Raw genomic sequence first — 56,506 nt, forward strand, 5'->3', positions numbered from 1 at the left:
TTCGGCAGCCAACCCTGGGCGATCTCCGGGCCGGGGGTGCTGCTCGCCGGGTTCACCGCCACCGCCGCCGATGCCGGAGCCGAACCGGTGGTGGACGGGCGGGAGCTGGTACGGGCCCGGTGGTTCCCGGTGGACGCGCTGCCGGCGGAACTGCCGCCCGCGTACTCGATCTCCCGCTGGCTGATCGACGCCGTCGCCGCCCGCGGCTGAGCCGGCCCCCGCGCCGGCCCGGACCGGTGGGCGCCCGGCCGGGGTGGCGCGGCGGTCAGATGCCGAGCAGGGTACGCAGGTGGCGCGGGGGCGGGCAGTCGTGGGCGAGCATCGCGTCGTGCCAGTCCCGCACCGACACCCCGGCCGGCCGGGCGGCGGCGACGTCGGCCAGTTCGCTGTAGCCGACGAAGTAGGTGGAGAGCTGCGTCGAGGTGAGCAGCGCCCGCCGCCACTTGCCGGCCGCCTCGCCCTCCTCCTGGAAGCCGCGTTCGGTCATCAGCGCCAACGCGTCCGCCTCGGTCATCTGGTCGCAGTGGACCAACTGGTCGAGCAGCGCGTTGATGGTCATCCGCAGCTGCATCTTGAGCTGCTGGAGGCGGACCGGCAGGCCGCCGAAGCCGAGGCCGGCCATCAGCTCCTCGGTGTAGACCGCCCAGCCCTCGATGAACACCCCCGACTCGGTCAGCGCCCGGACCCGGGTGGGGCCGGCGTACCGGCGGGCGTGGGCGAGCTGGAGAAAGTGCCCCGGCATCGCCTCGTGCACGGTCAGGTTGCGGATCATGTGGTCGTTGTACTCGCGGTAGAACGAGTCGACCCGGTGCGCCGGCCAGTCCGCCGGGGTGGGCGCGATGCAGTAGAAGGTGGGCAGGTCGGCCGGTTCCAGCGGGCCGGGCGAGTCGCAGTAGGCCACCGCGACACCCCGGGCGAACTCCGGCATCTCCTGGATCACGCACGGGTCGTCGACCAGGCCGACCAGGTCGTGCGCCCGGACGAAGTCGACGGCCTCGTCGAGGGTGACCGAGGCGAGGTCCACGATGGAGTGGTCGTCGGGGTGCTCGGCGGCCAGCAGGTCCAGCGCCCGGCGTACCGTCTCGTCGTCGGCCGGGCCACCGACCAGCTCGACGGCCGCCGCGCGGATCTCGGCGGTGACCCGGTCCAGGTTGGCCCAGGCCCGGCGCTGCACCTCGGCGGCGCCCAGCTCGGTGTCGAGAGTGTGCCAGAGGCGGGCCTCCCAGCGGCGGCGGCCCAGCCGGGGGTCGCGTCCCGGCCCGGTCTCGGCGGCCAGCCCGGCACGCAGCCAGCCGACGAACTCGTCGAGCGCGGCGATCGCCGCCGTCGCGGCCGGCCCGACCGTGCCGGCCAGCGCGGGGGCCTGGGCGAGCAGCAGCGGCACCTCGTCGCGGATCAGCGCGGCGGTGCCGACGAACTGCCCGACCGCCGTCTCGGCGTGCACCCGGGGCATGTCCCGCAACGTCGTCCGCGCGGTCGCCAACGCGTCGGGTACGGCCGTCAGCCGCCCGGCCAGGTGGGCCAGCCGCTCCTCCACCGGGGCGTACGGGCGGGCGAGCAGGGCGTGCAGCAGCGGACCGGGGTTGTGCACCAACGGGTCCCACTCGAAGGCCCGGATCTCGCTCAACTCGAACAGTTCCCGGTCGACCAGGGCGCTGAGCAGCGCGTGGTCGACCTGTTCCTCGACGTCGAGCGAGTCCCTGTCGACCTCGGCGAGCGCGTCGGCGGCCTCCCCCAGCATCGCCTGGTCGGCCGCGACCGCCCCGGCGGAGAGATCCGGCAACCGGTCGTCGTAGCGGTGGTCCCCGCTCGACGTGGCGACCCCCGGCCGGCTCTCCAGCACGGCCTCGACGATCCGCTCCGCCAACGGCACGAATGAACCCATCCCCCGACCCTACCCACTCCCCACCGCCCCGCCCCGGCCTCGTCGATCAAGAGGTTCGCGGCACCGCACACCCGCCCCGCGCTCGTGATCAAGAGGTTCGCGTCACCGGATCGCGCAGGGCTGACGCAAACCTCTTGATCAACTCGACGAGGTGGGGGGTTCGGTGGTGCGGAGGGTTTGGGTGTGAGCCAGGGTGGTGCGGCGGAGAGCCGCCTCGGGGTCCAGGCCGGCGTGGCGGGCCTCGGCGACCAGGGCCAGCAGGGTGGCACCCAGGCGGGACTCCGGATCGGGCTGGGCGTCGGGGGACGGCAGCGGGGCGGTCAGGGCGGCCCGACCGGCCCGGTCCAGCACCTTGGCCGCCAGAGCCAGCGCCGGCTGGCTCAACGCGATGCCGTCGAGCACCGACGCACGGGCCTTCTCGGCCCGCTTGATCCGTTCCCAGTTCGCCTCGATCTCGGCCAGCGAACCCGCCTCGGCACCGGCGAAGACGTGCGGGTTCCGGCGGACCATCTTGTCGACCAGGGTGCCGGCCACGTCGTCGACGTTCCACCGCTCACCCTCGGGCAGGTCCTCCGCCAGGCGCGCGTGCAGCAGCACCTGGAGCAGCACGTCGCCCAACTCCTCACGGAGCGCGTCGGTGTCACCGTCGCTGATCGCGTCGTACGCTTCGTAGCACTCCTCGATCAGGAAACCGGCGAGGCTACGGTGGGTCTGCGCCCGCTTCCACGGGTCGCCCCCCGGGGAGGCGAGCCGGTCCATCACCTCGACCGCATCGAGCAGCCGGGCCCCCGGCGGGTCCCACGAGCCGTACATCAGCTCCAGCTCGGCCAGCCCCGGTTGCCGGGCCAACCGCAGACCCAACTCCCGGGCCAGGGACTCGTCGCCGGCCGGGCCGGCCAGCCAGACCGCCGTACCGCCCGCCGCCGCAGCGTCGAGCAACGCGTCGGTGGCTCCGCCGGAAACGACGGTGACCTCGACGCCCGCCGCGCGTACCGCCGCGACCTGGGCGCTCTGTGCGCCGGTCAGCACCGGCGCGGAGCGCAGCACGTCCCAGGCGGCGGCGGTCAGCAGACCGGCCGGCAACCGGGGCGAGGTGACCAGCAGGACGATCCGGTGGGACGTGCTCAGGAGGCCACCGGCCCCTGCGCCGGGGTCGGGCTGCCGACCGGCTCGGGGGTCGACACGTCGGTCACCGGGCCGCTGGCGTCGATGTACGGCAGCGCGTAGAAGACCAGCTCCTGACCCTTGTTGACCCAGGCCGGGACACCGAGCGGCCGGTACCGGGGGTTGACCTCGACGTCGAGCTTGTCGGCCTGCTCCCCCAGCGCGGTGCTCAACGCGGCGGCGCTGCGGACGAAACCGCCATCGCCGAAGAGCTGCCGCACCTGCGCCACCGGCAGCCCCTTGTCGATGCCGCCGGTCTTCTCGATCGCGTGGTAGACCGCCATCACCGACTCGTCGCTCAGGTCGGCCGGCGGCAACTGCTGGCTGAGCACGGAGAACAGGTCCGCCCACTCACCCCAGAGCTTCGCGAACTCCGCCTGCGGCGGCATCTGCAACTGCTGGGCCAGCTGGTCCGGGGTGATCTGGTCGGGGACCTGGAGGCCCTTCTCGGCCGCGACCCGCTTGCCCAGGTCGATGCTGACCAGCAGGTTCACCACGTCCTGCCGGGTCACCCCGGCCCGCAGCTGCTCCGGGGCCGGGGTCTGGCCGGACTGGGCTGCGCCCTGCCGCACCGCCTCGGCGTACCTCGTCTGCGCGTCGGTGTAGATCGCGTCCACCCGGGCGACCGAGTAGCGACTGTCGCCGATGTATGCGGCCACATCCGGAGATGCCTTGCCGCAGGCGGTGAGGGAGAGGACACCCAGTGCCGCGACGCTGGCGGCGGCGATGAGACGGCGTGCACGCATGACGGTCACTCTCTCATGCCTGCCCGGCTACGGTGACGCCGCCCACCACGCGCTGCGGCCCCCGCCCGCAGCCTTCGCGCCCCCGGCCCCGGCCACCCCGGGTCACCGGACCCGACCGGCCGCTCATGCCCGCGCCCCGGCCAGCGGGGCCGGCTCGCCGAGGACGTCGGAGAGGAGCTGGGCGCACCACTCCAACAGCGCCTGGTCACGCAGCGGCTCGCCACCGACCCGGCGGGTGCTCGGCCGGGGCACGCTGACCTGGTCGGTGGCCGGCTTGTAGACCGAGTCCGGGTGGTAGCGCTTGAGCCGCAACTGCTTGGAATCGGGCAACGGCAGCGGCCCGAACCGCAGGTGCTTGCCCTGCACGCTCACGTCGGAGAGGCCGTAACGGCGGGCCAGCAACCGGAACCGGGCCACCGCGACCAGGTTCTGCACCGGGGCGGGCGGCTCGCCGTACCGGTCGGTCATCTCGGCGACCACCTCGCGCAAACGTTCGTCGTCACGCGCCTCGGCGAGCTTGCGGTACATCTCCAGCCGCAGCCGCTCCACCCCCATATAGTCCAGCGGCAGGTGCGCGTCGACCGGAAGATCGATGCGGACGTCGGCCGCCAGCTCGTCGGACTCGGTGCTCTCCCCCTTGAACGCCGACACCGCCTCGCCGACCATCCGGACGTACAGGTCGAACCCGACGCCCTCGATGTGCCCGGACTGCTCGCCACCGAGCAGGTTGCCGGCGCCCCGGATCTCCAGGTCCTTCATCGCCACGTACATGCCCGCGCCCAGCTCGGTGTGCTGGGCGATGGTGGCCAGCCGCTCGTGCGCGTGCTCGGTGAGCGGCTTCTCCGGCGGATAGAGGAAGTACGCGTACGCCCGCTCCCGGCCCCGGCCCACCCGGCCCCGGATCTGGTGCAGCTGGGCCAGGCCGAGCAGGTCGGCCCGCTCCACGATCAGGGTGTTGGCGTTGGGGATGTCGATGCCGGACTCCACGATGGTGGTGCAGACCAGGACGTCGAACTCCTTCTCCCAGAAGCCGACCATCACCTTCTCCAGCGCCTCCTCGCCCATCTGCCCGTGGGCCACCGCCACCCGCGCCTCGGGCACCAGCTCGCGCAGCCTGCGCGCCGTCCGGTCGATCGACTCCACCCGGTTGTGCAGGTAGAAGACCTGCCCGTCGCGGAGCAACTCGCGGTGGATGGACGCGGCCACCTGCCGGTCGTCGTACGACCCGACGAAGGTCAGCACCGGGTGCCGCTCCTCCGGCGGGGTGGCGATGGTCGACATCTCCCGGATGCCGGTGATCGCCATCTCCAGCGTCCGCGGGATCGGGGTGGCCGACATGCTCAGCACGTCGACCGAGGCGCGCAGCGTCTTGAGGTGCTCCTTGTGCTCGACGCCGAAGCGCTGCTCCTCGTCGATGACCACCATGCCGAGAGACTTGAACCGGGTGGCCGTCTGGAGCAGCCGGTGGGTGCCGATGACGATGTCGACGGTGCCGTCGGCGACCATCTCCAACGTCCGTTCGCTCTCCTTGGCGGTCTGGAAGCGGGACAGCTGCCGGATGGTCACCGGGAACTGGTTCATCCGTTCGGCGAACGTGTTGTAGTGCTGCTGCACCAGCAGCGTCGTCGGCACCAGCACCGCCACCTGCTTACCGTCCTGCACCGCCTTGAACGCCGCCCGGACGGCGATCTCGGTCTTGCCGTACCCGACGTCACCGCAGATCAGCCGGTCCATCGGGACGGTCTGCTCCATGTCCCGCTTGACCTCCTCGATGGCGGCCAACTGGTCGGGCGTCTCCTGCCACGGGAAGGCGTCCTCCAGCTCCCGCTGCCACGGGGAGTCCGGGGCGAACGCGTGCCCCTTGGACGCCTTGCGGGCGGCGTAGAGCTGGATCAGCTGGGCGGCGATCTCCCGGACCGCCTTGCGGGCGCGGGCCTTGGACTTCTGCCAGTCCGAGCCGCCCATCTTGTGCAGGGTGGGCTGCTCGCCGCCGACGTAGCGGGAGAGCTGGTCGAGCTGGTCGGTGGGGACGAAGAGCCGGTCGCCGGGCTGGCCGCGCTTGCTGGCCGCGTACTCGATGACCAGGTATTCGCGGGACGCGCCGTTGACGGTGCGCTGCACCAGCTCGACGTACCGGCCGATGCCGTGCTGCTCGTGCACGACGAAGTCGCCGGCCTTCAGCTCCAGCGGGTCGATGGTGTTGCGCCGCCGGCTCGGCATCTTGCGCATGTCCCGGGTGGAGGTGCCCCGGCCACCGGTGACGTCGTTGCCGGTGAGCAGCACGAACCTCGACGCCTCGTCGACGAAGCCGGCGGTCAGGCAGCCGCAGGTGACCAGCACCTCGCCGGGGGCGGGCGCGGCCGGCACCTGCTCGGTGAGCCGGGCGCCCAGGCCCGCGTCGCGGAGCACCTCGACGGCCCGCTGGGCGGGACCGTGCCCCTCGAAGACCAACGCGACCGCCCAGCCCTCGCCGGTCCAGCGCTTGATGTCGTCGACCACCCGGCCGGTCTCACCGTGGTAGAGCGGGGCCGGCTGGGCGGCCAGGGTCACCGCGATCGCGTCGTCGGGGGTCACGTCTGCCCCGCCCGGCGCATCCTCCCAGGGCTGCCGGGTGGGGGTGACGGCGTCCGCCTCGACCAGCCCGAACGGGGCGAGGGTCCACCAGGGCTGGCGCAGGGCGCGGGCGGTGGCGCGTACCTCGGCCAGGGACTTGAAGGCGGCGGCGCCGAGGTCGACCGGGGCCTGGCCACCGACGGCGGCCGCGGCCCAGCTCGCCTGGAGGAACTCCTCCGAGGTACGCACCAGGTCGTGGGCCCGGGTGCGGATCCGCTCCGGGTCGCAGAGCAGCACGTGGGTGCCGGCCGGCATGGTGTCGACCAGCAGCTCCAGGCTCTCGCTGCCGAGCAGCGCCGGCACCAGCGACTCCATCCCCTCGACGGGGATGCCCTCGGCCAGCTTGTCGAGGATCTCGGCCAGTTCCGGGTGCTCCCCGGCGAGCGCGGCGGCCCGCCGGCGCACCGCCGGGGTCAGCAGCAGTTCCCGGCACGGCGGGGCCCACAGCTGCGGTACGCCTTCGATGGTGCGCTGGTCGGCGACGGCGAAGGTGCGGATCTCCTCCACCTCGTCACCCCAGAACTCCACCCGGGACGGGTGCTCGTCGGTGGGTGGGAAGACGTCCAGGATGCCGCCGCGCACGGCGAACTCGCCGCGTTTGGTGACCAGGTCGACCCGGGCGTACGCCAGGTCGGTGAGCCGGCGGGCGACCTGCTCCAGGTCGGCCTCCTCCCCGGCGGCGAGCTGCACCGGGTCCAGGTCGCCGAGGCCCTTGAGCTGTGGTTGCAGCAGCGAGCGCACCGGGGCCACCACCACCCGCAGCGGGCCGGTCACCCCCTGCGCGTCGGCGGTGTCGGGGTGGGCGAGGCGGCGCAGCACGGCCAACCGCCGGCCGACGGTGTCGGAACGGGGCGAGAGCCGCTCGTGCGGCAGCGTCTCCCAGGACGGGAAGACCGCCACCTGCCCGGCCGGGAGCAGGCTGCCCAGCGCGGCGGCCAGGTCGTCGGCCTCCCGGCTGGTGGCGGTCACCGCGAGCACCGGCCGGCCGGCCCCGCCGACCGGCTCGTCGGCGGCGACGGCGGCGACGGCGAACGGACGCAGCGCGGCCGGGGCGGTCAGGTCCAGCCCGTCGACCTGGGCGGCACCGGAGCGCGCCAGGTCACGAGCACGGGCCAGCCCCGGGTCGGCCAGGGCGGCGGAGAAGAGTCCGGTGAGCATCAGTGATCACTTCCAGGAAAGCCGCCGGTCGGCCCGGGGCGCGCGAAGATGCCCCCACGCCCGGCCGGGCCGGGGGGTGCACGGCCGCCAGCCTATCTCGCGAGGGAGACAATCGAGCCCGCAGCGGCGGTGCCGGAACGGGGAGGACCAATGCCACAGCAGTGGGGCGCGGACCCACGCCAACAGACCACCCAGGGACGGTGGCGGGGTCTGGGCCTGCCCGACGGGATGACCTTCTACGAGGTGCGCTGCCTGATCGACGAGCCGGGCTGGGTGGGTCCGGTGCCCAACCTCGGCTACCGGGTCTACCTGGGGCGCTCCGGCGGTTACCTGCGCCGGCTCAACGGTGAGGTCGCGTTCGCCGATGCGACGTCGGTGCTGCTGACCCGACCCGGCGACGAGATGAGCGTGGCCCATCCGCTCGGCTGCGGCGACGTCTACTCGTGCCTGGAGATCCGCCCCGAGGTCCTTGAGGAACGCCCGGACGCCCGCGACTGGTTCACCCGGCGCAGCTGGGACGGTCAGCTCGACGCCGCGTTGGACCTGGAGCACCGGATGCTGGTGGCCCGCAGCCGGCGGGGTCTGGACGGCTTCGAGCTGACCGAGCACACCCACCAGTTCCTGGCCACCCTGCTCAGTGGCAGCCCGCTGGGCCGGGGTGCCCCGGGCGCGGACCTGGACCGTGCGGTGGGGCGGCGACCGGCCACCCTGGCCGCCCATCGACGCCTCGCCGACCAGGCCCGCCAGGTGCTCGCCGCGTCGGGTTTCACCCTGGGGCTCACCGAGGTCGCCCGCCTGGTCGGCTGCTCACCGCACCACCTGAGCCGGGTGTTCCAGCGGGTCACCGGGCGCAGCCTCACCGCCTACCGCAACGAGCTGCGGGTCCGGGCGGTGCTGGACCTGTTGGGCCGCTCCGATCCGCCGCGGCTGGTGACGATCGCCGCCGAGTACGGCTTCGCCGACCAGGCGCACCTGAGCCGGGTGGTCCGGGAGCGGGTCGGCCATCCGCCCGCCCGCCTGCGTCGACTGCTCGCACCCGCCGACTGACCGACCCGCTGCCCGGCACCCGAGCCTCGGGGCGCTGGACGCTGGGCGCGAGTCGGGGGCGCGGGGCGCGGCGGGGCCGCCGGTCGAACCGAACCGCGCACGAATCTTCAAGATTTCGACCCCCGTGCCGACCGAGGATGGAACAGCCAGCCCGGTCGGTCGACGTTGCGACGGCCGAGGGAGACGCGGACCTGTTCGGGGAGGCCCGCGTACCCCCCAGTCGGGCTGACCGGGGATGCCGTCCGGCACCCGGTGGAGGTGCCGTACCCCGGTGCGGCACCTCCACGCCCGGCCGCGTCCCGTTCAGTAGCGCACGGCGATGCGTCGTTCGACCGCGTCGACCCGGATCTCCCCGCCGTACGGGATGATCAACTGCGGGTCGGTGTGGCCCAGGTCGACGTCGAAGACCACCACCGCGTCCGGGCGGTACGCGCTCAGCGCCCGGACGATGGCACCCCGTTGGGCGGCGGCCCACGCCAGCCGTTGCGCCACCGGCAGCGGTCGTGCGAAGTCCCACGCCTTGGGCCGGCCGACGACGATCGCCGGGAAGGCGGCGAGCAGTCCCCGCTCCCCCATGTTCCGCAGGATCCGGAACACCTCCTGCGCGTCGGGCAGCTCGTTGGAGGTCTCGACGACCAGCACCGAGCCGGCCAACTCCGCAGCCGACGGGACCCGGTCGGCCGCCATCAGCCAGTGCAGGATCTCCAGGCAACCGCCCCAGGTCCGGCCCTCGACGACCGTCGACGGTCCCCGCCAGCGCCAGCCCTCGCCGGGCAGCATCGGTGGTTCGACCGTGAGCGTGGCCGGGTCCCGCCAGTCGCCCGGTTCGTCGCCCCACTGTGGCGCGGGGGTCAGCTCGTACCAGTCGGAGGTGAACAGGGCGGCGCGCAGCGACTCGAAGGTCAGCGGGTGCGGTGCGCCGGGCCGGCCGAGGTGCACCAGCACCGAGCCGCCGTGGTAGGCCACCATGCCCAGCCGGTAGAGGTGGTTGAGGACGTTGGTGTTGTCCGAGTAGCCGAAGTAGGGCTTCGGGTTGGCCCGCAGCACCGCGTCGTCGAGGTGCGGGGTGACGGTGATCAGGTCGTCACCGCCGACGGTGGCGAGCACGGCGGTGACCGTCGGGTCGGCGAAGGCGGCGGTCAGGTCCCGCGCCCGGTCCCGGGGGTCGGCCCGGGTCTGCCTGGTGGTCGGGTACTCCACCGGCACCAGGCCGAACTCCTCGCGCAGCCGGCGCAGGCCCAGCTCGTACACGTGCGGGAACAGACCCGGCAGGCCGGCGGAGGGGGAGACCACGGCGACCCGGTCGCCGGGTTTCGGTTTGGCGGGGTACGCGGGACGGCTCACGGTCGGAACCTACCGCCCGTCACCAGCGGTTTTCGCCCGACGAAACCCCACAGGCAGGGCATTACGGGCCATAGGCTGGGTCGGTGGACGAGGAGCCCCGGACCCGGGCCTGGCTGCCCCGCACGGCGGCGCTGCTGTTCGGCACGCTGGTGCTGGCCAGCGCGTTCATCGCGGCCTACGTCGGCGCGCTGCACCAGCCGCACCCCCGGGACGTGCCGGTCGGGGTGGTGACCGGCGACCAACGCGCCGAGGCGCTGCTGACCGCCGTGCGGGCCCGCACCGACACCATCGAGCCCATCGGGTACGCCGACCCGGGCGCGGCCGACGACGCCCTCACCGCCCGCCAGGTGTACGCCGTGCTCACCTCGGCCCCCGACGGCACGCTCACCCTCACCACCGCCAGCGCCTCCGCCCCGGCCGCCACCGAACTCGTCACCGGGGTCCTCATCCCGGCCGCCCAGCAGGCCCGACTGCCGCTCACCGTCACCGACCAGGTGCCGGTCTCCCCCGACGACCCGCGCGGTCTGGTGCCGTTCTACCTGACCGTCGGGCTGGTGCTCGGCGGCTACCTCGCCTCGACCGCGCTCGGCGTCTCGCTCGGCACCGCCCCACGCGGGCTGCGCCGGGCCGGACTGCGGATCGGTTCCCTGGCCGTGCAAGCGGTGCTGCTCGGGACCATCGGCGCGGTGCTGGTCGGCCCGGTCCTCGATGTCTGGGACCACGACCTGGTCACGGTCGCGGCGGTCGGCATGCTCACCGTCTTCACCGCCGCGATGGTCGCCGCCGCCGTGCAGGGCTGGCTGGGACTGCTCGGCACCGGGCTGGTGATCCTGCTGCTGGTGGTGCTCGGCAACCCCGGCTCGGGCGGCATCTACGCCCCGGAGTTCCTACCCGCCGCGCTACGCGGGATGCACCGCTGGAACGTCCCCGGCCTCGCCACCGACCTGCTCAAGTCGGCCGTCTACTTCGACTGGCGGTCGGCCCGCTGGCCCCTGGCAGGGCTACTGACCTGGGCCGTTCTGGGGCTGCTCGGCCTGCTCACCGCCGCCCGGTTCCGGGCCCCCCGGACCGCCACCCACCGGGTCGACACCCGACCGGACGGGTGAGGCCGGACCGTCGGCGGGCGGGATCGAATCCACCGGGCGGGGGTGGGACACGGCGATCGTGGGGAAGGTGACACACCGAACCCCTTCCTCGCCGACCGGGCCGCGCAGATACCATCCAGGGAGTCGGACAGCGCTGTCCTTCGTACTCACGTAAGGAGCGCACGGTGACCGACCAGCATGATCACGACGGGCCCGACGCCGCCCTGCGGGCCGACATCCGCCGGCTCGGCACCCTGCTCGGCCAGACCCTGGCCCGGCAGGAGGGTCGGCCGCTGCTCGACCTGGTCGAGGAGATCCGCGCCCAGGTCCGCTCCGACGCGCCGGCCGCCGCGCAGCGCCTCGGCGGGCTGGACGTGACCACCGGCACCAAGCTGGCCCGCGCCTTCTCCACCTACTTCCACCTGGCCAACATCACCGAGCAGGTGCACCGGGCCCGGGACCTGCGCCGCCGTCGGGCGATCCAGGGCGGCTGGCTGGACCAGGCCGCCAAGATGATCGCCGAGCGCGGGGTGCCGGCCGAGGAGATCGCCGCCGCCGCCCGCCGCCTCGCGGTACGCCCCGTCTTCACCGCCCACCCCACCGAGGCGGCCCGCCGGTCGATCCTGTCCAAGCTGCGCGCCATCGCCGACGAACTGGACACCGAGACCGCCAACGCCATTCTCTACGGCGCGAGCGACGAGGGCCCGGCCAACCGCCGCCTCGCCGAACTGCTCGACCTGATGTGGCAGACCGACGAGCTGCGCCTCGACCGGCCCGACCCGACCGACGAGGCCCGCAACGCCATCTACTACCTGCGCGACCTGTACGCCGAGGCCGCCCCGCAGGTGCTCGACGACCTGGCCGACACGCTGCGCACCCTCGGCGTGGAGACCTCGCCGACGTCGCGTCCGCTGACCTTCGGCACCTGGATCGGCGGCGACCGGGACGGCAACCCGTTCGTCACCCCCGTGGTCACCCGGGAGGTGCTGCGCATCCAGCACGAGCACGGCATCACCGCCACCGAGGCGGCGATGGAGCACCTGGTCAACGAGGTCTCCGTCTCCCGCCGGCTGCGCGCCGTGTCGCTGGACCTGTCGGCCAGCCTCGCCGCCGACCTGGACGCGCTGCCCGAGGTGGCCCCCCGGTTCCGCCGGGTCAACGCCGAGGAGCCCTACCGGCTCAAGGCCCGCTGCGTGAAGGCGAAGCTGGCCAACACCCGGGAGCGGCTGCGCGCCGGCACCCCGCACGTGCCGGGTCGCGACTACCAGGGCTCCGGCGAACTGATCGCCGACCTGGAGCTGCTGCGCGCCTCGCTGGCCCGCAACTCCGGGCAGCTCACCGCCGTCGGCCGGCTCGCCTCGACCATCCGTACCGTCTCCGCGTTCGGCCTGCACCTGGCCACCATGGACGTCCGGGAGCACGCCGAGAAGCACCACGAGGTGCTCACCCAGCTCTACGCGGCGGTCGGCGAGGTGTCGGACTACCCGTCGCTGACCCGGCTGGAGCGCACCAAGCTGCTCGCCGACGAGCTGACCGGCCGCCGGCCGCTGTCCGCCCTGGACACCCCGTTGACCGAGGCGGCGCGCAAGACGTTCGACGTGTTCGGGACAATCCGCGAGGCGCAGGACCGGTTCGGCGGCGAGGTCATCGAGTCGTACATCATCTCGATGACCCTCGGTGTGGACGACGTGCTCGCGGCGGTGGTGCTGGCCCGGGAGGCCGGCCTGGTCGACGTGCACACCGGGCGGGCCCGGATCGGCTTCGTGCCGCTGCTGGAGACCCCGGCCGAGCTGAACGCCGGCGGCGAGATGCTCAACGAACTGCTCTCCCTGCCGGCCTACCGGGCGCTGGTCGCGGCCCGGGGCGACGTGCAGGAGGTGATGCTGGGCTACTCCGACTCCAACAAGGAGGCCGGCATCACCACCAGCCAGTGGTCGATCCACCGGGCCCAGCGGGCGCTGCGGGACGTGGCCGCCCAGCACGGCGTGCACCTGCGGTTGTTCCACGGCCGGGGCGGCACGGTCGGGCGCGGCGGCGGCCCCACCCACGAGGCGATCCTGGCCCAGCCGTACGGCACCCTGGACGGCGCGATCAAGGTGACCGAGCAGGGTGAGGTCATCTCCGACAAGTACACCCTGCCGGCGCTGGCCCGGGAGAACCTGGAACTGACCGTGGCCGCGGTGCTCCAGGCCACGCTGCTGCACACCGCACCCCGGCAACCCGCCGAGCAGTTGGAGACCTGGGACGCGGCGATGGACGTGGTCTCCGAGTCGGCCTTCCGGTCCTACCGTGGCCTGGTGGAGGACCCGGACCTGCCGGCGTACTTCTGGGCGTCCACGCCGACCGAGCTGCTCGGTGCGCTCAACATCGGCTCCCGGCCGGCGAAGCGACCCAACACCGGGGCCGGTCTGGGCGGCCTGCGGGCCATCCCGTGGGTGTTCGGCTGGACGCAGACCCGGCAGATCGTGCCCGGCTGGTTCGGGGTCGGCTCCGGCCTCGCCGCCGCCCGCGCCGCCGGCCTGGAGGACGTGCTGGCCGAGATGAACCGCAACTGGCACTTCTTCCGCACGTTCCTGTCCAACGTGGAGATGATGCTGACCAAGACCGACCTCAGCATCGCCCGCCGGTACGTCGAGACGCTGGTCCCGGAGCAGCTGCACCCGATCTTCGACAAGATCGAGCAGGAGTACGAGCTGACCAAGCAGGAGGTGCTGGCGGTCACCTCGTCGCCGGCCCTGCTGGAGAACTCGCCGGTGCTCCAACGCACCCTCGCGGTGCGCGACACCTACCTGGAGCCGCTGCACCACCTCCAGGTGGCGTTGCTGCGGCAGTACCGGGACTCCGGCGCCGCCGGCCGGGCGGTGGCCACCGCGCCGGGCGGCCGACGCGCCCCCAGCGACGGTACGGCCCTGGAGCGTGCCCTGCTCACCACGGTCAACGGCATCGCGGCCGGGATGCGCAACACCGGCTGACGCGCCGGGCCCCTGCCGACGCCACGGCTACCGCAGGGGCCCGCTCCGGCGGCCCGGCCGCTGCGATCCGGGCCGACCGCAGCCATCCGGGCCGACCGCAGCTATCCGGCCTGGCCGAAGCGATCCGGGCCGGCCCGATCGCGGTCGGTGTGCGGCGGGTAGGGACCGGTCGGGGCCCACAGCGTGGGCCCCGATGTCAGAAGTCGCCGCCACCGCCGAAGTCACCACCGCCGAAGTCGCCGCCACCGAAGTCACCCCCGCCGAAGTCACCGGCGGTGCCGAAGTCACCGCCGCCGGCGTCCCCGGCGGTGCCGAAGTCGCCGCCGAAGTCCGCGCCGTCGCCGAAGCCCTCCTGGTAGCCGGCGTCGTAACCCGGGTCGGCGAAGGCCGGCGAGAAGAGCGCGTCGGCGATCAGCATCCCGCCGACCACACCGACGCCCGCCCCCAACGCGGTCTTCCACCAGGGCGTCGAGTACCAGCCGGCCGGCACCGGCCGCCCCTGGTAGCGCCCGCCCGGGTAGTAGTACGGGGTGTCCCGGCCGGGCTGCGGGCCGGCCCTGAACGTCTGCCCCTGCACGTCCACCTGACGCTCCCGGGTGATCTCCCCGGCCCCCTGCGCGGCGGCGAGCGGGGGCAGCTCCGGGCCCGGGTCCAGGCCGAGCGCCACCCGGGCCGCCCGCGCGTAGGCGAGCCCCTCCAACGCGGTCTCCCGGGCCAGCCGGAACTGGTGCACCGTCCGGGCCTGCTCCAACTGGCTGCCCGCCGCGTTGTACCGCTCACCCGCGTCGACCAGGGCCTGACGCACCGCCGGGTCGTCGCCGTGCAGGTTCATCACCTGACCGCCGAGGCGTTCGTACCACCGTTGGGCGTCGGCCCGCACGTCGGCGAGGCTGCGCGCCTCCCGGGCCGCCTTCTCCCGCCGCCACCAGACGAAACCACCGACCAGCAGGGCGATCAGGATCGCCACGAGCAGAAATTCCATCCTACGAACGTACCCGGGGGCGTCGAGTCGTACCCGTTTGGCAAGCTCTGGTGATGGACTTCTCGACGCTGGCCGTGGTGGTGGTCTGTCTCGCCGCCGGTGGAGCCCTCGGCTGGTACGCCGCCCGCTCCCGGTCGGCCACCGAGATCGCCCGGCTGGAGGCCACCCTCGCCGCCACCCGGGAGGGCGAGGGCCGGTTGGAGCAGTCGATGCGGGCGCTCAGCTACGAGGCGACCGCCCAGTCCCAGGAGGCGGTGGCCCGTGCGGTGGCCCCGCTGCACGACACCCTGCGTCGCTACGAGACCCGGGTCGGCGAGCTGGAACGCGACCGGGTCGACGCCTACGCCGAGCTGCGCGAACAGGTCCGCTCCATGGGGGCCGTCTCCAGCGAGCTGCGCACCGAGACCAAACAGCTGGTCGCCGCGCTGCGCGCCCCGCAGGTGCGCGGGCGTTGGGGCGAGCACCAGCTCCGCCGGATCGTCGAGGCGGCCGGGATGCTGGAGCACTGCGACTTCAGCGAGCAGGTCACCGCCACCACCGACCACCAGGGGGTACGCCCCGACCTGGTGGTCCGGTTGCACGGCGGGCGCACGGTGGTGGTGGACGCCAAGGCACCCTTCGACGCCTACCTGACGGCGATGGAGGCGCGCGACGAGCACGGCCGCGACACCCACCTCGACCGGCACGCCAAGCACCTGCGCGGGCACGTCGACGCACTGGCCGCGAAGACCTACTGGGCGGCGTTCGACGACACCCCAGAGTTCGTGGTGCTGTTCGTGCCGGCCGACCCGTTCCTGGACGTGGCGTTGCAGCGCGACCCGACGCTGCTGGAGCACGCGTTCGCCCGCAACGTGGTGCTGGCCACCCCGGCCACCCTGGTCGCGCTGCTGCGGACGGTGGCCTACTCGTGGCGGCAGGAGGCGCTGGCCCGCAACGCGGTGGCGGTGCACTCGCTGGCCCGCGAGCTGTACGGCCGACTGTCCACCCTGGGCGATCACGTCGGCAAGCTCGGCACCTCGCTCGGTGGCGCGGTGACGGCGTACAACCGGGCGGTCGGTTCGTTGGAGGCACGGGTGCTGGTCAGTGCGCGCAAGCTGGCCGAGCTGGGCGTCTCCGACCAGGAGCTGGCCGTCCCCGCCCAGGTCGAGCTGGCCCCCCGCCAGCCCCAGGCCCCCGAGCTGCTCCCCACCGACGACCGCTCCTAGGCCGCCCCCACCCGCTCCACCTGCCGGCCCGGCCCGCCGGCCCCGGGCACGGCCGCAGGCGTGGGGCACCGGGCCGGGCGGGTCAGGAGCGGCGGGCGGGTCAGGAGCGGCGGGCGGATTCCACCACGAACGGGACACCCTGCTGGCAGGTGCTCATCAGGTCGGGCTGGGCCCGGCCGGTGACGCTGACCCGGGCCCCCACGACGAGCACGTCCTTGGGGCCGCCGACGAGTTGGTGCCCGTCGAGCAGCAGGCAGCCCGGCTCGACCCCCGACTCGACCGTGCCGGTCAGCTCGGTCGCGCCCGGACCGGGCGGCACCTTCGGCCCGCCACCGGGCAACTTGGGCCCGCCGGGTGGCACCGACGCGCCGGGTGGCACCGGGCCTGCGGGTGACGTGGACGGGGCCACCGAGGCCGGCGACGCGGACGGCGAGGGGGTGGCCGGGTCCGTCGGGGAGCTGGTCGGCACGGCCGGAGGGCCGGTGACGTCGGCATCGTCCCCGCCACAGCCGGTGAGCGCCACACCGGCGGCCAGCAGCACGACCAACGCCATCCGAGGAGTTCTCATACCCACTGGGACGCACCCCCTCCGCGTTCCGTTCCGTGGGACCGGCATCGATCCCCGGGAAACCCGTCGGCCACGGGCCACGGCCACGGGCACGGGCACGAAAGGCCCGACAGCCCGGACACGGCGGCCCGACAGTCCAGCGGGCGGCGGTCAGCCAGCCCAACGCGGGCGGCCCGACAGCCCAGGACGCGGCGGACCGACAGCCGCAGCGCAGCGGCGGACCGACAGCCCAGGATGCGGCGGACCGTCAGCCGCGGGCGGCGGCCTTCATGTCGCGCTTGAGTTCCTGGGGCAGTGAGAAGGTCAGCCGCTCGTTGGCGGTGACCACCTCGTCGACGTCGGTGAAGCCCCGCTCGGCCAGGTGGGCCAGCACCTCCTGGACCAGCTCGTCGGGCACGCTCGCACCGGAGGTCAGCCCGACGGTGGCGGCACCGGTCAGCCAGGCGTCGTCGATCTCGTGGGCGAAGTCGACCAGGTGCCCCGCGCGGGCCCCGGCGTCCAGGGCCACCTCGACCAGGCGTACCGAGTTGGAGGAGTTGCGCGAGCCGACCACGATCACCACGTCGCAGTCGGGGGCGATCTCCTTGACCACGTGCTGCCGGTTGGAGGTGGCGTAGCAGATGTCGTCGCTGGGCGGCGACTGGAGCAGCGGCAGCCGGGTCTTGAGCCGGGCCACCGTCTCCAGCGTCTCGTCGACCGACAGGGTGGTCTGGGAGAGCCAGACGACCTTGCTCGGGTCCCGCACGGTGATCGTGTCGGCGTCGTCGGGGCCGTCGACCAGCTGGATGTGGGCGGGAGCCTCCCCGGCGGTGCCGATGACCTCTTCGTGCCCCTCGTGGCCGATCAGCAGGATGTCGTAGTCCTCGGCGGCGAACCGCTTGGCCTCCTGGTGCACCTTGGTCACCAGCGGGCAGGTCGCGTCGATCGCCTTGAGCGACCGGGCCTTGGCCTGCTCGTAGACCTCGGGGGCGACGCCGTGCGCGGAGAAGATGACGGTGGCGCCCTCGGGCACCTCCTCGTTCTCCTCCACGAAAATCGCGCCCTGGGCCTCCAGGGTCTGCACCACGTGCTTGTTGTGCACGATCTGCTTGCGGACGTAGATCGGGGCACCGTAGAGCTTCAGCGCCTCCTCGACGGTCTGCACCGCCCGGTCCACCCCCGCGCAGTAGCCGCGGGGCTTGGCCAGGAGCACGCGCTTGCCGGTCTTGGGGGTCGCCTCAGCCTCGGTCACCCGCCCATCGTACGTGCCGGCATCTCCACCGGCAGGAGCTGCGACCCGTACCACAGCGGGGGTACGCCGTCCCGTCCCGTGGCGTGCTCACGCGGCAGCTTGCGGGGCCCGGCCGGGACGCGTGGCGCGGGCGGTCGGGGCTGCCCCGGGTCGTCGGAGGCGGACCGTAGGGTGGGCGGGTGACCGACGCCCCCCGCAGCACCCCCGAGGAACCCTGGCCGGTCCGGGTGGTCAGCCAGAAGGTCGGCGCCTGGATCGCCAAGCTCGGTTGGGTCTGGGTCGACGGGCAGGTGGCGCAGATCAGCCGCCGGCCGGGGGCGGGCACGGTCTTCCTCACCCTGCGCGACCCGTCAGCCGACCTCAGCCTCACCGTCACCACCAACCGGGACGTCCTCGACTCGGGCGCACCGGAGCTGCGCGAGGGCGCCCGGGTGGTGCTGCACGCCAAGCCGGAGTTCTATGCCGCCCGGGGCACGCTGAGCCTACGCGCCGACGAGATCCGCCAGGTGGGGCTCGGTGAGCTGCTGGCCCGGCTGGAGAAGCTCAAGAAGCTGCTCGCCGCCGAGGGGTTGTTCGACCGGGCCCGCAAGCGCCGGCCGCCGTTCCTGCCGCAGCGGATCGGCCTGGTCACCGGCCGGGCGTCGGCCGCCGAGCGGGACGTGTTGACCAACGCCCGGCGACGCTGGCCGGCGGTGGAGTTCCGCACCGTCAACGTGGCGGTGCAGGGGCCGGGCGCGGTGTCGCAGATCGTCGACGCGTTGCGGGTCCTCGACGCCGACGAGACCATCGACGTGATCATCCTGGCCCGGGGCGGCGGCGGCATCGAGGATCTGCTGCCCTTCTCCGACGAGGCGCTGTGCCGGGCGGTCTTCGCCTGCCGCACCCCGGTGGTCAGCGCGATCGGCCACGAGACGGACGCCCCGCTTGTCGACTACGTCGCCGACGTGCGCGCCTCCACCCCGACGGACGCCGCCAAGCGGGTCGTGCCCGACCTGGCCGACGAGGTACGCCTGATCGGCCAGGCCCGGTCCCGGCTGGAGCGGGCGGTCCGCAACCTGGTCGACCGGGAGTCGCACCGGTTGACCCTGCTGCGCTCCCGGCCGGTGCTGGCCCGCCCGCAGGTGATGGTCGAGCAGCGCGCGGCCGAGGTGTCGGCGTTGCGGGACCGCGCGGGGCGCAACCTGAACCACCGGCTCGACGCGGCCACCGGCGACCTGCGGCACACCCTGGCCCGGTTGCGGGCGCTCTCCCCCGCCGCCACCCTCGACCGGGGTTACGCCATCGTGCAACGGGCCGACGGGCATGTGGTCCGGGCGGCCGGCGAGGTGGCCACTGGCGATCCGCTGCGGGTACGCCTCGCCGAGGGCGAACTGACCACGACCGTCGAGGAGACGAGGACGAGATGAGCGACCGGAAAGCCGACGAGCAGCTCAGCTACGAGCAGGCCCGGGCCGAGCTGGCCCAGGTGGTGGAGCGGCTGGAGACGGGTGGCACGTCGTTGGAGGAGTCGCTGGCGTTGTGGGAGCGCGGCGAGCGGCTGGCCGCCGCCTGCCAACGCTCCCTCGACGGCGCGCGGGCCCGGATCGACGCCGCCCGGTCGGCCACCGACGCCTGATCCGGCGTCAGCCGACCAGGCGGATACGGACCCGACGGTTCTGCTTGCCCTTGCTCTCCACCTTGACCACCTGGAGCCGCCCGACCTGCCCGATGGACGCGACGTGGGTGCCGCCGTCGGCCTGCACGTCGAGCCCTTCGATGTCGACGATGCGGACCTCCTGCTCGTCCGGGGGGATGAGGTTGGTCTGGGTGCGCACGATGTCGGGGATGGCCAACGCCTCGTCGCGGGGCAGCACCCGCACGGAGATCCGCCGGTCGGTGGCCAGCTCCTTGTTGACCGCCTCCTCCAGCAGGCCCTTGAAGCCCTCGGGGGGCTGCGGCAGGTTGAAGTCCATCCGGGCCTCGCCCGGCTCCATGTTGCCGCCGGTCACCAGCGCGCCGAAGTCGCGGAACACCACCCCGCAGAGCACGTGCAGCCCCGAGTGGGTACGCATCAGCGTGAACCGGCGTTCGTCCTCGATCGCGCCCTGGACCTCGGCGCCTACCGGCGGCGTCGGGTCGCCCTCGGCGGGGATCAGATAGAGGTCGTCACCCTTGTGGGTGCCGACGATCCGGGTCTGCACCCCCTGCCACAGCAGGACGCCGTGGTCCGGTGGCTGTCCGCCGCCGCCGGGGTAGAAGGCGGACCGGTCCAGCACGATGCCGCGCTCGGGGTCGACGTGCACGACCCGGCAGGTCCACTCGCGCAGGGACGGGTCGGCGAGGTCGAGACGTTCGGTGCGTCCGTGGTGGGAGATGCCCATGGGGGCGCAGCGTACTACCGATCGTCGCGCATCGTGAGCCTAGCCACGCCCGGCCTCGGCCCAGTAGCCGGCCAGCCGTTTGACCACCTCGACCAGCTCCCCCTCGTCGAGGGTGAAGGGAAGCCGGACATGGTCCAGGTAGGAGCGTGCCCCCACGGCGAAGTGCGCACCCAGCATCAACTGCATGCCGTGGTGCTGGGCGACGTGGTTGAGCTGTTGCAGCGGTCGGGGGGTCGCGCACCAGATGCTGAGCCCGCCGTGCGGTGACTCGTACCGCCACTGCGGCAGGTGCTCGGCGAGCGCGGCGAGCAGGGTGTCGCGGCGGAGGAGGAGGTCCCGTTGCCGTTCCAGCCGGATCTGCGGCAGGTCGTCGAGGAGTTCGACGGCGAGCAACTGGGTCGGCAGCGGGCAGCCCAGGTCGTACATGGCCCGCAGGTGCACGATCCGTTGCAGTTCCCGGCGGGGCCCGACCAGCCAGCCGATCCGCAGCCCCGGCCAGCAGACCTTGCTGAGGCTGCCCACCGTGTAGATCTGCGCGCCGGGGGCGTACGCGGCGATCGGGGGCGGCGGGAGGGGGCCGTCGATCCGGGTGTCGGCGAGGGTGAGGTCCTCCACCAGCGGGACCCCGTACCGGCGGGCGATGGCGGCGACCGCTGCGCGGCGCTGCTCGGTCATCGTCCACCCGGTCGGGTTGTGGTATGTCGGGATGACATAGATGAAGGAGGGTTCGTACCGGCGGACGGCTGCCTCGACCGCCTGCGGGTCGGCCCCCTCCCGCTCGATCGGCACCACGACCAGCCGTAGTCCGGCGGTACGCAGCGACGCCAGCACGGTCGGGCAGGTCAGCTCCTCCACCAGCACGGTGTCGCCCCGGCGGGTCAACACCCCGGCCAGCAGGGACAGCGCCTGGGTCGCGCCGTTGGTGACGATCACCTCCTCGGCGGCGGTGACCCGGCCGTCGGCGGTCAGCTTGCCGGCGATCCGGTCCCGCAGCGCGGGGTAGCCGGCCGGTTCGTACACCCGGCCGGGCAGTGCCGCGGCGGCCAGGGCGGGCAGCCGGGACATCGCCGTCATCAGCCACGGGCCGGGCGGTGGCGCCGGGACCGTCAGGTCGACGGTACGCACCCGGTCGCGGACGACGTCGGCGATGAAGCCGCTCGCCGCGGCACCGTAGTCGGCGGGCGGCAGGACGGCGGGTTGGGCGTGCGCGACCCGGGTGCCGCTGCCCTGGAGGCTGACCAGCCAACCCTCGTCCTTCAACAGGCTGTACGCCTGGGCGATGGTCGTCCGGCTGACGGACAGCACCACGGCGAGCCGGCGTTCCGGGGGCAGCTCGCTGCCCGGGGGCAGCGAGCCGAGGCGGATCAGCAGCCGCAGCTGCTCGGCCAGCCCGCGGTAGAGCCGGGTCTGGTCCTGCTTCCACGCACCGAGCTGAGCCGCCAACTCTTCCGCGTTCATGCTCTCCCCCCAATGGACTGAGGATTGGCTATTTCCCTCAGCCACTGACTTGAGCAATATTCCATCGTCACGTTAGCGGGGGGCTGTGACTACCACCTGGTAACGCCCCGTGCCCGCTCGGCGGCCATCACCAGCTTCCCGGGTCGTGACACCGCAGCGAGTGTCACCTCACTCGAGCCGCCAAAGGAGACGGTTCACAGCAGAACGGGGAGCAGGAGCCGCATGGAGTCGTCGTTGCACGAAACCGCAGGCTCGACCGGCACCGGGCAGCGCGTGCCCGGCCCCCGTACCGGCTCCACACCGCCCCCAGGGCCGGACGACAGGCCGTCGCCGGTGACCTCCCGGGCGGCAGACGTCGCCCGGGAGTCGACCGACGCCCTGGAGCCGCTGCTGCGGCAGGAGATCGTGCGCATCACCGAGGCCGAGGCGTCCTCGTCGGTGACCCAGGTGCTGCTGTCCCCGCAACGACTGCGCACCATCTGCGCGCACGCCATGGAGGACCTGCTCGCGCTGGCCCGCCGGGACCCGGCCGCCGGCAGTTCGTGGCGGTACGTCTGGGACAGCTACATCGCCTACCGGGCCACCCTCGCCTACCGGGTGGCGCACGCCATCCACCAGGCCGAGGACACCCCGCTGGGTCAGGACGTCCGGCTCGCCGTGGCCCGTCGGGTCTCCGAGGTCGCCAAGGTCCGCACCGGCGTGGAGATCCACCCCGCCGCCCGCATCGGACGACGGCTGATCATCGACCACGGGCTCGGCACGGTGATCGGCGAGACCACGGTGATCGGCGACGACGCGTACATCCTCCAGGGTGTGGTGCTCGGTGCCCGGGGCATCGCCGACAACCCCAACGGCAGGCGGCACCCCCGGCTCGGCGACCGGGTCGAGGTGGGGGCGTTCGCCCGCATCCTCGGTGCGGTGACGGTCGGCGACGACGTGCTGATCGGGCCCGGGATCATCGTCACCACCGACGTGCCGAGCCACCGCCGGGTCCGGCTGCTCAACCAGTACCAGGGCACCTCCGGCGAGTGCAACGTCCGGGTCTTCGGCGTCGTACCGGTCTGCGAGGGCGTGGTCGAGGTGCACGGCACCGGTCTCGCCGCGATCGAGGTCGACCTGGTGACCAGCACCGGCCAGCATCGCCCGGTGGTGGTCCTCGAACGCGACGACCGGCGGGTCCGGTGCGCGGTGAACCGTCCCGGCACCGACGAGCGGCTCCGGATCATCGACACCTGCGGGAACGAGACGGTCCTCTACAACCTCCAGCAACTCTGGCGAGCGCTCGACGAGTTCGGCTTCGCGTGACCAGGAGATGACATGACGAACGACACCGGCCGGCGTGCCGGCCGCTGGCAGCTCGGGCTGCTCTATCTGCTGGTGTGCCTGATCTGGGGCACCACCTGGTACGGCATGAAGATGAGTGTGGAGACCCTGCCCCCGATCACCGCGGCCGGGCTGCGCTTCCTGGTGGCCTTCCCGTTCCTGCTCGCCGTCTGTCTCGCCACACCCGGGGTGTCGTTGCTGCCGCCGCCGGGGCGACGCTGGGTGGTGCCGTTCATCGCGGTGGTCTACATCGCCGTCCCGTACGCCCTGATCAACTACGGTGAGCAGCACATCAGCTCCGGCCTGGCCGCGTTGATCTTCTCGTCGGTCGTGGTCTTCCTGCTGCTGTTCTCCGTGCTGATCTCACGGATCTCGGTGAGCTGGATGCAGTGGGCCGGCGTGGTGGTCGGCCTCGGCTGCCTGGTCGGCATCGTCCAGCTGACCGCCGGGATCAGCGCCCGGGGCGTCCTCGCGCCGGCCGCCGTGCTGCTGGCCGCGGTGATGCACGCCCTGACGTACGCGGTGATGGCCCGCTACGGGGGCACCGTGCACGTGCTCACCCAGGAGACCCTCCCGATCGGGCTCGGCGCGTTGGGCCTGGTGGTCCTCGGCGTGACCGTCGAGCAGCCCGACCTCGGCGCGGTCTCCGGCCGGTCCCTCACCGGCGTGCTCTATCTCGGGCTGGTCGGTTCGGTGATCGGCTTCGCCGCCTACTTCTACCTGCTCCAGCACGTCGACGCGGTGCTGGTGTCGTACGTCTTCGTGCTCTTCCCGGTGGTGGCGCTGTTCGGCTCGGCGGTGCTGGAGAACTCGGCACTGCCGGCCCTGGCGGTGGTCCTGGCGGTGGTCATGCTCGCCGCGTTCGGTCTGACCAAGAAGGCGACCGGGGGTGGGTCGGCGGCGACGCCCGCACCGGTGCCCGTGGACGACGGGGCGGCGCTCGACGGGTCCACCCTCGACGTGGTCTACGAGCACGCGCGGATCGCCTACCCCGGGGAGGCGTGCGGGTTCGTGCACGCCAGTGGACGGGTGCACGAGGCGCGCAACACGGCCGACGAGATGCACCGGCAGGACCCGGTCCGGTTCCCCCGCACCGCCGCCACCGGTTACGTGCTGGCCCCGGCCGACCTGATCTATCTGGAGGACAACCTCGACGGGGACGACCCGGTGGTGGTGCTCTACCACTCGCATCCCAACGGCCGGGCCTACTTCAGTGACGAGGACCGGCGCAACGCCCTTGTCGACGGGGCGCCGCTCTATCCGACGCTGGAGCAGTTGGTGGTCGGCATCGACGACACCGGCGTCCGGGAGGCGCGGTTGTTCCGGTGCGTCGAAGGCGACTACACCGAGCTGCGCTTCCTGCCCGGCCCGGACCGGCGTACGGCGGAGGTGGGCTGAGATGGGCATTCGTGACTCGATCCTGGACACGGTGGGCGGCACCCCGCTGGTGCGGCTCAGCCGGCTCACCGCCGACCTGCCCGGGGAGATCCTGCTCAAGCTGGAGCTGAACAACCCGGGCGGCAGCCACAAGATGCGCATCGCGTTGAACATGATCCGGGCGGCGGAGCGGGACGGCCTGCTCAAGCCGGGCTCCGGGCAGACCATCCTGGAGCCCACCGGGGGCAACACCGGGATGGGGATCGCGATCGCCGCCGCGGTCCTCGGCTACCGGGTGGTGCTGGTGATTCCGGACAACTACAGCGAGTCGAAGCGTCGCCTGCTGGCCAGTTTCGGGGTGGACGTCCGGCTCTCGGACAGCACCCGGGGCAACAACTCGCACGGCGAGTTGGCCACCGAGATCCAGTTCGAGCACCCCGAGTACGTGATGCTCAACCAGGCGGCCAACCCGGCCAACCCGGAGATCCACCGGTTGACCACCGTCCGCGAGATCATCGCCGACCTGGACGGCACCCGGGTGGACGCCTATGTGGCCGGCATCGGCACCGGCGGTCACCTGACCGGCATCGGTGAGGTGCTCCGGCAGCACCAGGGCGGGCTGCGCATCCTCGGCGTGCAGCCGGAGGGCTGCGACATGTTCGCCGACGTGTTCGTCCCGCACCGCATCCAGGGGCTGTCCATCGGCATGATCCCGCCGGTGCTCAACACCGGGATCATCGACGAGATGGTCACGGTGAGCGAGGCGGACGCCATCGACGGGATGCGTCGGCTGATGGAGTGCGAGGGCATCGGCGCGGGGCCGTCGACCGGGGCGAACATCGCCGCGTGCCGCCGGCTGCTGGCCGCCTCGGACGAGCCGCTGACCCTGCTGACGGTGGCCTACGACCGGGTCAACGACTACCTGGAACTGCTCTGAACCGGGGCTGACCGCACCACCGGGTGCTGAGGCGGACACGACGACGGCGGGGTGGCCCCGGGGCCACCCCGCCGTCGGTACACACGCTCAGCTGAACAGGTTGTACAGCTCCTGCGGTGCCTCGACCACCTGGTCGGCGGCGGGCTTCTGGGCGGCGGTGGCGTTGCCGTAGTCGGAGTAGGTGATCTTGATGTCCTGCGCGGCGACCTGGCCGGCGGCCGGGATCTGCACCACCAGCTCGCTGAGCCGGCCCTGCGGGTCCAGCTTCGCGGTGAACGGCACCGACTGCGCCTGGGCGCCCAACGCGGTGATCACCGTCTGGTCGACGGAACCGGCCTCGGCGGCCTTCGACACGTCCAGGGTGCCGGCGTAGGCGCCCTCGCCGGTCTGCCGGACCTCGGTGATGCCCTGGGTCAGCACGGCGCTGCCGGCCGGGTCGACCTTCTCGAAGTCGAAGCCGAGCGACTTGTTGCCCTTGATCCGGGTCTGGTCGAGGTGCTGGTACTTGCCGAGGCTGAGCTTCTGCGCGCCCGGGATGCTGCTGGCGGACTTGCCGCCCAGGTCCAGCTTCACCCAGCTGTCCGGCTTGGCGTGGATCAGGTCCAGGTTCATCATCAGGTCCGAGGACGCGTCACCGATGCTCAGCTTCATCTGGGCGCTCTGGCTGGGCTGGTGCACCTGCCCCTCGGCGGTGGAGCCCACCCCGGTCATGGTGAACCGGAAATTGCCGTTGCGGATCTCGTTGGTGGAGTTCAGCAGGGCCTGCTTGGCCTCGGAGGTGCCCGGCGAGGCGCTGCCCGAGGCGGCGCCGCCGGAGACCGTCGGGGATGCGGAGACCCCCGCCTCGCCGCTCCCGGCGTTGTTGCAGGCAGCCAGGCCGGGGGTGAGCAGCGCTGCGGCGAAGACCGCCGCGCTGAAACGTCGAATGGTCACGTCAGGCTCTCCAGTCGGGTCGTCCGACCCCCGGCGGACGTCGGGGGCGTGGCGTCGCGGGCGTGACGCTTCCCGCGTGGCGCGCGATCCCCGCCCGGTCGCGCCGGACCCCGGGGGTCGCGTCCCTTCTGTTCCCGCGCGTCGCCTTCCGCAATCCACCCGCCCGCAACTGCCGCGGACTTCCTGACCGACGCCGCACGACCCGACCACGATCAGCACCGCACCGACCGTCGGCAGGACCGCGCCGACCGTGGTCACGCGGCCGGTCAGCGCAGTGCGCCGGCCAGTTCGCGCAGCTCGTTGTCCCGGGCGTCGCCGACCACGATCACCGTACGGCCCGGTTCGAGCAGCACCAGGGCCTGCTCGTTGCCCCGCCCGGTGTACCGCTGCCAGTTCGCCCCGCCCAGGTCGGCCGGCCCCTGCGGCTGCCCCTCGGCGGTCAGCTCGGCGGGCAGCAACCGCTCCGGCGGCACGTTGCTCTGCACCAGTTGGGCGCCCCGCCCCTCCGGGGTGAGATAGCCCACCCGCAGGTTCGCCCCGTCGTCCACGGTGCGGAAGCTCGCGCTGACCGTACGCCAGCCGGAGCCGAGCCCGGACGGCTCGGTGACGGGGAAGACGTTCGCGGCGCGGGCCTGCTCGTAGGCGGGGACGGCGTCGACGGTGGTGGGCTGCTCGCCACCGAGGAAGCCCCGGTAGAAGGCGAGCAGCAGGGCGATCGGCACCAGCAGCACCAGCAGCGACAACGCCATGTCCTTCGGCGAGCGCTCGGAGCGGGACTTCTCCGCCCGGCCGGAGCGGACCGGCACCGGCTCGCCCGCCCGGTCGTCCGCCGCCGCGACCAGCGCCGGTTCGGCGGCGGGGTCGGGCCCGGCGGGGGCGGCACCGGTCACCGGCCCGTCACCCGGGGGCAGCGGCGGCTGGCCGTCCGGCGGGGTCGGATCGGCGGGTACGCGGTCGGCAGGCTGTGCGGGCTCCACCGGCCCATTCTGGCAGCCGCCCGGTGGGGCGATCCCGCCCACCATCGCCCCGCCCCGCCGCCGGACCTGGCATCGTGTGAGGATCAGCGACAAAGCTGGCAGTGGCGAGCGCAGCCCCTGCCGGTCCACCCCGCACCGTCGCGAGGAGGAAAGCCGCCATGACGAACACCAGGACGCGGGTCCCACAGGATCTCGACCGCAACCTCGCCCTCGACCTGGTCCGGGTCACCGAGGCCGCGGCGATGGCCGCCGGCCGGTGGGTCGGCCGGGGCGACAAGGAGGGCGGCGACGGGGCAGCCGTCGACGCGATGCGCAAGCTGATCAACTCGATCCAGATGCGCGGCGTCGTGGTGATCGGCGAGGGCGAGAAGGACAACGCCCCGATGCTGTTCAACGGCGAGCAGGTGGGTGACGGCACCGGCCCCGAGGTGGACGTGGCGGTGGACCCGGTCGACGGCACCACGCTGATGAGCAAGGGCATGCCCAACGCGCTCGCGGTGCTGGCCGTCTCAGAGCGGGGGGCGATGTTCGACCCGAGCGCCGTGTTCTACATGGAGAAGCTGGCCGTCGGCCCGGAGTACGCCGACGTGGTCGACATCGAGGCCGGGCCGGCGGAGAACATCCGACGGATCGCCAAGGTCAAGGGCACCGACGTCGCCGAGGTCACCGTCTGCGTGCTGGACCGTCCCCGGCACGCGGACCTGGTGGACGAGATCCGGCGGACCGGGGCGGGCATCCGGTTCATCTCCGACGGCGACATCGCCGGGTCGATCGCCGCCGCCCGGGGCGAGTCGGGCGTCGACGTGCTGATGGGCGTCGGCGGCACCCCGGAGGGGATCATCTCCGCGTGCGCGCTCAAGTGCATGGGCGGGGCGATGCAGGCCAAGCTCTGGCCGCAGGACGCACAGGAGCGGGAGAAGGCGCTCGCCGCCGGGCACGACCTGGACCGGGTGCTGGGCACCGACGACCTGGTCACCGGGGACAACTGCTTCTTCGTGGCGACCGGGGTCACCTCCGGTGACCTGCTGCGCGGGGTGCGGTACCAGGCCGGTGGGGCGTACACCCAGTCGATCGTGATGCGGTCCAAGAGCGGCACGATCCGGGTGATCGACTCGTACCACCGGTTGGAGAAGCTGGCCCTCTACTCGGCGGTGGACTTCGACGGCAGGCCCCTGGCAGAGCAGGAGTGACCGCGACCGGCACGGCGGTTCCCGCCGTCCTGCCCACCTCCCGCCGGATCGCCGGGATCGGGCTGGCGACCGCCGCCGGGGTCGGGGTGGCCGTCCAGTCCCGGATCAACGGCGAGCTGGGCGTACGCCTGGCCGACGGGATCGCCGCGGCGGTGGTCTCCTTCGGTCTCGGCCTGCTGGTGCTGCTGGTGCTGGTCCCCGCGCTGCCCGGTGGGCGACGCGGGCTGGCCGACCTGCGTGCCGCGCTGCGCTCCGGCACGTTGCGCCCCTGGCAGATGCTGGGCGGGGTGTGCGGGGCGTTCCTGGTCGCCACCCAGGGCCTCACCATCGGCGTGCTCGGCGTGGCGGTCTTCACGGTGGCGGTGGTCGCCGGGCAGTCGGCCAGCAGCCTGGCCGTGGACCGGGCGGGTATCGGGCCGGGTGGGCGTCAGCCGGTGACCGTGGCCCGGCTGGCCGGCGCGGTGCTGACCGTGCTGGCCGTGCTGCTGGCGGTCGGTGACCGGCTGGGTAACCCGGGCACCCTGGCGCTGGCTCTGCTGCCCCTGCTGGCCGGGTTGGGCCTGGCCTGGCAGCAGGCGGTCAACGGCCTGGTCCGCGCGGCCGCGGGCAGCGCGCTGACCGCCACCCTGGTCAACTTCGCCGTCGGTACGGCGGCCCTGCTGGTCGCCTTCGGCGTGGACGTGGCCATCCGGGGTGGCCCCGCCGGCCGGTTGCCGACCGAGCCGTGGCTCTATCTGGGTGGCCCGATCGGCATCGTCTTCATCGCGGTCGCGGCGGCACTCGTCCGGTTCACCGGGGTGCTGCTGCTGGGGCTCGCCACCATCGCCGGTCAGGTCGTCGGGGCCGTCGTCCTGGACGTGGTGCTCCCGACGGCGGCGTCGCACCCGGGCCCGGCCACCCTGGCGGGCGCGGCACTCACCCTGGTCGCGGTGCTGGTCGCGGCGCTCGGTCCGGTGCACCGTCGCTGACCTGCGCACCGGACCGCCCGTCGGGCGGGCCGTCGGCCGGTCGGCCGTCCGCGCGGCCCGACCGGCGGGCGGCGGTCAGTGCGCCCCGCCCGCCGGGGTGGGCGTCCGGATGGTGGCGGCGAGGACCCGGACGGTGTCGGCCAACGCCTCGTCCAGCGGGGTCGGCGTGATGCCCAGGGTTTCGGTGGCCCGGGTCGAGTCCAGCACGAAGGGCCGGGCGAACTGGTGTGCGGTCTCCCGCAGCTCGCGGGCGAACGGGTCGTTCAGGCCACCGAGCCAGAGCAACGGGTAGGGCATCCGGACCAGCCTCGGCGTCGGGGCGTCGGCCAACTGCGCCACCCGTCCGGCCAGCTCGCGGGCGCTGACGGCCGGGTTGCTGGGCACGTGCCAGGCCCGTCCCCAGGCCCGCTCGTCGGTGGCGGCGGCGACCAGGGTGCGCACCACGTCCCCGACGTACGTCCAGCTGTGCGGGGCGTCCCAGTTCACCGGCAGGAAGACCCGCTGCCCGGCGAGCACCTTCGGCAGCACCAACGGCAGCAGGGAGTTGCCTTCGGCACCGAGGTAGTCCGAGCCGCGTACCTCGGTGATCCGGGCCCGGCCGGCGCGGTGGGCGGCGAGCGCCTCGGTCCACATCCGGTTGCGGACCTGCCCCTTGGTGCCGGTGGCGGCGAGCGGGGTGTCCTCGGTCATCGGCGCGTCGACCGGGCCGTAGCCGTAGAGGCAGCCGACGGTGGCGAGCACCGCGCCGGTGCGCTCGGCGGTGGTGAGCAGCGCGCCGGCCAGCGGCGGCCAGTCGGTGGCCCACCGGTGGTAGGCGGGGTTGGCGCAGTTGTAGAGCGCGACCGCCCCGTGGGTGAGGGCGGTCAGCCGGTCGGTGTCGGCGGCGTCGGCGGCGATCCGCTCGATGGCCGGGTCGACGGGGCCGGTGCCCCGTCGGGTGACGAGCCGGACCTGCTCGCCCCGCTCGGCGAGGTGGCGGGCGGTGGCGGTGCCGACCGGACCGGCACCGACGATCACGTGCAGCGACATGGGAAAACCCTTCAGAGCGGGAGACTGGATCGAGAGCAGTGCTCTCGTTGAAGCCGTGTTCAGCATGTCCGACCGACCGCCCCCCGTCAAGAGCAGTGCTCTCTATTTTGATTGCCGCTCTGGGCCGTGGCAGAGTGGAGCCATGCCGGCTTCCTCGATCCGCGCCCGGGTCCGCGCCGAGATGATCGACGAGATCAAGGCGACCGCCCGCCGCCACCTCGCCACCGACGGTGCCGACCTCTCCCTACGGGCGGTCGCCCGGGACATGGGCATGGTCTCGTCCGCGATCTACCGCTACTTCCCCAGCCGCGACGACCTGCTCACCGCGCTGATCATCGAGGCGTACCACGCACTCGGCGAAGCGGTGGAGTCCGCCGACGCCGCCGTCGACCGGGCCGACCTGCGCGGACGCTGGCACGCCGCGTGCCGGGCCGCCCGCACCTGGGCGCTGGCACACCCCGCCGAGTACGCCCTGCTCTACGGCAGCCCCGTCCCCGGGTACGCCGCCCCGGTCGACACCGTGCTCCCCGCCCAGCGCCCGCCACGGACCCTGATCGGCATCCTCCGCGACGGGGTGGCCGACGGCCGGCTCGCCCCACCCGACGACGACCTGCCCGAACCGGTCCGCTCCGACCTCGCCGAGATCGCCACCGGCCTCTTCCCCGGCCTGCCCGAGGCCCTGCTGGCCCGGGGCATGGCCGGCTGGACCCAGCTCTTCGGACTGATCAGCTTCGACCTCTTCGGCCGCCTCGGCCCGGCCCTGCCCCACCGGGACGCCTACTTCGACCACCAGACCGCCCTGATGGCCGACCTCGTCGGCCTCCCCTGACCCGGCGGTGCGCCGGCCGGTGCCGGGCGGGTCGCCGCAGGCCGGTGCGCATCCAGCCGGTCAGCCGACGTCGCACGGGCCAGCCGACGTCGCACGGGCCAGCCGACGTCACGCGGGTCAGCCGGCGTCGGAGGAGTGGCCGGGGAAGAGATGCGCCGCCGGGTCGATGGCCACGGCGGCGTTGTTGACGGCGGTGGCGGCCTCACCGAAACCGGTGGCGATCAGCCGCACCTTGCCCGGGTACTCGGTGATGTCCCCGGCGGCGAAGACCCGGGGCAGGTTGGTCGCCATCGCGCTGTCCACCACGATGTGCCGCCGGTCCAGCCGCAGCCCCCACTCGGCCAGCGGCCCCAGGTCGGCGGTGAAACCGAGCGCCGCGACCACCGTGTCGACCGGCAGGGTCTCCGCCGCGCCACCCCGTACGGTGATCTCGGCGGCGGTCACCGTGTCGTCGCCGTACAGCCGGGTCACCTCGGCGTTGACGACGACCCGCACCGGCAGGGACAGCACCCGGGCCACCGTGCCGGCGTGCGCCCGGAACCGTTCCCGGCGGTGCACCAGGGTCACCGAACGGGCCAACGGTTGCAGGGTCGCCGCCCAGTCGAACGCGGAGTCACCACCGCCCACGATCAGCACGTCCCGGTCGGCGAGCGCGGCCGGCTCCGGTACGAAGTAGACGATCCCGCCACCGAGGAAGCTGTCCGCCACCGGCAGCGGACGCGGGGTGAAGCTGCCCAACCCCCCGGTGACCACCACCGCACCGCAGCGCAGCTGCTCGCCGCCGGCCAGGCCCAGCACCGGTCGGCCGTCGAGGTGGGCGAGCTTCTCGGCCCGGGTGCCCAACAGGTATTCCGGGTGGTAGGGCGCGGCCTGGGCGACCAGGTTGGCCACCAGCTCCCGGCCCTTGACGGCGGGGAAACCGGCGACGTCGAGGATCAGTTTCTCCGGGTACATGGCGGTGATCTGCCCGCCCGGCTCGGGCAGCGCGTCGACCACCGCCACCGACAGACCCCGGAAACCCGCGTAGTACGCGGCGAACAGCCCCGTCGGACCGGCTCCGATCACGGCGACATCGACCTCGCGCATGGGCGTACCGTCGCTTTCCGCTGGCGGGCACACACAGTTGGATCAACGCGTGCTGCTGCCGACGGTAGGCCCGCCACCCCGTCCGGGCAAGCATCTCCCGGCCGTACCGTGTGCCGGGCGGGTCGCGCCCCGCTCAGGACCTCAGCGTGGACTCGACCCGGTACTCCCCGTACGGGTCGTACGGGCGGCGACGCCGGAACAGGATCGCCGCGACCACCCCGCCGAGCAGCCCGAACAGGTGCCCCTGCCAGGAGATCCGCTCGTCGGTGGGCAGGATGCCGAGCAGTTGCCAGCCGTAGAGCAGGCCGACCAGCAGTACCACCCCGAAGTTCCACCAGCTCCGCTCGACGACGCCCCGGGTGAACAGCAGTCCCAGGTAGCCGAAGATCACCCCGCTCGCGCCGACGACCACCGAGTTGGGCGAGCCGGTGAACCAGACGCCGAGGCCGCTGACCAGGATGATGACCAGGGTGGACCAGAGGAACCGGCGGCTACCGGCGGCCAGCACGAAGGTGCCGAGCAGGATCAGCGGGATGCTGTTGCTGTAGAGGTGGTCGAAGCCGTGGTGCAGGAACGGCGAGAAGAACACCCCGTCGAGTCCCTGGATGCGCTGCGGGATGATCCCGGCGGCCACGTCGAGCCCGAAGCCGAGCCCCTGGTCGAGGGCCTCGATGAGGAAGAGGAACGGCACCACCGCGCACATGGCGACGAAGGCCCGGCCGAGCGACGCGTAGAACGCCTCGGTGCCGAACCGGTCGGGGTCGCCGCCCGTCGGGTGCAGGGTCACCCCACCATGGCTATCAGCATTCTTCGCCGACCGCCACCCGGGTCCCGCGCCACCGGGGGTACGACGACGGCGGGGCGGGTGGTCGCCCACCCGCCCCGCCGTCGTACCCGTCGATCAGTACCAGCCGGAACTCTGGCTCTTGGCCCAGGCCCCGCACGGGCTGTCGTACCGGCCCTCGATGTAGCCGAGGCCCCACTTGATCTGGGTGACCGGGTTGGTCCGCCAGTCGCTGGCGACCGAGCTCATCTTGTTGCCCGGAACGGCCTGCGGGATGCCGTACGCGCCGGACGAGGAGTTGCTGGCCTTGGGGTTCCAGCCGCTCTCCTTGTTCCAGAGCTTGTCCAGGCAGGGCATCTGGTCGATCTTGAAGCCCGCCTGGAGGAGCATCGCGCAACCGGTCTTGCGGTGCCCGCTGTAGGAACTGCACGAGGCCGGGACCGGGCCGGCGAAGGGCTTGATCTTCCCGTCCTCCGACTTGGCCTTGGCCTCGGCCTCATCACGTTCCTTCTTGCGCGACGCCGCCGCGGCCTCGGCGGCCTTGGCCCGCTGGGCGGCCTCCTTGGCCGCTGCGGCGGCCCGCTGCCGCGCCTGGTACTCGGCGGACCGCTGCTTGGCGGACTCCCGCCGGTGGTCGGCCTGCCGGTCACGCTGGTAGTCGTACTCGGCCTGGTCGACCTGGAGGCCGACCTGTGCGGTCAGGCCCTGTTGCTGGGTTTCCCGGTCTTCGCCCAGGTAGAAACCGCCGGCAACGCCCACGGAGAGCAGTGCGACAGCGGCCGTACGGGCACCGAACCGGCTCCACAGCCGACTCACGAAGTATCCCTTCGTCGGGGGCAATGGCGCGGCGCGGACCAGCCCGTGCCGGGCGTGGTCGCACCACGAGCGCCCCGACCTCAGCCGGTCGCCGCCGACGTACCGGCGGGCGGTGGCGGCTCGTCCACGGATGGGACGAACGTTCACCAATGACCCCCACCGGGACGTGGGCGCTCGTGGGACACCATCGCGCACAGTGAGGCTGATGGGAAACCCGGCGCGCGAATTGTGATCTGTGCCACAAAGTGAATGCGGACGATGGGGGGCGACCCCACCCCTCGCAGGACTCAGCCCGGGATGTCCTCCAACAGATCGGTCACCATCGCCGCGATCGGGGAACGCTCGGACCGGTTCAGCGTGACGTGCGCGAAGAGCGGATGTCCCTTCAGCGCCTCGATCACCGCCGTCACCCCGTCGTGCCGGCCCACCCGCAGGTTGTCCCGCTGGGCGACGTCGTGGGTCAGCACCACCCGCGAGCCCTGCCCGATCCGGGACAGCACGGTGAGCAGCACCCCCCGCTCCAGCGACTGCGCCTCGTCGACGATGACGAAGGCGTCGTGCAGGCTCCGGCCCCGGATGTGGGTCAGCGGGAGGACCTCCAGAATGCCCCGGGAGGTGACCTCCTCCAGTACGTTCTCGTGCACCACCGCGCCGAGGGTGTCGAAGACGGCCTGCGCCCAGGGCGACATCTTCTCCGACTCCGAGCCGGGCAGGTAGCCCAACTCCTGGCCGCCGACGGCGTAGAGCGGGCGGAAGACCACCACCTTCTTGTGCCGGCGGCGTTCCATCACCGCCTCCAGCCCGGCGCAGAGCGCCAACGCCGACTTGCCGGTGCCGGCCCGACCGCCCAGCGACACGATCCCGATCGACTCGTCCAGCAGCAGGTCCAGCGCGATCCGCTGCTCGGCCGACCGCCCGTGCACCCCGAACGCCTCCCGGTCGCCCCGGACCAGCCGGACCGTCTTGTCGGGCAGCACCCGACCCAGGGCCGACCCCCGGGTGGAGTGCAGCACCAGGCCGGTGTGGCAGGACAGCCCGGCGGCGGCGTCCAGGTCGAGGCAGTCCCCGGCGTAGAGCCGGCCGATCTCGTCCTCACCCAGCTCCAGCTCGGCCATCCCCGTCCAGGTCGGATCGCTGGCCTGGCCGTGCCGGTACTCGTCGGCCCGCAGGCCCACCGCGGCGGCCTTGACCCGCAACGGCATGTCCTTGCTGACCAGGGTCACCTCCCGCCCCTCGGCGGCCAGGTTCAGCGCCACCGACAGGATGCGGGCGTCGTTGGACTCGTTGCGGAAGCCCGGGGGCAGGACGCCGCCGTCCGAGTGGTTCAGCTCCACCGTGAGCGTGCCGCCGGACTCGTTGGCGGGCACCGGGCGGTCCAGCCGACCGTGCCGGACCCGCAGCTCGTCGAGCATCCGCAGGGACTGGCGGGCGAACCAACCCAGCTCCGGGTGGTGCCGCTTGCCCTCCAGCTCCGAGATCACCACGAGGGGCAGGACCACCTCGTGCTCGGCGAAGCGGTGGAAGGCCGCCGGGTCGGACAGGAGCACCGACGTGTCCAGGACGAACACCTGGCCGGTTGGTCCGGGCTCCTCGGGGCCGGGCGGAGCAGCGGCCGTCGTACGGCGGCTCCGGGTGGATCGGCGGGTCGTGGCAGTCGCGGCCGGGATCTGGTCGACACCGGCGGGCGTACGGCGAGTCGTCACAGGCCTGCTCCGACGGACGGGCATCCGCCATCCGCGTTCCGCCTCCTCCGGTGCCCGGGGACACGGGGTCGGATGCGGAACCCCGTGTGCGAGGTCGCAGATCCGGGCGGCCGGCTGACCCGGGAGAACCCCGGGTCATGCCTAGACGCTAGCGGCGTCGGGCCGCCTCGGCTAGAGGCAGACGAGGATCCGCCCCCGGTGCGGTGACCGACGGCGGACCGGCCGGGATGCCAGCCCCCTGCGCGCATCCCGGCCGGTGGAACCGCGTCACCCGTCCGACGCGGTCGACATCGCCGACGACGCCGTGGAGGGTGACGAGCCAGCTGCTGGGCCGCGTCCGCCGTGACCGACGGAGGTGGCCCCTGCGGTTCAGCCGGTCCGGCGAACCAGCGTGCCGGTCGGGTGCCGACCGGTGACCGGCCCCGGACGACCGGTGACCGGCCCGGGACGGGCAGCGACCGGACCAGGCGGGGCGGCCATCGGGCCAGAACGGACGGCGACCGGGCCCGGCGGCGCGGTGAACGAGGAGCCGGCGTAGGTGGTGCCCTGGCGGACCGCCGGGGCGGACGGTCCAGCCGCAGCCGCAGCCGTCCCGGTCGGGACGGCGAGCGCCGAGGCGAGCACCGCCTGGGCGTCACGCCGACGCCGGTTCCAGGCGCCCCGGTCCCCGTCGAAGTAACCCTGCCGGTAGCCGAAGCGGTAGCCGATCCGGTAGCTGAGCTGGCCGTGCAACCGACCGGCGGCGTAACTGGTCGCACCCAGCACGAGGACGAGGAACACGGCGAGGAGCGGGCTCATCGGGCGGCTCCGGTGGGCCGCGTCGGCCGGATCACCGGTCCTCCGGCTCGGCCGGGCTCGGATCGACGACCAGCAACCGTTCCAGGTCCTCGGTGCTGACCTCCTCGACCAGCTCCACGCTGATCCGGCAGCCGTCCAGGACGACCTCGGCCATTGAGGACCGTCGGATCTCGCCCCCGGCGTCGTAGACCCGGACGCTCATCTCCGGGCAGCCCAGATGGGTCCGCCAGGCGTTCCACTCGTCCCGGTCGCCGACGCTCAGGGACAGGTAGCGGCAACCGCGGGCCAGGTAGAGCCGCCAGGGTGCGCTGAGTCCTGCGGCGACCCCCTCCGCGATCAGGCCGAACGCCTGGGCGCGGGTCGTGAGTTCGGTCACCGCGCCCCCCTGGCACCGGACGCGTGACGCATGTGAGCAGTGATCGTCTCAAGCACGTGACAAACCGTAGAATGTCCCATGAGCGTGACAGTATCAGCTTTTTGCCCGGTTCCCCCCGACCCGCAACGCGGCTATTATGCCCAGGTAAACACCCATGAAGCGAGGAATCAACAGGCGTCGGGTCGCACGGTGAGCGCGTCTCACATGCGTGACAAAGATCCGCCCCGGGCACCCCGGACGGGCGTTACGGCCGTACCGTCACGGGGTGACCGAGACCGCCCCCGCCCGGAAGATCGCATTCGCCACCTTCGTTCGCCGGGCGCTCGACGACGCCCGGGCCATGCGGGCCTGGACCGGCACCGAGGTCTCCCGCCGCACCGGCGTCTCCCGCCAGACGATCAACCGGTGGGTCCGCGGCGACTGGGCCAGCGACCCGGAGGCCGAACGGGTGGTGGCGTTCTGTGAGGGGCTCGGCCTCAACCCCGCCGCCGCCTTCACCGCCCTCGGCTGGGACCGGGCCGCCGCTCCCCGGGGTGCGGCGAACACCCCTCCGATGGACCCGGACGTCGAGGCGCTGCTGCGCCGGCTGGTCGATCCCGCCGTGTCGGACGCGGAGAAGTTCCACATCCGGGAAACCATCCGTTATCTCGCATACCGCCCTACGCTCCCCCTCGATGTCCGAAATGGAGGCGAGCAGGCCGGGTAGTTCCTCAGATGGCGAAAGAACGCCTGAGCAGACCCGACCGTTTCGCTCCGGGGCCGCAACGGGCACGCTAGCGTCCGTATCCGTACTGCTTGGGCTCGTCGTCGGCGGGGGGACGGGACAAGGCCGAACTCAGCCCTGCGGGACAGAAGGAGGGGTCTGTCCATGACCCTGAAATGGTGGGCAGTCGTGGTCGCGGCAGTCTCCCTGACCGCGTGCGTGACCGCGAACCTGGTGGTCGGCCTGGGCACCGGTGGGCAGATTCCGCTGGTCGTCAACCTCTTCGCCCTCACCGCCGCCGGCACCGCCGTCGTCCTGGCGGTGGTCGCCGAACTGCACGACCGACTCGACGACCGGGTCAGCGCGCTCACCGACTTCATGGTGGCGCGGCTCAACGAGATCGAGGCCCGCACCGGCGACCGGAACACCGGCTTCGTCGAGGGTTACCTGCTCAACCAGGGCCGGCAGGCCACAGTGGTGCCGTTGGGACGACGCGGCCGGGGAGCCGCCGAGCGCTGAGGCGCACCACGATCAGCCCATCCCGCCGGTGTCAAGAAGCCACTCCGAAGCCACGAATCAGCCACCACCCCCGGGGTACGCTGTCGCGCGTGCCGTCGTTGAATCTGGGTAACCAGCAGCCACCGATTCCGCTGGATGCTGAGCACGCCTGGCGTACCACCGCCGAGCGGGCCGCCGACACCGTCCTCTTCTTCGACTTCGACGGCACCCTCGCGCCGGTCGACGACGACCCCACCGCGGTACGCCCCGCCCCCAAGGTGCTCGCCGCGTTGGAGGCGCTGGCCCCGGTGGTGCAGCGGGTGGCGATCGTCTCCGCCCGCCCCGTCGACTTCCTCCGCGACCACCTCGGTGGCCTCAGCGGGATCGACCTCTACGGCCTCTACGGCCTGGAGCACAGCCACTCCGGCGGCGAGACGGTCACCGAACCCGCCGCGCTGCCCTGGGTGCCCACCATGGCCGAACTGGCCGACCTGGCCCGCGCCGAACTGCCCGCCGGGGCGCTGGTGGAGTTCAAGCGGCTGAGCGTCGCGCTGCACTGGCGTACCGCCCAGCAGCTCGGCCCGACGGTCGAGCAGTGGGGCCGGGCCCAGGCCGAACGGCTCGGGCTGCGGGTGCAGGCGGGCCGGATGGTGCTGGAGCTGAAGCCGCCCGTCGACCGGGACAAGGGGCTGGTCATCGGCGAGGTGGTCCGGGACGCCGGTGGTGCCTGGTACTTCGGCGACGACGTCTCCGACATCAAGGCGTTCGCGGCGCTGCGCGCCCGGTCCGCCGCCGACCCCGGTTTCCTCGGCGTCTGCGTGGCGGTGGCCAATCCGGAGACCGGCCGTGAGGTCGCCGAGGCCGCCGACCTCACCATCGACTCGCCCGCCGCGCTGGGCGACTTCCTCACCCGGGCCGTACACCACCTGACCTGAGCTGAGCTGACCGCAGCCGCGCGGGCGTTCTCCGGGGTGCCGTGGACGGCCCGCCCGGTCGCGTCGGTGGGTCAGGTGCCGTAGCGGCGTTGCCGGGTGCCGTAGGAGCGCAGGGCGCGGAGGAAGTCGACCCGCCGGAAGTCCGGCCAGTTCAGCTCGCAGAAGTAGAACTCCGAGTGCGCCGACTGCCAGAGCATGAAGCCCGACAGGCGCTGCTCGCCGCTGGTCCGGATGATCAGATCCGGGTCGGGCAGGCCCCGGGTGTAGAGGTGCTCCGAGATGTGGTCCACGTCCAACGAGTTGGCCAGTTCCTCGATGGTGCCGCCCTTGGCGGCGTGCTCCACCAGCAGCGAACGGACCGCGTCGGCGATCTCGCGCCGGCCGCCGTACCCGACGGCGATGTTGACCTGGGCGCCGCCGCTGCGCTCCCGGGTGCGTTCCTCGGCGGCCTTGAGCGCCTGGGCGTGCTGGGTCGGCAGCACGTCGAGCGCACCGACCATCCGCAGCCGCCAGGGGTTGCCCTCCTCGGCCAGCTCGGTGGTCAGATCCTCGATGATCTGGAGCAGCGGGTCGAGTTCCTCCGCCGGCCGGGACAGGTTGTCGGTGGAGAGCAACCAGAGGGTGACGTGACCCACCCCGGCCGCGTCACACCAGCGCAGCAACTCCTTGATCCGCTCGGCACCCATCCGGTGCCCGTCGTTCGGATCGACGAGGCCCATCTCCCGCGCCCACCGACGATTGCCGTCGCACATCACGCCCACGTGCCGGGGCACCGGCCGACCTGCGAGCCTGGCCGTCAACCGGCGCTCGTAGACGGAGTAGATAAGGTTCCGCAGAGTCATCACCCTGCAGCGTAGCGACCCGCACCGAATATCAGTGCTTCGGTGGGCGCACTACGGGCGTGATCAAGAGAAATACGCCATCCCACCGCCGGCCGCTGACCGAAACCTCTTGATCACCGGGGCGGGACCTCGGGGGCGGGGGCTGCGGTGGCTCGGTGGAGGGAGTAGAGGGTGAGGGTGGCGGCTGCCAGGAGGGGGGCGCCGTCGCGGATCAGGCCGTCCAGGCCGAGGAGCCACCAGCACAGGGGGATGTTGACCGCGAGGACGCCCAGGGTGACCGTCACCAGCAGGCGGCGGGCCCAGGGTCGGCCACGCATCAGGAACGCCGTACAGAACAGCACCAGATAGCTGACCACGATGCCGCCACCGAACCAGAGCAGCACCACCGGTACGGCGGCGAGCCGGCCGTCCAGCACCGCGCCGCCGGCCACCAGCGCGGGCACCAGCATCAGCGGACTGTAGGTGAAGGCGGCCACCCGGGCGGTGAGCAGCCAACCGGTGACCTGGGGGCGTTTCGGGGCGACCTCCCGCCAGGCGATCGTCCCGCCCTCGACCACCAGGCCCCGGCGGTGGCGCACCAGATGCCCGGTGACCGCGTCGCAGCGGTAGAGCAGCACGACCACGGCGACGCAGAGCGCGGTGAGCACGGCGAAGCCGAGCAGGCCGGGCAGCGGCGGCACGCCCTGCCGGGGCACCACCAGCCGGCCGACCGCGAAGACGGTGGTCACGGCGAGGATCAGCCCGAACGGCTTCGCCCCGGCCCGTCCCCGGTTCACCTGCCCGATCAGCACCAGGAAACCCAACGAGCGCAGCATCGCCCAGCCGGTGCGTACCGCGAGGCCGAACTCCTGCTCCGGGGCGTACCACCAGTTGAGCAGCTCGACCACGACGGTGGCGGCGGCGGTCGACGCCAGCAGGACGGTCAACACCCGGACGGCGGACGGCCGCCGGACCTGCGGGGTCACGGCGGCCGTCCTCATGGTTGGTGATGTTGCCCGCAACGGGCCCCCGGCACACCTGTCACCGCCGCGCCGCGACGGAGGCTGCCCGGTGTCCGGTTACCGTGGCTGCTCAGCGTCGAGCCGGGCGCGCAGCGCGTCCAGCTCCGACCACAGGACGGCGGGCAGCTTGTCACCGAACTTCTCGAACCACTCGGTGACCAGCGGCAACTCGTTGCGCCACTCCTCGGGGTCGACCTTCAGGGCGATCCGGACGTCCTCGGGGGTCATGTCGAGCCCGTCGACGTCCAGCGCGTCGGCGGTCGGCACCATGCCGATCGGGGTCTCCACCGCGGCGGCGGTGCCCTCGAGCCGCTCGACGACCCACTTGAGTACGCGCGAGTTCTCGCCGAAGCCGGGCCAGAGGAAGTTGCCCTCGGCGTCCTTGCGGAACCAGTTCACGTAGTAGATCTTGGGCAGCTTGGCGGCGTCCCCGTCAACGCCCTTGCCCATCTCGATCCAGTGGTTGAAGTAGTCACCGGCGTGGTAGCCGATGAACGGCAGCATCGCCATCGGGTCGCGGCGCACCACGCCGACCGCGCCGGACGCGGCGGCGGTGGTCTCCGAGGAGAGCGTCGCCCCCAGGTAGACCCCGTGCACCCAGTCGCGGGCCTCGGTGACCAGCGGGATGGTGTCCCGGCGACGCCCGCCGAACAGGATCGCGTCGATCGGTACCCCGTTGGGGTCGAAGTAGTCGTCGGCCAGGATCGGGCACTGGGTGATCGGGGTGCAGAAGCGGCTGTTCGCGTGGGAGGAGAGCTGCTCGCTCTCCGGCGTCCAGTCGTTGCCCTTCCAGTCGGTCAGGTGGGCCGGCGGCTCACCCATGCCCTCCCACCAGATGTCACCGTCGTCGGTGAGGGCGACGTTGGTGAACACGGAGTTGCCCCGGTCCAGCGTGCGCATCGCGTTGGCGTTGGTCTTCCAGTCGGTGCCCGGGGCGACGCCGAACAGGCCGTACTCCGGGTTGACCGCGTAGAGGCGACCGTCGGGGCCGAACCGCATCCAGGCGATGTCGTCGCCGATGGTCTCGACCTTCCAACCGGGGATGGTCGGCTCCAGCATGGCCAGGTTGGTCTTGCCGCAGGCGGACGGGAACGCGCCCGCCACGTGGTAGACCTTCCCCTCCGGCGAGGTGATCTTGAGGATCAGCATGTGCTCGGCGAGCCAGCCCTCGTCCCGCCCCATCACGCTGGCGATCCGCAGCGAGTAGCACTTCTTGCCCAGCAGCGAGTTGCCGCCGTAACCGGAGCCGAAGGACCAGATCTCCCGGCTCTCCGGGAAGTGCGAGATGTACTTCGTCTCGTTGCACGGCCAGGCCACGTCGGACTGGCCGGGGGCGAGCGGGGCGCCGATGGAGTGCAACGCGTGCACGAAGTCGGCGTCGTCGCCCATCGCCTCCAGCACGGCGGCACCCATCCGGGTCATGATCCGCATCGAGGCGACCACGTACGGGCTGTCGGTGATCTCGACGCCGAACATCGGGTTCTCGGCCTCGACCGGGCCCATGCAGAACGGGATGACGTACATCGTCCGGCCGCGCATCGCACCCCGGTACAACTCGGTCATCGTCCGCTTCATCTCGGCCGGCGCCATCCAGTTGTTGGTGGGGCCGGCGTCCGCTTCGTCCACCGAGCAGATGAAGGTGCGCTCCTCGACCCGGGCGACGTCCGTGGGGTCGGTGCGGGCGTAGAAGGAGTTCGGCTTCTTTTCCGGGTTGAGCCGGATCAGGGTCCCGCTGTCGACGAGTTCGTCGGTGAGACGCCGCCACTCCTCGTCGGTTCCGTCCACCCAGACCACCCGGTCCGGGGTCGTCAGTTCCGCGATCTCCCGGACCCAGGCGAGCAGCTTGGGGTGGGTCGTGGGGGCCTGATCGATCCCCCGCACAGTAGCCGGAGCAACCATGACTCATCTCCTTGTGGTCGACGCTGACCGATTTATGGGATGCACGAGTCTCGGCGGACGCGGGCCGCGTCGCCTTCGTGGAAACCTGGGATTGGCCTCAGCGTAAACCGAGCGGACCCGCGAGTCAGTGGGACTGGTTGTGAACAACTGCACAAGGTGCCGCCCGGCTGCGGTAACACGAGCTGATACCCGCTTTCACGCGCAGTTTCACGCAAATCCTCAGGCGAACTGCCGGTGACCGCGAGAACGGACGGCCGGCGACGGAGAAACCGGGCGTCCGGGCGGATCGGCGCGCGGCGCGCGACAGGTCGCCGGTGGTGCCCCGTCCGATCAGCCGGCAACCGGTACGCTCGCGAGGTGGCCGCGACGATGACCGGGGACCAACCGGGGACCCCACAGACCCGCCCGGGTCTGGTCCGTTCGCTGCTGGACCGGTTCGGTCACCTCATCCGCGAGTTGAGCAAGTTCGCCACCGTGGGCGGGGTGGCCTTCCTGGTCGACTTCGCGCTGTTCAACTTCCTCACGCTGGCCCGCGGGATGGAGCCGGTGACCGCCCGGGTCATCTCCACGGTGATCGCGGCGACTGTCGCGTTCGTCGGCAACCGGTTCTGGACCTGGCGGCACCGGGTCCGCTCCAACCCGGCCCGCGAGTACGCGCTGTTCTTCTTCTTCAACGCGGTCGGCCTGGGCATCGCGGTGGCCTGCCTGGCAGGCAGCCGCTACGGCCTGGGCAGCATCTGGCCCGACGTCTTCCGCACCCCGTTGGCCGACAACATCGCCAGCTACGTGGTCGGCACCGCGCTCGGCACGCTGTTCCGGTTCTGGTCGTACCGACGGTTCGTCTTCGTCGAAGCGGGAACTCCCCCGCTTCCGGAGGCGACCACCGACGACCCGTCGCCCGGGTCGTGAGCGGTCGCCCTCCCCGTCCAGCCGGAGCCTCCGGCATCGTCCACTGCCCTAAGGTGTTGCGCATGCGTCTTGTCCGTCTGCTGCCCGAGCGCTGGCAGAAGTTCATCCGCGAGGCGCTCAAATTCGGCATCGTCGGGGGCGTCAACACCGTCATCAATTACGCGGTGTTCAATGCCCTGGCACTCACGGTCTTTGTCGACGGTCAACTGAAGGCGACGGTCATCGCCACCATCGTGGCGACCATCACGTCGTATCTGATGAATCGTCACTGGACGTACCGGGATCGTCCCAAATCAGCACTTAAGCGCGAATACGCCCTTTTCTTTCTGTTCAACGGCGCCGGCCTGATCATCGAACTGGGCGTGCTCGCCGCCGCCAAGTACGGCCTCGGGTTCAACAGCCTGCTCGCGCTCAACGTGGCGAAGACCGGCGGCGTACTGCTCGCCACCCTGTTCCGGTTCTGGTCCTACCGGACCTTCGTCTTCCAGCCGGTCCCCCGGCACGCCGAGGAGAGCTGGCACGCCATCAAGCGGGACGAGTGGGACACCATGGCCGAACTGGACCCGGTGGCCGAGTTGGCCGAATCGGTCAGCGAGCTGGAGGAGGCCCAGGCCCAGCCGGAACCACGACCCGGCCCGACCACCGGCCCCACGCTCCGACCCGCCACCGAACCGCCGCGCACCCCCGCGCCGGCCACCGAAACGGTGTTCACCCAGGCCCGGGGCGGAAGCAGCGGTGTCGGCCGGACGGCGGCCGGTGGTGACCTGAACGCGAAACTGCCCACCGAGCTGCACGCCGGCACCAACCGCGCGCCACGCGCCTGACCGACCCGGTCGCACGATCCGACCGGTACGGCCCCGGGAACGTCCCGGGGCCGTCGCGCACCCCGCCCGGGTCAGCCGGTGGTGTCGCGCAGCGGCTTGCCCTCCCGCATGTCGGCCAGGATGTCGCGCATCTCCCCGTCGCCCAGCGTGTGCTTGTCGTGCTGCGCCTCCACCAGCTCGTAGAGGGTGGTCTGCACCCGGTCGACCCGGGGCACGTCGACGAGCACCGACTGCCCCCGCTCGCCGGCCGACTCGATGGTGAGCGTGCCGCACCCCAGCAGCCGTTCGGTGAACCGCTGGGTCATCGAGTGGTCGTTGATCCGGGCCAGCGGCAGGTCCCGCCGGTGCCGGGAGAAGACCCCCTCCTGGAGCAGCACCCGCTCGTTGGTGAACAGGTAGTGCGTGCTGCGCCAGACCAGGAACGGCCACAACCCCAGCCAGAGCACCGCGATCAGGAACAGACCGGCGACCACGGCGAGCACCAGCGCGCCACCGTCACCGTCGGGCAGCAGGAGCCAGCCCGCCACCACCGCCGCGACACCGATGACCAGCACCAGGACCGGCCGCAGCAGCGCCTTCCAGTGCGGGTGCAGGTGCAGGACGACGTGCTCGTCCTCGGTGAGCACGTCTTCGGGGAACGCCACGGGAACCTCCTAGCCGACAACCGGACGCGCTGACCGTAACCGGTCGACACGACCCGCCGGATCAGCCGGGTGGCCCGCCGTGCACCCCACGCACGAACCGACCGCAGACGACCGGAGTCAGCGCAGGTGCAGCACGTCCCCGGCGGCCAGCCGCCGCTGACCGGCAGCGGTGTCGACCAGCAGGTGCCCGTCGGGATCCACCCCGGTGGCGAGCCCGGTCAACGCGGAACCGTCGGGCAGCAGCACCCGCACCTGCCGGCCCACCGTGGCGCAGGAGGCCAGGTACGCCTCCCGCAGGCCGCACGCGTCGGCGTCACCGCCGGCCGCCCGCCACCTGTCGTACCAGTCGGCGAGGCCGCGCAGCAGGGCCCGTAGCAGCGGATCACGATCGGTCGCGGTGGCCCCGGCCAGTTGCAGCGAGGTGGCCGGCAGGCCGGTCGGGTTCTCCGGCAGTTCGTCGGCGCGCAGCGTCACGTTCAGGCCGATGCCGAGCACGATCGCGGGTGGCTCGGCCGACCCGGCCGCCGGCACCGCCTCGGCCAGGATGCCGGCGCACTTGGCCTCGCCGACCAGCAGGTCGTTGGGCCACTTCAACCCGGCGTCCAGCTCGGCCAGCCGGGACACCGCCTCGACCAGCGCGACACCGGCGAGCAGCGGCAGCCAGCCGTACCCGGTCGGGGGCGCGGGCGGCCAGTCGCGCTCGGTGACGGCCTCTCCGGGCCGCAGCAGGACGCTGGTCGCGAGGCCCGCCCGCGGCGGTGACTGCCAGACCCGACCGCGTCGGCCCCGGCCGGCGGTCTGCCGCTCGGCGACCACGACCAGGCCCTCCGGCTCGCCGGCCCGCGCGGCGTCGGCCGCGTCGGCGTTGGTCGAGCCGGTCTCCGACCGCAGGTCCAGCCGCCGCCAGGGGCCCACCGGCGGGGTCAACGCCCGGGACAGCCGCGCCGCCGACAGCGGCGGTCGATCCAGATCGGTGTACGGCGAACCCGGCATCCCGCCAGCCTACGGGCCGGGGCCGACGCCGCCGCCCGGCCAGCCTCCGCCGGAAGCTACTGAGGCGTACTGCACAGCCGCGTCGGCCTGAACCATCGTTATATTCCCAGGGTGACTACCGAGACCGGGACCAACATCCACAGCACTGCGGGCAAGCTGGCGGACCTGGAGCGACGGGTCGACGAGGCGGTGCACGCGGGCGCGCGCGGGGTGGAGAAGCAGCACGCGCGGGGCAAGAAGACCGCCCGGGAGCGGATCGAGCTGCTGCTCGACGAGGGCTCCTTCGTCGAGCTGGACGAGTTCGCCCGGCACCGGTCCACCAATTTCGGCCTGGACCGCACCCGCCCGTACGGCGACGGGGTGGTCACCGGTTACGGCACCGTGGACGGCCGGCAGGTCTGCGTCTTCGCCCAGGACTTCACCGTCTTCGGCGGCTCCCTCGGCGAGGTCTTCGGCGAAAAGATCGTCAAGGTGATGGACCTGGCCATGAAGATCGGCTGCCCGGTGGTCGGGATCAACGACTCCGGTGGCGCGCGCATCCAGGAGGGCGTCGTCTCGCTCGGCCTCTACGGCGACATCTTCTTCCGCAACGTACGGGCCAGCGGGGTCATCCCCCAGGTTTCGCTGATCATGGGTCCGTGCGCGGGTGGCGCCGTCTACTCCCCGGCGGTCACCGACTTCACCGTGATGGTCGACCAGACCTCGCACATGTTCATCACCGGCCCGGACGTCATCAAGACGGTCACCGGCGAGGACGTGGCGATGGAGGAGCTGGGTGGCGCGCGTACCCACAACACGCGCAGCGGCAACGCGCACTACCTGGCCACCGACGAGGACGACGCGATCGACTACGTCAAGGCGCTGCTGTCCTACCTGCCGTCGAACAACCTGGACGAACCGGTGGTCCTCGACGCGCCGGCCGACCTCGACGTCACCGACGCCGACCGGGAACTGGACACCCTGGTCCCCGACTCGGCCAACCAGCCGTACGACATGCACCGGGTCGTCGAGCACGTCCTCGACGACGGCGAGTTCCTGGAGGTGCAGCCGCTCTACGCGCAGAACATCGTGGTCGGCTACGGCCGGGTGGAGGGCCGCCCGGTGGGGGTGGTCGCCAACCAGCCGATGCACTTCGCCGGCACCCTCGACATCGCCGCCTCGGAGAAGGCGGCCCGGTTCGTGCGTACCTGCGACGCGTTCAACATCCCGGTGCTGACCTTCGTGGACGTTCCCGGGTTCCTGCCCGGCACCGGCCAGGAGTGGGACGGCATCATCCGCCGGGGCGCGAAGCTGCTCTACGCGTACGCCGAGGCGACCGTGCCGAAGGTCACCGTGATCACCCGCAAGGCGTACGGCGGGGCGTACGACGTGATGGGCTCCAAGCATCTCGGGGCGGACCTGAACTTCGCCTGGCCGACGGCGCAGATCGCGGTGATGGGTGCGCAGGGCGCGGTGAACATCCTCTACCGGCAGGAGCTGGCCGCCGCCGAGGATCCCGCCGCCGTCCGGGCCGAGCGGATCGCCGAGTACGAGGACACCCTGGCCAACCCGTACGTCGCCGCCGAGCGCGGGTACGTCGACGCGGTGATCCCGCCGCACGAGACCCGGACCCAGATCGTCCGGGCGCTGCGGGTGCTGCGGACCAAGCGGGAGACGTTGCCGCCGAAGAAGCACGGCAACATCCCGCTGTAGCCGACCCGGCCCCGGGCGTGCCGACGGTGGGCCGGGCAGCCGCCCTGGCGCGCACCGGGCAGCAGAGCAGGACCCCGCCGGGGGCAAGCGGGCCGGTCAGGGCCGGCAGCCAGTAGGCCGGTCAGCAGGGCCCGGGGGAACCCGGGCCGGTCAGCAGGGCGCGTCGGTGGCCGGGCAGAGGCGTTTCGCGGCTCTCCCGCCCAACGCGACGAGGGCGGCCTGGGTCAGCTCCGGACCGGTGCCGTCGGCCCGGTCGGCGACCGTTTCCGGGGCGGGCGCGACCACGGTCACCAGGTCACCGACCCGGACCACCAGGGTCGCCTCGACGGCTGTCGGCCGGCCGGCCGGCTCCCCGTCGGCCTGCGCCCGGGGCTGCGACGTCACGTGCCGTAGCAGCACCGACTGGTCACCGGCGAAGTCTCTCGCCGCCGGCTCCCAGCGGTGCTCCTGCCCGGTGCGGGCCGGCTGCTGATCGGCGGTCAGCAGGGACGCGCCGAGGGTCCACGTCGCGCAGGCGTCGAGCAGCCGGTAGATCTCCCCGAACAGCCACCGGCCCCGGGGTGGTTCGATCCGGTAGACGTCCTGGCTCAGCACCTGGGCGACCGGGAGGTCGGTGCGGGTTCCGGGACGCAGCAGGGTCTGTGAACGGGAGGCGCGGGACACCGGCAGTTGGGCGGCGACCGCACGTTCCCGCCCGCACGATTCGAGCAGCGGGTCGACCTGGACGGTCTCGGCCAGCCCCGTCCCGCCCAGCCGGGCCCCGGTCCGCACGGGCAGGTCGGCGGGGGTCAGCAGGGCGGCGAGGGGGATCTCCGTCCGGGCCGGGTAGACGACCGGTGCGGAGTCCGAGGCCGCCACCGGGGCGGTGGGTGACGGCAGCCCGGCGGACCGCCCGGTCACCAGCGCGGCGGAGCCGGCCAGCACCACGAGCACCGTCACCGCCGACAGCCCCGCCGTCCGACGGGCCCGACGACGGGCGCGGGCCCGGATCTCCGCCGGCTCGGGCCAGTGGACCGCACGCAGGTCCCGGTGCAGCCGGTCGACGAAGGTCGGATCCTCAGCCATCAGACCTCCTCCAGGTCAGCAACGGTGAGCAGCCCGGCGAGCGCGGCACGCCCCCGGGAGAGCCGGGCCTTGACCGTGCCCACCGGGGCTGCGGTCTGCCGGGCCACCTCGGCGACGGGCATGCCGACCAGGTAGTACAGGGCGAGCGCGATGCGCTGTTCCTCGGGCAGTTGCCGCAGGGCGGCGACCACTTCCAGGGTGTCGGTGCCGGGGCCGGGTACGCTCTCGGTCGCCCCGTGCCGCAGGTAGGCGCGGGCCCGACTGCGCAGGCTGCGCCAACGGCTGACCGCGATCCGGGAGGCCACCACCCGTACCCAGGCTTCCGGGTCGTCGTACCCGCTCACCGTCGACCAGCGTTGCCAGGCGCGCACGTACGCCTCCTGCACGGCGTCCTGCGCCTCGGCCAGGTTGCCGGTGAGCGCGCAGACGAAGCCGAGCAGCCGGTGTCGGCTGCCCCGGTAGAACTCGTCGAACCCGTCGACGTCCGGCACCCTGGTACCTCCCCGTGGCGGTCGCAGGTGACACGCGCGCCGCACACCGGTGGGTTGCGTGGTCAGCCGATCATTCTGGTCGCTGCACCAGGTCGGTCAGTTCGGCCAGCGGGAAGGTGCCGGCGGGCAGTCGTTCCCGCGCCAGCCGGCGGACCGCGATCTGCACGGCGGTGTTGGCCGGCGTGGGCACCCCGTACCGGCGGCCGAGCTGCACGATCTCACCGTTGAGGTGGTCGGCCTCGGTGGAACCCGCCGCCCGGGTCAGGCTCTGCCAGGTCGAGCTGCCGCTGCGGGGTTGCCCGTCGACCGGCCGGGTGCCGACCCGGTCACCCCGCTCGGTCCGTTCCTCGTCCTCGCTGGAGTGCGCGATGCCGGCGGCGGCGAGCACGGCGACGCCCTCGGCCCGGACCCGGTCGAGCAGCCAGCCGGGAAGGTCGCCACCGAGCAGGGCCTGCACCCCGTTGCCGAGGTTGTTCAACAGCTTGCCGTACTTCCACCGCATCACGTCGGGCCGCACCGGGGCGACGAAGCCGGCGGCGGTCAGGTCCGCCGACACCGCCACGTCGGTCTCGTCGGCACCGGCCGGATAGCGGCCCAGGTGCAACATCCCCGGGTACGGGTGACCACTGGCGATCACCCGTCCCGGGTCGAGATGGGTCGCCGGCAACCACACGCAGACCGGGTGGACATGGGCGAACAGGCGCAGCGCGGTCGGCTCGTTCGCCACCCCGTTCTGCGCGGTGAACAGGGGCAACCGTTGCCCGGCCGTGCCACCGCCGACGACCGGGGTGTCCGCCCAGGCGTCCAGGGCGGCCCAGGTGTGCTGCGACTTGACGGTCAGTACCAGGGCGGTGTCGGCCGGCAGCGGCTCCGGGCCCGGCCCGCCGGTGGCCGGCCCACGCCAGGTCACCGACCGGTCGGGGGTACGCAGCGTGAGCCCCCGGCGGCGGATCGCGTCCAGGTGCGCGCCCCGAGCCACCAGTGTGACGTCGCGCCCGGCCTCTCCCAGCAGTACGCCGATGGTGCCGCCGACCGCGCCCGCTCCGATGATCACGTATCGCATCGGACCGATTCTGCCCGCATCCGGCCAGGTCGGCGAACCGGCGTCGTCCGCAGGTGCGGGTACCGCACGGCCCCCGACGGCTCGACGCGGGATGCCGCTGGAGGTGCGGTCGCGGTGCAGCGGCCCGGGTGGACGGCCTCAGAGCGGAATGCCGGCCCTGGTGAGCAGCGGCCCGGCGAGCAGGACCGCGCCGACGGCGAGGGCGAACAGGTTGACCAGCCCGAAGACGAACACCCAGAGCAACGCCGGGAAGGGCGTCAGGTGGGCCAACTGGTCGGCGTCGGACTCGGGCATCCGGCCCCGGCTACGCATCCGTTGCAGCTCGAAGACCGGCCGGACGCCGCCGATCAGCAGGAACCAGACCGAGGTCCAGGCGAACACGGCCTGCACCTGCGGGGTGGCGTACCAGGAGACCAGCAGCACCACCCCGCCGGTGATCAGCAGGGAGAGCATCCCGAAGACGTTGCGGACCAGCAGCAGCATGGCGAGCAGCAGCGCGACCGCGACCCAGAGCAGCAGGGTGATCCGGTTGCCGCCGAGCAGCCAGGCACCACCCAGGCCGACCAGCGACGGCGCGACGTACCCGGCGAGCAGGGTGAGGATCATGCCGGGGCCGGTGGGACGGCCGGCGCTCAGGGTGAGGCCGGAGGTGTCCGAGTGCAGCCGGATGCCGTGCAGCCGCCGCCCGGTGAGCAGCGCCGCCAGGGCGTGACCCCCCTCGTGGGCGATGGTCACCGCGTTGCGGGCGACCCGCCAGGACGACCGGACCGCGACGACCGCCAGCGCGGCCAGGGCGGTGAGCACCACCAGCAGGGGCGGCGGGTCGGGTTGGGCGCTGAACAGCCGGTCCCAGAGGTCGCCCAGCCCGTCGATCGACACCATGGCCGGGGAGCCTACCCGGCCGGTTCGTGTTGCTCGACGCTCGTCGCCTCGTACCGTGTGAGACTGACCGGGCGGCGAGCGGAACGGGGGGTGAGGGCCGGTGAGCGCGGCTCCCCTGGAACACCACGTCGGTCTCTGGACCGAGGCCGACTACCTCGCCATGGGCGACACCCCGAGCCGGATCGAACTGCTCGACGGGAGCCTGATCGTGCGCCCTGCTCCGAGCAAGCGGCACCAGCTGGTGTCCCGCCTGCTGGCCAACAGCGCCGAGGCTGCGGCGGGCCGGCTGCTGGCGTTCGAGGCGGTGAACGCCGTTCCGTTGGCAGCTCGACCCGGCCGCGCTGCGCTGAGCCGATCCGTTGCCTGATACCGCCGCTGGCCTGCCCTGACCGGTTCGGATCACCAGACATCCACTCGACCGTTGTCGATGAAAGTTTCCTTAGGACCTCTTGCGATCAAGGGCAGGAATCTCCAAAGATTGGCGTCAATCGATTGGCGTCCCTGGAGGAATCCATGACCCGTACCAGATTCTCGTTGCGCCGGCTGTTCGCCGCCGGTCTCACCGTCGCCGCCACCGCGGCCACGGCCCTCGTCGCCACGGCCGGACCCGCGGCCGCCGCCACCACCGCCGGCGTCGACGTCTCCCACTACCAGGGCTCCATCAACTGGACCAGCGCCCGCAACGCCGGAATCGAGTTCGCCTTCATCAAGGCCACCGAGGGTACGAGCTACAAGGACCCGGACTTCAACACCAACTACGTCAACGCCTACAACGCCGGGGTGATCCGGGGCGCATACCACTTCGCCCGGCCGAACATCTCCTCCGGCGCCACCCAGGCCAACTACCTCGCCAGCAACGGCGGGGCCTGGTCGGCGGACAGCCGCACCCTGCCGGCCGCGCTCGACGTCGAGGCCAACCCGTACAGCGGCGGCACCTGCTACGGGCTGTCCACCACCGGGATGCGCAACTGGATCCAGGACTTCCTCAACACCTACCGCTCCCGCACCGGCCGGTACGCGGTCATCTACACCACCACGAGCTGGTGGAACCAGTGCACCGGCAGTTGGACGGGCCCGTGGGCCAACCACCCGCTCTGGGTGGCCCGCTGGGCGAGCGCGCCCGGCACCCTGCCGGCCGGCGCCTCGGTCTGGAGCTTCTGGCAGTACACCAGCACCGGCAGCGTCTCCGGGATCAGCGGCAACGTCGACCGCAACTACTGGAACGGCACCCGGTCCCGGCTGGTCGCGCTCGCGAACAACACCTGACCGCCCCCACAGCCGGCTCGGCGGCAGCGGGACCGGTCATCACCGTAGGGTCGATGGCTGGTCCGGCTGCCGCCGTCGCGATTCGTGGAGCCCGTCGGGTCAGGCGCTCTTCCGGCTGGTCAACGGCATGGTCACGGCATCCGTGGCGGTGGGCATCGCGGTCCGTCGGCTCAGCCGCCAGGCGGCGACCCCGGCGGCGGCGACCGTCACGACGGCGATCGACACGACCAGCGCGGCCACGCCGGCGCTCAACAGCAGCAGGACGACATCGCCGAGGGCGACGAGCATCCACAGTGCCAGTCTCGGCCGGGCATCCCTGCGTCGGTAACTCATCTCGCTACCTCCTTCCGTCGTCCCGGGTCAGATACCCCGGATGACGGAAAGTCATGCGAAACGATTTCACCCCTGGCGGGAATCCCCCGGGTCAGTTCCTCCGGTCCGGCACGAACCGGCTGGTGATCAGGGCGAAGTTGTCCAGGTTGGCGTTCCAGTCCTTCGCCGCCACCTCCCAGCGGATCGCGTAGCCCCGGTTGGTGGCGGTGACGAAGCCCCGGTTGCGGACGTGGATGCGGGTGTTGTCCCGGCTCTCCAACCAGTCCCAGTCGGCGCAGGTGCGGTAACCGCCGCACGCCTTGATGTCGAGGTACTGGTAGTTGTTGACGATGTTCTTCCGGGACGGTTCCTGGCCCTTCCAGTCGGCGACCGCGTCCTTCTTCGGACTGGGCGTCCACTGGATGAGCAGTTCCCGCACCCCGTTCGGCTCGGTGATGACCACCGCGTCGGAACGGACGCTGCGCCGCCAGCCCTTCGGCACCGGGACCTTGAACGTCGGCCCCTGGTACATCTCCCAGCCCTCAGGCAGCGCGTTCGGGTCGGTGGAAGGGGTGGCCGACGGCGTCGGGCTGGGCGCGGCGCTGGTCGGGGGCGGAGCCGCCGGAGCCGACGTCGGGGCGGCGGAGGACGCGGCGACGCTCGTCGGGTCGGCCTGCGGGGTGCCGTCCCCCGGCTCGTCGGAGCTGGTCAGCAACGGGACGGCCAGCGCCAATCCCACCAGCAGCACCGCGACCAGCGCGCCGATCAGTAGGTTACGTCGCTTGTGGTCCGGTGGCGTCCCGTCGTACACCGGGACGGAGGCGACCCCGGCGGACCCGGCGGACGGGCTGACCGGCGTGTCCAGCACGGCGGTGGGGTTGGCCGGCGGGGCCGGGTCGAGGCCGGCGCGGGCCGCCGGGGCGACCGCGCCGGACGGCCCGGCATCGGTCGGCACACCGGCCTTCGGCGCGGTTTCCGCAGGCGTCGACCCGGGGACCCGGGTGGTCGGTGCGGCGTCCGCGTCGCTCGACGAGACGGTCTCACCGGTCGGTGCGGCGTCCGCGTCGCTCGACGGGACGGCCCCACCGGTCGGTGCGGCATCCGCAGCCACCGACGCGGCCCCACCGGTGGGCGTAGTGCCGGCCGGCTCCACCAGGCTGGTCGGCGCGTCGTCGACGCCACCCGGTGGGGTGACCTTCGTGGTGGGCCCGGCGTCCACTCCGGCCGACATCTTCGTGGTGGCGTCCGCACCCGTGGTCGACGCCCCGGTGACGACAGTCGCCTCCGCAGCGCCGCCCGTAGCGGTGGCACCACCCGCCGTGGCCCGCGCGGCGGCGCTGTCCGACGCCGCCTTCGCCGCCGCGGCACCGGTGGCGGCCCCCGCCGCGGCGGCCAGGGACGACGAGGTCTTCGCGCCCCCGCCCTGCGCGGGGCGGGGTGCCGGCACCACCGGCGTACGCGGCTCACGTGGGCCGTTCGGCCCCGGCCGGCGTACCCCGTCGAGTAGTGAGATGCCCCTGGCGCGCTTGCCGGCGGCCCGGCGCAGCATGCGCTCCGCGACCTCGGCGGTGATCCGCTCGCTCGGGTCCTTGCGGAGCAGGCCGGTCAGCACCGGCTTCAACGGGCCGGCGTTCCTGGCCGGCGGCAGCGGCTCCGTGGCCAGCGCGGCCAGGGTGCCGATCGCCGACGGCCGGGCGTACGGCGACTTGCCCTCCACGGCCGCGTAGAGCGTCGCCCCCAACGACCAGAGGTCCGCCTCCGGCCCGGCGGTGCCGTCCCGGGCCCGCTCCGGCGCGATGTACGCGGGCGAGCCCAGCACCATTCCCGTCCGGGTGACGTTCGGGTCGCCGGGAATGGTGGCCAGTCCGAAATCGGTCAGCACCACCCGGCCGTCGGTGCCGAGCAGCACGTTGCCCGGCTTGACGTCCCGGTGCATCACCCCGGCCTTGTGGGCGGACTTCAGCGCGCCCAGCACGCCCAGGCCGATCTCCACCGCGCGGGCCGGGGGCACCGGCCCGTCCTCGGCGAGGGTGTCCTGCAACGACCTCGACGCCACGTACTCCATGACGATCCACGGGTCACCGTCGGTACGCAGCACGTCGAAGATGCGCACCACGTTGACGTGGTTGAGCCGGGCGATCGCCCGCGCCTCACGCAGCGACCGCTCCCGCATCTCGCGGCGCTCGTCGTCGGTCAGACTGGGCGGCGGGACCAACTCCTTGATGGCGACGTCCCGGTGCAGCACCTCGTCACGTGCCCTCCAGACCCGGCCCATGCCACCCTGACCGAGCGGCGCGAGCAGCCGGTACCGGTCAGCGACGAGTTGGGAAGGCACGTCAGACATCGGTGAGACGGTACCCGGCCGCACCAACGCGCACACCGCCGGCACGCCACTGTGCGACGTGGGTCAACTTGCGGACGCGTACTCTGGCGGCATGTCTGCCGAAGAGCCGCTGTTCCGGGTAGTCCGGGGGGTTCCCACCGCCGAGGAACTGGCCGCGCTGGTGGGCGCGATCACCCTGCGTGCCCGGCCGGCCGGCACACCCAGGCCCGCCGCAGGGTCCACGTGGGCCCGTAGCGCCCGTCCGGTCGGCGTGGTCCCGGTGCCCGGTCGTGACGCCTGGCGCACCTCCGGCCTGCCCCGCTGACAGCCGACGCCACCGGGCCAGGCTTGCCGGCCGACGGCTGGCGGCCGACGGCGGTCGTCCGGGGCTGTTGACTGGCCGTGGGCGGCCGGGGTCAGTGCCGGGGCTGCTGCATGGCGGAGGGCTGCCGGGGCTGCTGCATGGCGGAGGGCGGCCGGGGCTGCTGCATGGCGGAGGGCGGCCGGGGCCGGTGCCGGGGCTGCCGGGATCGCCGAACAGCCACTAGCCTCACTCTGGGAGACGGTGTCGTGACGTTCGGGAGGACCAGTGATCCCTGAGGAGGGCCGCCCAGCTTCTTGGCTGGGCAACTACGGCGGCATCGAGGCCGACATCCGCCAGATGCGGGAGTTCGCCGACCAACTCCAGACCGAGGTCGAACGGAACTACACGCCACACCTGCGCTACATCGCCGACGACATGACCGCCGCCGTACCCAACCCGTGCGACGCGTTCATCGAGCTGGTGCACTTCCTCCAGGCGCACTGGGAGACCCAGCAGGCCACCTCCGACCTGGTGCACGGCCTGGCCGGCGCCACCGGCCGGCTGGCGACCGCCGCCAACCGGATCGCCACCGACTACCAGGGTGCCGACGCCTTCGCCCACGCCCGGGTGACCGACGTCGAACGCGCCCTGCACGGCGCACAGGTCACCGCGTCCACTCTCACCGGCCGTTCCTCGTGGACCGCTCCCGCGCCCAACAGCCCCGAAAATCCGGGCCCGGTGGTGCTGCCGTGATCGAACGGGGCAGCGGCCGTACCTCCGGCCTCACCGACTGGCAACTGATGGACGTGCTCAGCATGTGGGCCTGCCTCCAGGACCAGGAGACCCAGGGGCACTGGAAGCACGTCGCGGGATGGCGCAAGGTCTGCGACCTCGCCCAGGCTCATCTGCGGAGACT

At 72.6% G+C, this 56,506-nt stretch carries 53 protein-coding genes (1 of these 53 running past the window's edge); 23 read left to right on the forward strand and 30 right to left on the reverse strand.

The window, feature by feature from the left end:
• Window positions 1–210 carry the final stretch of an NAD(+) diphosphatase gene (locus JQN83_RS19390; protein ID WP_307799445.1) on the forward strand. It extends 627 nt beyond the left edge of the window, so the window shows 210 of its 837 coding nt (coding positions 628–837); its start codon lies beyond the left edge, outside the window; its stop codon occupies window positions 208–210.
• Between the two features lie 55 nt (window positions 211–265).
• Here the strand turns inward: JQN83_RS19390 and JQN83_RS19395 are convergent, their stop codons facing one another.
• From JQN83_RS19395 to mfd, 4 genes are all read right to left on the reverse strand, one after another.
• The gene (locus JQN83_RS19395; RefSeq protein ID WP_208568549.1) at window positions 266–1,885 is read right to left on the reverse strand and encodes a DUF885 domain-containing protein; all 1,620 of its coding nucleotides are present in this window, start codon (window positions 1,883–1,885) and stop codon (window positions 266–268) included.
• A gap of 138 nt (window positions 1,886–2,023) precedes the next feature.
• The gene (locus tag JQN83_RS19400; RefSeq protein ID WP_208568664.1) at window positions 2,024–3,013 is read right to left on the reverse strand and encodes a nucleoside triphosphate pyrophosphohydrolase; all 990 of its coding nucleotides are present in this window, start codon (window positions 3,011–3,013) and stop codon (window positions 2,024–2,026) included.
• A complete protein-coding gene (locus JQN83_RS19405; RefSeq protein WP_208568550.1) occupies window positions 3,010–3,795 on the reverse strand; it encodes a SurA N-terminal domain-containing protein in 786 nt (261 codons plus the stop codon). The genes JQN83_RS19400 and JQN83_RS19405 overlap by 4 nt, the downstream gene beginning before the upstream one ends.
• 123 nt (window positions 3,796–3,918) lie before the next feature.
• Window positions 3,919–7,566, reverse strand: coding sequence for a transcription-repair coupling factor (gene mfd, locus JQN83_RS19410; RefSeq protein ID WP_208568551.1), 3,648 nt, complete (start codon window positions 7,564–7,566; stop codon window positions 3,919–3,921).
• 150 nt (window positions 7,567–7,716) lie between these two features.
• Here mfd and JQN83_RS19415 point away from each other — a divergent pair, with 150 nt between their 5' ends.
• A complete protein-coding gene (locus tag JQN83_RS19415) occupies window positions 7,717–8,613 on the forward strand; it encodes a helix-turn-helix domain-containing protein (protein ID WP_208568552.1) in 897 nt (298 codons plus the stop codon).
• Window positions 8,614–8,916: 303 nt separating this feature from the next.
• Here JQN83_RS19415 and JQN83_RS19420 read toward each other — a convergent pair whose 3' ends face one another.
• Window positions 8,917–9,957 carry a S66 family peptidase gene (locus tag JQN83_RS19420; RefSeq protein WP_208568553.1) on the reverse strand — a complete coding sequence of 347 codons (1,041 nt, stop codon included), beginning with the start codon at window positions 9,955–9,957 and terminating at the stop codon, window positions 8,917–8,919.
• An 83-nt stretch (window positions 9,958–10,040) separates the two neighbouring features.
• Here JQN83_RS19420 and JQN83_RS19425 point away from each other — a divergent pair, with 83 nt between their 5' ends.
• Window positions 10,041–11,063 (forward strand): hypothetical protein, encoded by a 1,023-nt coding sequence (locus JQN83_RS19425; protein WP_208568554.1) that lies wholly within the window; start codon window positions 10,041–10,043, stop codon window positions 11,061–11,063.
• A 164-nt stretch (window positions 11,064–11,227) separates the two neighbouring features.
• A complete protein-coding gene (gene ppc, locus JQN83_RS19430) occupies window positions 11,228–14,014 on the forward strand; it encodes a phosphoenolpyruvate carboxylase (protein ID WP_208568555.1) in 2,787 nt (928 codons plus the stop codon).
• Window positions 14,015–14,210: 196 nt separating this feature from the next.
• Here the strand turns inward: ppc and JQN83_RS19435 are convergent, their stop codons facing one another.
• A complete protein-coding gene (locus JQN83_RS19435) occupies window positions 14,211–14,996 on the reverse strand; it encodes a hypothetical protein (protein WP_208568556.1) in 786 nt (261 codons plus the stop codon).
• 53 nt (window positions 14,997–15,049) lie between these two features.
• On the opposite strand from JQN83_RS19435, the gene JQN83_RS19440 reads away from it, so the two are divergent.
• Window positions 15,050–16,201 (forward strand): DNA recombination protein RmuC, encoded by a 1,152-nt coding sequence (locus JQN83_RS19440; protein ID WP_208568557.1) that lies wholly within the window; start codon window positions 15,050–15,052, stop codon window positions 16,199–16,201.
• A gap of 100 nt (window positions 16,202–16,301) precedes the next feature.
• Here JQN83_RS19440 and JQN83_RS19445 read toward each other — a convergent pair whose 3' ends face one another.
• Window positions 16,302–16,769 (reverse strand): hypothetical protein, encoded by a 468-nt coding sequence (locus tag JQN83_RS19445; protein WP_208568558.1) that lies wholly within the window; start codon window positions 16,767–16,769, stop codon window positions 16,302–16,304.
• 247 nt (window positions 16,770–17,016) lie between these two features.
• On the reverse strand, window positions 17,017–18,000 hold the full coding sequence (locus JQN83_RS19450) for a 4-hydroxy-3-methylbut-2-enyl diphosphate reductase (protein ID WP_208568559.1): 984 nt from the start codon (window positions 17,998–18,000) through the stop codon (window positions 17,017–17,019).
• A gap of 179 nt (window positions 18,001–18,179) precedes the next feature.
• Between JQN83_RS19450 and xseA the strand changes: the two genes are divergently transcribed.
• Window positions 18,180–19,406 (forward strand): exodeoxyribonuclease VII large subunit, encoded by a 1,227-nt coding sequence (gene xseA, locus JQN83_RS19455; RefSeq protein WP_208568560.1) that lies wholly within the window; start codon window positions 18,180–18,182, stop codon window positions 19,404–19,406.
• Window positions 19,403–19,615, forward strand: a complete 213-nt coding sequence (locus JQN83_RS19460) for an exodeoxyribonuclease VII small subunit (RefSeq protein WP_208568561.1) — start codon at window positions 19,403–19,405, stop codon at window positions 19,613–19,615. The genes xseA and JQN83_RS19460 overlap by 4 nt, the downstream gene beginning before the upstream one ends.
• 7 nt (window positions 19,616–19,622) lie before the next feature.
• Here the strand turns inward: JQN83_RS19460 and JQN83_RS19465 are convergent, their stop codons facing one another.
• Both JQN83_RS19465 and JQN83_RS19470 read right to left on the reverse strand, forming a co-directional pair.
• Window positions 19,623–20,360: an alanyl-tRNA editing protein gene (locus JQN83_RS19465; protein ID WP_208568562.1), complete on the reverse strand. Its 738-nt coding sequence runs from the start codon at window positions 20,358–20,360 to the stop codon at window positions 19,623–19,625.
• Window positions 20,361–20,399: 39 nt separating this feature from the next.
• Window positions 20,400–21,818 carry an aminotransferase-like domain-containing protein gene (locus JQN83_RS19470; RefSeq protein ID WP_208568563.1) on the reverse strand — a complete coding sequence of 473 codons (1,419 nt, stop codon included), beginning with the start codon at window positions 21,816–21,818 and terminating at the stop codon, window positions 20,400–20,402.
• Window positions 21,819–22,151: 333 nt separating this feature from the next.
• Between JQN83_RS19470 and JQN83_RS19475 the strand changes: the two genes are divergently transcribed.
• The 3 genes from JQN83_RS19475 to JQN83_RS19485 are packed head-to-tail and all read left to right on the forward strand — an operon-like array spanning window position 22,152 to window position 25,455.
• Entirely contained in the window at window positions 22,152–23,123 is a 972-nt protein-coding gene (locus JQN83_RS19475) for a serine O-acetyltransferase (RefSeq protein ID WP_208568564.1), read from the forward strand.
• A 12-nt stretch (window positions 23,124–23,135) separates the two neighbouring features.
• Window positions 23,136–24,539, forward strand: a complete 1,404-nt coding sequence (locus tag JQN83_RS19480; protein WP_208568565.1) for an EamA family transporter — start codon at window positions 23,136–23,138, stop codon at window positions 24,537–24,539.
• A 1-nt stretch (window position 24,540) separates the two neighbouring features.
• The gene (locus tag JQN83_RS19485) at window positions 24,541–25,455 is read left to right on the forward strand and encodes a PLP-dependent cysteine synthase family protein (RefSeq protein WP_208568566.1); all 915 of its coding nucleotides are present in this window, start codon (window positions 24,541–24,543) and stop codon (window positions 25,453–25,455) included.
• An 87-nt stretch (window positions 25,456–25,542) separates the two neighbouring features.
• Here the strand turns inward: JQN83_RS19485 and JQN83_RS19490 are convergent, their stop codons facing one another.
• Window positions 25,543–26,388, reverse strand: a complete 846-nt coding sequence (locus JQN83_RS19490; RefSeq protein ID WP_208568567.1) for a hypothetical protein — start codon at window positions 26,386–26,388, stop codon at window positions 25,543–25,545.
• Window positions 26,389–26,654: 266 nt separating this feature from the next.
• On the reverse strand, window positions 26,655–27,365 hold the full coding sequence (locus tag JQN83_RS19495; protein ID WP_208568568.1) for a DUF4245 domain-containing protein: 711 nt from the start codon (window positions 27,363–27,365) through the stop codon (window positions 26,655–26,657).
• A 158-nt stretch (window positions 27,366–27,523) separates the two neighbouring features.
• Here JQN83_RS19495 and glpX point away from each other — a divergent pair, with 158 nt between their 5' ends.
• Together glpX and JQN83_RS19505 are read left to right on the forward strand one after the other, a co-directional pair.
• On the forward strand, window positions 27,524–28,555 hold the full coding sequence (gene glpX, locus JQN83_RS19500) for a class II fructose-bisphosphatase (protein ID WP_208568569.1): 1,032 nt from the start codon (window positions 27,524–27,526) through the stop codon (window positions 28,553–28,555).
• Window positions 28,552–29,523 carry a DMT family transporter gene (locus JQN83_RS19505; RefSeq protein ID WP_208568570.1) on the forward strand — a complete coding sequence of 324 codons (972 nt, stop codon included), beginning with the start codon at window positions 28,552–28,554 and terminating at the stop codon, window positions 29,521–29,523. Before glpX ends, JQN83_RS19505 begins: the two co-directional genes overlap by 4 nt.
• Window positions 29,524–29,598: 75 nt before the next feature.
• On the opposite strand, the gene JQN83_RS19510 is transcribed toward JQN83_RS19505, so the two are convergent.
• Window positions 29,599–30,552, reverse strand: a complete 954-nt coding sequence (locus JQN83_RS19510; protein WP_208568571.1) for an NAD-dependent epimerase/dehydratase family protein — start codon at window positions 30,550–30,552, stop codon at window positions 29,599–29,601.
• Window positions 30,553–30,694: 142 nt separating this feature from the next.
• Here JQN83_RS19510 and JQN83_RS19515 point away from each other — a divergent pair, with 142 nt between their 5' ends.
• Window positions 30,695–31,381: a TetR/AcrR family transcriptional regulator gene (locus tag JQN83_RS19515; protein WP_208568572.1), complete on the forward strand. Its 687-nt coding sequence runs from the start codon at window positions 30,695–30,697 to the stop codon at window positions 31,379–31,381.
• A 117-nt stretch (window positions 31,382–31,498) separates the two neighbouring features.
• On the opposite strand, the gene JQN83_RS19520 is transcribed toward JQN83_RS19515, so the two are convergent.
• The 6 genes from JQN83_RS19520 to JQN83_RS19545 form a co-directional block, all read right to left on the reverse strand.
• Entirely contained in the window at window positions 31,499–32,467 is a 969-nt protein-coding gene (locus JQN83_RS19520; RefSeq protein ID WP_208568573.1) for an NAD(P)/FAD-dependent oxidoreductase, read from the reverse strand.
• 133 nt (window positions 32,468–32,600) lie between these two features.
• Window positions 32,601–33,254 carry a rhomboid family intramembrane serine protease gene (locus tag JQN83_RS19525; RefSeq protein WP_208568574.1) on the reverse strand — a complete coding sequence of 218 codons (654 nt, stop codon included), beginning with the start codon at window positions 33,252–33,254 and terminating at the stop codon, window positions 32,601–32,603.
• A gap of 114 nt (window positions 33,255–33,368) precedes the next feature.
• The gene (locus JQN83_RS19530) at window positions 33,369–34,067 is read right to left on the reverse strand and encodes an aggregation-promoting factor C-terminal-like domain-containing protein (protein WP_208568575.1); all 699 of its coding nucleotides are present in this window, start codon (window positions 34,065–34,067) and stop codon (window positions 33,369–33,371) included.
• 287 nt (window positions 34,068–34,354) lie between these two features.
• Window positions 34,355–35,770 (reverse strand): RNA 5'-3' helicase PhoH2, encoded by a 1,416-nt coding sequence (phoH2, locus tag JQN83_RS19535; protein WP_208568576.1) that lies wholly within the window; start codon window positions 35,768–35,770, stop codon window positions 34,355–34,357.
• Window positions 35,771–36,139: 369 nt separating this feature from the next.
• Window positions 36,140–36,568 carry a hypothetical protein gene (locus tag JQN83_RS19540; RefSeq protein WP_208568577.1) on the reverse strand — a complete coding sequence of 143 codons (429 nt, stop codon included), beginning with the start codon at window positions 36,566–36,568 and terminating at the stop codon, window positions 36,140–36,142.
• Between the two features lie 31 nt (window positions 36,569–36,599).
• Entirely contained in the window at window positions 36,600–36,944 is a 345-nt protein-coding gene (locus tag JQN83_RS19545; RefSeq protein WP_208568578.1) for a hypothetical protein, read from the reverse strand.
• Between the two features lie 265 nt (window positions 36,945–37,209).
• On the opposite strand from JQN83_RS19545, the gene JQN83_RS19550 reads away from it, so the two are divergent.
• The 3 genes from JQN83_RS19550 (at window position 37,210) to otsB (ending at window position 39,080) form a co-directional block, all read left to right on the forward strand.
• The gene (locus JQN83_RS19550; RefSeq protein WP_208568579.1) at window positions 37,210–37,650 is read left to right on the forward strand and encodes an XRE family transcriptional regulator; all 441 of its coding nucleotides are present in this window, start codon (window positions 37,210–37,212) and stop codon (window positions 37,648–37,650) included.
• A 162-nt stretch (window positions 37,651–37,812) separates the two neighbouring features.
• On the forward strand, window positions 37,813–38,166 hold the full coding sequence (locus JQN83_RS19555) for a hypothetical protein (protein ID WP_208568580.1): 354 nt from the start codon (window positions 37,813–37,815) through the stop codon (window positions 38,164–38,166).
• Window positions 38,167–38,255: 89 nt separating this feature from the next.
• A complete protein-coding gene (gene otsB / locus JQN83_RS19560) occupies window positions 38,256–39,080 on the forward strand; it encodes a trehalose-phosphatase (protein WP_208568581.1) in 825 nt (274 codons plus the stop codon).
• 71 nt (window positions 39,081–39,151) lie between these two features.
• Here otsB and JQN83_RS19565 read toward each other — a convergent pair whose 3' ends face one another.
• The 3 genes from JQN83_RS19565 to JQN83_RS19575 all read right to left on the reverse strand — a co-directional run bounded on the left by JQN83_RS19565 (window position 39,152) and on the right by JQN83_RS19575 (window position 42,822).
• A complete protein-coding gene (locus JQN83_RS19565; protein WP_208568582.1) occupies window positions 39,152–39,922 on the reverse strand; it encodes an isoprenyl transferase in 771 nt (256 codons plus the stop codon).
• 113 nt (window positions 39,923–40,035) lie between these two features.
• A complete protein-coding gene (locus tag JQN83_RS19570; protein ID WP_208568583.1) occupies window positions 40,036–40,902 on the reverse strand; it encodes a hypothetical protein in 867 nt (288 codons plus the stop codon).
• Window positions 40,903–40,980: 78 nt separating this feature from the next.
• Window positions 40,981–42,822, reverse strand: coding sequence for a phosphoenolpyruvate carboxykinase (GTP) (locus JQN83_RS19575; RefSeq protein ID WP_208568584.1), 1,842 nt, complete (start codon window positions 42,820–42,822; stop codon window positions 40,981–40,983).
• 369 nt (window positions 42,823–43,191) lie between these two features.
• Between JQN83_RS19575 and JQN83_RS19580 the strand changes: the two genes are divergently transcribed.
• Both JQN83_RS19580 and JQN83_RS19585 read left to right on the forward strand, forming a co-directional pair.
• A complete protein-coding gene (locus JQN83_RS19580) occupies window positions 43,192–43,731 on the forward strand; it encodes a GtrA family protein (RefSeq protein WP_208568665.1) in 540 nt (179 codons plus the stop codon).
• A 62-nt stretch (window positions 43,732–43,793) separates the two neighbouring features.
• Window positions 43,794–44,555 (forward strand): GtrA family protein, encoded by a 762-nt coding sequence (locus JQN83_RS19585; RefSeq protein ID WP_208568585.1) that lies wholly within the window; start codon window positions 43,794–43,796, stop codon window positions 44,553–44,555.
• A gap of 71 nt (window positions 44,556–44,626) precedes the next feature.
• On the opposite strand, the gene JQN83_RS19590 is transcribed toward JQN83_RS19585, so the two are convergent.
• Entirely contained in the window at window positions 44,627–45,199 is a 573-nt protein-coding gene (locus JQN83_RS19590; RefSeq protein ID WP_208568586.1) for a PH domain-containing protein, read from the reverse strand.
• Window positions 45,200–45,316: 117 nt separating this feature from the next.
• Window positions 45,317–46,192, reverse strand: coding sequence for a biotin--[acetyl-CoA-carboxylase] ligase (locus JQN83_RS19595; protein WP_208568587.1), 876 nt, complete (start codon window positions 46,190–46,192; stop codon window positions 45,317–45,319).
• A 111-nt stretch (window positions 46,193–46,303) separates the two neighbouring features.
• On the opposite strand from JQN83_RS19595, the gene JQN83_RS19600 reads away from it, so the two are divergent.
• Window positions 46,304–47,884 carry an acyl-CoA carboxylase subunit beta gene (locus tag JQN83_RS19600; protein WP_208568588.1) on the forward strand — a complete coding sequence of 527 codons (1,581 nt, stop codon included), beginning with the start codon at window positions 46,304–46,306 and terminating at the stop codon, window positions 47,882–47,884.
• 150 nt (window positions 47,885–48,034) lie between these two features.
• Here the strand turns inward: JQN83_RS19600 and JQN83_RS19605 are convergent, their stop codons facing one another.
• The 4 genes from JQN83_RS19605 to JQN83_RS19620 form a co-directional block, all read right to left on the reverse strand.
• Entirely contained in the window at window positions 48,035–48,949 is a 915-nt protein-coding gene (locus tag JQN83_RS19605; protein WP_208568589.1) for a hypothetical protein, read from the reverse strand.
• Window positions 48,949–49,440, reverse strand: a complete 492-nt coding sequence (locus JQN83_RS19610; protein WP_208568590.1) for a SigE family RNA polymerase sigma factor — start codon at window positions 49,438–49,440, stop codon at window positions 48,949–48,951. Before JQN83_RS19610 ends, JQN83_RS19605 begins: the two co-directional genes overlap by 1 nt.
• Window positions 49,441–49,510: 70 nt before the next feature.
• On the reverse strand, window positions 49,511–50,503 hold the full coding sequence (locus JQN83_RS19615; protein WP_208568591.1) for a ketopantoate reductase family protein: 993 nt from the start codon (window positions 50,501–50,503) through the stop codon (window positions 49,511–49,513).
• 138 nt (window positions 50,504–50,641) lie between these two features.
• Window positions 50,642–51,385 carry a M50 family metallopeptidase gene (locus tag JQN83_RS19620; protein ID WP_208568592.1) on the reverse strand — a complete coding sequence of 248 codons (744 nt, stop codon included), beginning with the start codon at window positions 51,383–51,385 and terminating at the stop codon, window positions 50,642–50,644.
• 100 nt (window positions 51,386–51,485) lie between these two features.
• Between JQN83_RS19620 and JQN83_RS19625 the strand changes: the two genes are divergently transcribed.
• Both JQN83_RS19625 and JQN83_RS19630 read left to right on the forward strand, forming a co-directional pair.
• A complete protein-coding gene (locus JQN83_RS19625; RefSeq protein ID WP_244252782.1) occupies window positions 51,486–51,752 on the forward strand; it encodes a PDDEXK family nuclease in 267 nt (88 codons plus the stop codon).
• Window positions 51,753–51,898: 146 nt separating this feature from the next.
• Window positions 51,899–52,651 carry a GH25 family lysozyme gene (locus JQN83_RS19630; protein ID WP_208568593.1) on the forward strand — a complete coding sequence of 251 codons (753 nt, stop codon included), beginning with the start codon at window positions 51,899–51,901 and terminating at the stop codon, window positions 52,649–52,651.
• Window positions 52,652–52,750: 99 nt separating this feature from the next.
• Here the strand turns inward: JQN83_RS19630 and JQN83_RS19635 are convergent, their stop codons facing one another.
• Window positions 52,751–52,984: a hypothetical protein gene (locus tag JQN83_RS19635; protein ID WP_088643959.1), complete on the reverse strand. Its 234-nt coding sequence runs from the start codon at window positions 52,982–52,984 to the stop codon at window positions 52,751–52,753.
• 91 nt (window positions 52,985–53,075) lie between these two features.
• On the reverse strand, window positions 53,076–55,307 hold the full coding sequence (locus JQN83_RS34170; protein ID WP_208568594.1) for a serine/threonine-protein kinase: 2,232 nt from the start codon (window positions 55,305–55,307) through the stop codon (window positions 53,076–53,078).
• A gap of 91 nt (window positions 55,308–55,398) precedes the next feature.
• Between JQN83_RS34170 and JQN83_RS19645 the strand changes: the two genes are divergently transcribed.
• Together JQN83_RS19645 and JQN83_RS19650 are read left to right on the forward strand one after the other, a co-directional pair.
• Window positions 55,399–55,611 carry an acyl-CoA carboxylase subunit epsilon gene (locus tag JQN83_RS19645; protein WP_208568595.1) on the forward strand — a complete coding sequence of 71 codons (213 nt, stop codon included), beginning with the start codon at window positions 55,399–55,401 and terminating at the stop codon, window positions 55,609–55,611.
• 264 nt (window positions 55,612–55,875) lie between these two features.
• Window positions 55,876–56,343, forward strand: coding sequence for a hypothetical protein (locus JQN83_RS19650; protein ID WP_208568596.1), 468 nt, complete (start codon window positions 55,876–55,878; stop codon window positions 56,341–56,343).
• Window positions 56,344–56,506 lie beyond the last annotated feature (163 nt).

This window comes from Micromonospora antibiotica, assembly GCF_017599305.1.
Taxonomy (GTDB): Bacteria; Actinomycetota; Actinomycetes; order Mycobacteriales; family Micromonosporaceae; genus Micromonospora; species Micromonospora antibiotica.

What these genes read in the sequence shown, in the direction of transcription:
- JQN83_RS19395 (WP_208568549.1), bottom strand. Translation starts at nt 1,885, where the DNA reads ATGGGTTCATTCGTGCCGTTGGCGGAGCGGATCGTCGAGGCCGTGCTG.
- JQN83_RS19405 (WP_208568550.1), bottom strand. Translation starts at nt 3,795, where the DNA reads ATGCGTGCACGCCGTCTCATCGCCGCCGCCAGCGTCGCGGCACTGGGT.
- mfd (WP_208568551.1), bottom strand. Translation starts at nt 7,566, where the DNA reads ATGCTCACCGGACTCTTCTCCGCCGCCCTGGCCGACCCGGGGCTGGCC.
- JQN83_RS19415 (WP_208568552.1), top strand. Translation starts at nt 7,717, where the DNA reads ATGCCACAGCAGTGGGGCGCGGACCCACGCCAACAGACCACCCAGGGA.
- JQN83_RS19435 (WP_208568556.1), bottom strand. Translation starts at nt 14,996, where the DNA reads ATGGAATTTCTGCTCGTGGCGATCCTGATCGCCCTGCTGGTCGGTGGT.
- JQN83_RS19440 (WP_208568557.1), top strand. Translation starts at nt 15,050, where the DNA reads ATGGACTTCTCGACGCTGGCCGTGGTGGTGGTCTGTCTCGCCGCCGGT.
- JQN83_RS19445 (WP_208568558.1), bottom strand. Translation starts at nt 16,769, where the DNA reads ATGAGAACTCCTCGGATGGCGTTGGTCGTGCTGCTGGCCGCCGGTGTG.
- JQN83_RS19460 (WP_208568561.1), top strand. Translation starts at nt 19,403, where the DNA reads ATGAGCGACCGGAAAGCCGACGAGCAGCTCAGCTACGAGCAGGCCCGG.
- JQN83_RS19465 (WP_208568562.1), bottom strand. Translation starts at nt 20,360, where the DNA reads ATGGGCATCTCCCACCACGGACGCACCGAACGTCTCGACCTCGCCGAC.
- JQN83_RS19470 (WP_208568563.1), bottom strand. Translation starts at nt 21,818, where the DNA reads ATGAACGCGGAAGAGTTGGCGGCTCAGCTCGGTGCGTGGAAGCAGGAC.
- JQN83_RS19480 (WP_208568565.1), top strand. Translation starts at nt 23,136, where the DNA reads ATGACGAACGACACCGGCCGGCGTGCCGGCCGCTGGCAGCTCGGGCTG.
- JQN83_RS19485 (WP_208568566.1), top strand. Translation starts at nt 24,541, where the DNA reads ATGGGCATTCGTGACTCGATCCTGGACACGGTGGGCGGCACCCCGCTG.
- glpX (WP_208568569.1), top strand. Translation starts at nt 27,524, where the DNA reads ATGACGAACACCAGGACGCGGGTCCCACAGGATCTCGACCGCAACCTC.
- JQN83_RS19510 (WP_208568571.1), bottom strand. Translation starts at nt 30,552, where the DNA reads ATGTCGCTGCACGTGATCGTCGGTGCCGGTCCGGTCGGCACCGCCACC.
- JQN83_RS19515 (WP_208568572.1), top strand. Translation starts at nt 30,695, where the DNA reads ATGCCGGCTTCCTCGATCCGCGCCCGGGTCCGCGCCGAGATGATCGAC.
- JQN83_RS19520 (WP_208568573.1), bottom strand. Translation starts at nt 32,467, where the DNA reads ATGCGCGAGGTCGATGTCGCCGTGATCGGAGCCGGTCCGACGGGGCTG.
- JQN83_RS19540 (WP_208568577.1), bottom strand. Translation starts at nt 36,568, where the DNA reads ATGAGCCCGCTCCTCGCCGTGTTCCTCGTCCTCGTGCTGGGTGCGACC.
- JQN83_RS19555 (WP_208568580.1), top strand. Translation starts at nt 37,813, where the DNA reads ATGACCCTGAAATGGTGGGCAGTCGTGGTCGCGGCAGTCTCCCTGACC.
- JQN83_RS19565 (WP_208568582.1), bottom strand. Translation starts at nt 39,922, where the DNA reads ATGACTCTGCGGAACCTTATCTACTCCGTCTACGAGCGCCGGTTGACG.
- JQN83_RS19570 (WP_208568583.1), bottom strand. Translation starts at nt 40,902, where the DNA reads ATGAGGACGGCCGCCGTGACCCCGCAGGTCCGGCGGCCGTCCGCCGTC.
- JQN83_RS19575 (WP_208568584.1), bottom strand. Translation starts at nt 42,822, where the DNA reads ATGGTTGCTCCGGCTACTGTGCGGGGGATCGATCAGGCCCCCACGACC.
- JQN83_RS19580 (WP_208568665.1), top strand. Translation starts at nt 43,192, where the DNA reads ATGACCGGGGACCAACCGGGGACCCCACAGACCCGCCCGGGTCTGGTC.
- JQN83_RS19585 (WP_208568585.1), top strand. Translation starts at nt 43,794, where the DNA reads ATGCGTCTTGTCCGTCTGCTGCCCGAGCGCTGGCAGAAGTTCATCCGC.
- JQN83_RS19595 (WP_208568587.1), bottom strand. Translation starts at nt 46,192, where the DNA reads ATGCCGGGTTCGCCGTACACCGATCTGGATCGACCGCCGCTGTCGGCG.
- JQN83_RS19605 (WP_208568589.1), bottom strand. Translation starts at nt 48,949, where the DNA reads ATGGCTGAGGATCCGACCTTCGTCGACCGGCTGCACCGGGACCTGCGT.
- JQN83_RS19615 (WP_208568591.1), bottom strand. Translation starts at nt 50,503, where the DNA reads ATGCGATACGTGATCATCGGAGCGGGCGCGGTCGGCGGCACCATCGGC.
- JQN83_RS19620 (WP_208568592.1), bottom strand. Translation starts at nt 51,385, where the DNA reads ATGGTGTCGATCGACGGGCTGGGCGACCTCTGGGACCGGCTGTTCAGC.
- JQN83_RS19630 (WP_208568593.1), top strand. Translation starts at nt 51,899, where the DNA reads ATGACCCGTACCAGATTCTCGTTGCGCCGGCTGTTCGCCGCCGGTCTC.
- JQN83_RS19635 (WP_088643959.1), bottom strand. Translation starts at nt 52,984, where the DNA reads ATGAGTTACCGACGCAGGGATGCCCGGCCGAGACTGGCACTGTGGATG.
- JQN83_RS34170 (WP_208568594.1), bottom strand. Translation starts at nt 55,307, where the DNA reads ATGTCTGACGTGCCTTCCCAACTCGTCGCTGACCGGTACCGGCTGCTC.
- JQN83_RS19645 (WP_208568595.1), top strand. Translation starts at nt 55,399, where the DNA reads ATGTCTGCCGAAGAGCCGCTGTTCCGGGTAGTCCGGGGGGTTCCCACC.